The organism is Geoalkalibacter subterraneus (genome assembly GCF_000827125.1).
Lineage (GTDB): Bacteria > Desulfobacterota > Desulfuromonadia > Desulfuromonadales > Geoalkalibacteraceae > Geoalkalibacter_A > Geoalkalibacter_A subterraneus.
The window spans coordinates 1-56,124 of the sequence record NZ_CP010311.1; the positions used below are offsets into that span (position 1 = coordinate 1).

Below are 56,124 nucleotides of genomic sequence, written 5' to 3' on the forward strand. Positions count from 1 at the left end.
CCTGTTCACAATATTGTTAAAAACCTGGTAGGCAGATGTGGACTGCTCTTCTACCTCAAAAAAACGAATCGATTTTATGGATACTCTCTGGCGTGAGACTCTCGAACAGCTGGAACAGAAGCTGAGCCCACAACTTTTTTCGACCTGGATAAAACCCATCGAATTTATCCGGGTAGAAAAGTCAAATGTCTTCCTTCGGGTTCCCAACCGTTTTTTTCTTGACTGGATCCGGGACAACTACGTTCGCAAAATAGAAGAAACCCTGGCCGACGTAGGCGCCGTCGAGTACAAAGTTGAATTTGAAGTTTCATCGCGCCCCCGGCAGCAGGAAAATTCGCCGGCTAAAAATTCGGAACAGACAAAAAAGGAATCTTTCACGCCCGCACCTCAGGCGGCGTCCGCCAAACCCGCGGCAGAAAACTGGAATACCAATCTCAACCCAAAGTACATTTTTACCGATTTCGTATCAGGATCTTCCAATCAGTTTGCCCATGCAGCCGCCATGGCAGTGGCCAACAATCCCGCCACGACCTACAACCCCCTGTTTATTTACGGCGGAGTGGGGCTGGGCAAAACTCACCTGGTCAATGCCATCGGCAACGCGATCCTCAAGAAAAACAGCTCCATGCGGGTGTGCTATTATACGTCCGAAAAATTTATGAATGAATTGATCAATTCCCTGCGTTATGCACGAATGGATGAATTCCGCAATAAATTCCGCTCAATGGACGTTCTTCTCATCGACGATGTTCAATTCATTGCAGGTAAGGAGCGCACCCAGGAAGAATTTTTTCATACCTTTAACGCTCTGTATGAATCACACAAACAGATTGTCGTCACCTCGGATAAATTTCCTAAAGAAATTCCGGGTCTGGAAGAGCGATTGAGATCGCGCTTTGAATGGGGCTTGATCGCCGATATCCAGCCGCCGGATGTTGAGACAAAGCAGGCTATCCTCAAAATGAAGGCTGAGAAGAACAGGATCAACCTTCCCGAAGAAGTCATCCAGTTTCTGTCCAATTCAATCACCAGCAACGTCCGTGAACTGGAAGGTTTCCTGATCCGCCTCGGTGCATACGCCAGCCTGACCTCTACGCCGATCACCCTGGATCTGGCTCGGGAGGTGCTCAAGGACATCCTGGTAGAAAAAAACAAGGAGATCACCGTCGAAGAAATACAGAAGGTGGTCGCCCAGCATTTCAGTCTCAAGGTTGCCGATCTCAAGTCGCCCAAAAGGCTCAAGGCGCTGGTGCTCCCTCGTCAGATCGCCATGTACCTGTCGCGCCAGCTGACCTCCCAGTCTTTTCCGGAAATCGGCGATAAATTCGGTGGTAAAGACCATTCCACAATAATCCATGCCATCAAAAAGGTGGAAAAGCTCATGGAGGATGATTTTCAACTGCGTACCACCGTCGGCAATCTCAAAAATGCCCTGAGTCGCTGACACGGAATAAGCTGTGGATGGAGGAGTGCACCCACCGGGGATAAACCAGCCGCCGTGAGTCATCCACAAATTGCCGGTTTTTATGCCGCCTCCAACCACGATTCAATCAACATAGCAAACGCGGGCGGTAACCGGACTCAACCATGCTGTTCACAGTTTCCACAGACAACGACTATTTGCTACTATAAGTATCTTTAAAACCCATAGTCTATAATCATTTCCTGTTGATCGGAGGATTCATGAAATTCGCGGTGGAAAAACAGGTCTTCCTCAAAGGCCTGGCAAAAATTCAGGGAATCGTTGAGAAAAAAAACACTATCCCCGTCCTGGCCAATGTTCTGATCACAGCGGAAGAGGACCGTCTCTGTCTCACCGCCACCGATCTCGAAGTCGGTATGCGAGCGTTTTATCCGGCTCGCATCGAGAGTGCCGGATCAATCACCGTATCTGCTAAAAAACTGTACGAAATTATCCGGGAACTTCCTGAAGGCGAAATTTCTTTTCGCGCCAAGGAAAACTGCTGGATCGAAATCCGGGGAGGAAAAGCGCTCTTCAACCTGGTCGGCCTTTCCCCGGAAGAATTTCCCTTTTTTCCCACCGCCGACGATAATGAAACCATCAGCCTGCAGAGCGATATTCTCTCAACAATGGTCGAGAAGACCGCATTTGCCATGTCCGCGGACGAAACAAAATACAACCTGAACGGTATCTTTTTTAAAACCCGCGAAGAAGATGGAAAACACGCCCTGGTCATGGCCGCCACAGACGGCCATCGCCTGGCAAAAATTCAGCGGCCTATCGACCAGACTTCCATTCCCCAGTTGGAGAAAGGAGTCATCTTTCCTCGCAAAGGTATCTTCGAACTGAAAAAAATCGCCGAAGAAGGGGATAATGAAATTAAACTCGGATTTCTGGAAAACAGCGCTATTATCAACAAAGGTGACACGACCGTCGTAATGAGACTGGTCGATGGAGAGTTTCCCGAATATGAGCGGGTGATACCGACCAGCAACAATCTGACCGCTCACATCCCTTCTGAAACTTTTCTTCACGCCTTACGGCGTATGGCAACTCTCTCAAGCGAGAAATCCAAAGGCGTTCGCATCGCTCTCAAGGAAGGACTGATGGAAATCTCGTCCTCAAATCCTGAACTGGGCGACGCCCGCGAGGATATTGAAGTTGACTATTCGGGTCAGGAGGTTGCCATCGGTTTTAACGCTCGCTATCTTCTCGATATCCTGCAGAGCATCGACGAGGAGCAGGTTGCTTTTCATCTCAAAGACAATCTGTCGCCCGGTTTGATGACCCCGGTCGAAGATAAAAATTATCTGGCAGTGATTATGCCGATGCGTTTATAATGAGCAATTGGGCTTCGAAAACTTGAAAAAGCCTTTGATTAAAAGGCTTTTTTTTTGGGAGTCCGCCTGATATGCTGATAAACGCTCTCAAATACTTGAATTTTCGTAATATCGCGGCGGAGGAACTGGCACCTTCTGAGGGGTTCAATGTTTTCTGGGGCCAGAATGCTCAAGGGAAAACCAATCTCCTTGAAGGCATTTACCTGCTGGGAACCCTGAAAAGTTTCCGTTCTTCCCGCATCGAAGACCTGCTTCAGTTCAAAACAGACCGGGCGCGTTTGAGTGCAAAAATAACCACAGCCCGGGTTGATCGTCATCTTTCCCTTATTTTGGAAGCCCAGGGGAAAAAGATCGAACTGGACGGCAAGGCGGTCCGCAAGGCGACCGATGTTTTAGGTACCCTGCGCCCGGTGCTTTTTTCGCCGGAGGAAGTTTCCCTGGTGAAAGGCCCGCCGGGGGGGCGACGGGATCTGATCGACCGTGCCCTACTGCAGGCGGACAGCGGTTATCTGCAGCGTTTCAATGAATTTCTGCGTATTCTGCGTCATCGCAACCAGTTGTTGAAGGACGATGCTCCTGAGCGTATTCTGGCGCCCTGGAACGAAAGCTATCTGCAGGCGGCTGCGCGTATCTCTGCCGACCGTTATGCTTACATCGAAGCCATTCGTCCCGGATTGCAGAAGGCTTATGCCCATATTGCCCAGAACGGGGAATGCGCCGATCTTCACTGTCGGGCACCGTCAAACGGTGGTTTTTACGACGATCTTAAACAAGCTCTGCAACGCAGCCGTTCAACTGAGCAGCGCCTTGGCCAGACCCAGGTCGGTCCTCATCGCGACGACCCGGGTTTTATGGTCGACGGTCGGCCCCTGCGGATATTTGGTTCGCAGGGACAGCAGCGCTGCTTCATCCTGGCTTTTAAAGCCTCGCAGATTGCCCATCTGGAACGGGAATCCGGCGAACCGCCTGTGCTGCTGCTCGACGATATCACCAGTGAACTGGACGCTTACCGCAAAAACTATCTGTTTGAGTTTCTGCGTGATCGTCGCGGACAGGTTTTTCTGACCACTACGGATCCCGAAGCGTTGTGTCGCGAGGGACTGGAACCGGCACGTTTTTATCACGTGAAAAAAGGACAATTGCACCATGAGTGACAACCAGCAAAATATCCTGCCCCCCGAAATTAAAAAAGACTACGGCGCTGACAGCATCAAGGTGCTTGAAGGGTTGGCGGCGGTGCGCAAACGCCCGGCCATGTACATCGGCTCTACATCCGTTCAGGGACTGCACCACCTGGTTTACGAAGTGGTGGACAATTCCATTGACGAGGCCATGGCCGGTCACTGTGACGAGGTCTTGGTCACCCTGCATATCGACGGATCCTTGACGGTTGAGGACAACGGACGTGGAATTCCGGTGGATATGCACCCCGGGATGAAAAAAACGGCGGCTGAAGTAGTCATGACGGTGCTGCATGCCGGCGGAAAATTCGATAACGACTCCTACAAGGTCTCCGGCGGTCTGCACGGCGTCGGCATATCGGTGGTTAATGCCCTCTCCTCACGCCTTGACCTGGAAATTCGCCGCAACAATGTTATTTACCGCCAGAGTTACGAACGTGGAGTTCCTCTTGCTCCGCTGGCCGAAGATGGTGCAACCAAAAAACGCGGAACCAAAATTACCTTCTGGCCGGACGCCGAAATTTTCGAAACGGTGGAATTCTCGTTTGAGACCCTCTCCCAGCGCCTGCGCGAGCTGGCATTTCTCAATGCCGGCGTCAAAGTCAATATTTTCGATGAGCGCAGCGAAAAGAAACACGAATTTCATTACGAAGGCGGCATCGTCTCCTTCGTGGAATATCTCAACCGTGCCAAAACCCCGCTGCATCCTCAGCCGATCTATTTCAAAGGAGAGCGTGAAGGGGTCGAAGTCGAGGTGGCGATCCAGTACAACGATGGTTACGACGAGAAGATCTTCTCCTTTGCCAACAATATCAATACCCATGAGGGCGGCAGTCACATGGCGGGTTTCAAGGGGGCGCTGACCCGCACCATGAATAACTACGCCACTGCCAATAACCTGCTGAAGAACGTCAAGACTTCCATCAGCGGTGATGATCTGCGTGAAGGGATGGCGGCTGTGCTTTCAGTCAAAATACCCGATCCGCAGTTCGAGGGGCAGACCAAGACCAAACTCGGCAACTCCGAAGTCAAGGGCTATGTCGAATCCCTGATGAACGAAAAACTGGCGGAATACCTGGAGGAAAATCCCCAGGTGGCGCGCAAGATCCTGGAAAAGGGGATCGAGGCGGCCCGTGCCCGCGAAGCGGCGCGCAAGGCCCGCGATCTGACCCGCCGCAAGGGGGCTCTGGAAGGATTGTCGCTGCCAGGCAAACTGGCCGATTGCCAGGAGAAGGATCCTGCTCTGTCGGAAATTTACCTGGTCGAGGGTGATTCGGCAGGCGGCAGTGCCAAGCAGGGGCGCGACCGACGCACCCAGGCTATTCTGCCCCTCAAGGGCAAGATCCTCAACGTCGAGAAGTCACGTTTTGACAAGATGCTGACCTCGGCGGAAATTCGCACCCTGATCACCGCCATGGGCACCGGCATCGGCAAGGATGACTTCGACGTCGCCAAGCTGCGCTATCACCGCATCATTATCATGACCGACGCCGACGTCGATGGTTCCCATATCCGCACCCTGCTGCTGACCTTTTTCTTTCGCCAGATGCCGGAGCTGGTCGAACGCGGCCACCTCTACATCGCCCAGCCGCCGCTGTACAAGATCAAGCGCGGCAAGAAAGAGATCTACCTCAAAGACGACGCCTCGCTGCTCGACTACCTGCTCGACGAAGGTACTGAGGGCGCAACGGTACAGATGGAAAAAAGCGGCAAGGTGCTGCGCGGCAAGCAGATTATTCCGACCCTGCGTAATATCATCGATTACAACAACCTTTTCGAGAAGATGACTCACAAGGGAATCAACCGCGAAATTCTGCGGGTGTTCGTTACCGGCAAGATTCAGAATGGCTTTGCCGACATGCTCGATCTCACCCCTCTTGCGCAGCGGCTTGAAGAGGTTGAGCCACGGGCCAGCTATCAGGTCCTCGAAGATCCGCCGCGCATCCTGTTTACCCTTGGAAACCTGCGTGCCCGCCTCGACCAGAACGGCCTCGAGATCCTGTCCAGCCCCGAGTACAAGATGCTGCTGCAAGCCTACCGCAAGGTGGAGGAAATCTGCCTGGAGGAGAAAGCCTTTATCTCCTACGAGAACAAGGACGTGCTGGAGGTGACGGATCGCCAGGAGCTGCTCGATCATTTCCTCGAGCGTGCCAAGAAGGGGCAGTACATCCAGCGCTACAAGGGGTTGGGAGAGATGAACCCGGAGCAGCTGTGGGAGACCACCATGGACCCGGACAAGCGGGTGCTGCTGCAGGTCAAGATCGAGGATGCGGTAGAAGCCGATGAGATCTTTACCGTGCTGATGGGCGATCAAGTGGAGCCGCGCCGCGAGTTTATCGAAAACAACGCCCTCAACGTCTCAAACCTCGATATCTAAAAATCGCCGGGCGTGCGGCGGCGAATAATGCCGTCGGCGCCTGCTCTTACAGAGGATCAGCGAACCATGCAGGAACAACCACCTTCAAATCGCTTCACTGTCAATATCGAAGACGAAATGCGCAAGTCCTATATGGACTACGCCATGAGCGTCATCATCGGACGTGCATTGCCCGATGTACGCGACGGCCTCAAACCGGTGCACCGGCGAGTGCTGTTCGCCATGCACGACCTGGGCAACGAATGGAACAAACCGTACAAGAAATCGGCGCGTGTGGTCGGTGACGTTATCGGTAAGTATCACCCCCACGGCGATTCGGCGGTCTACGATACCATCGTGCGCATGGCGCAGGATTTTTCCATGCGCCATCCGCTGGTGGACGGTCAGGGCAATTTCGGTTCAATCGACGGCGATTCCGCCGCCGCCATGCGTTACACCGAGGTGCGCATGGCACGGCTGGCTTCGGAGCTGCTGGCCGATATCGAGAAAGAAACCGTCGATCACGGGCTTAACTACGATGAATCGTTGAGTGAACCCCTGGTTCTGCCGGCTAAATTTCCCAACCTGCTGGTCAACGGCTCCGAGGGGATTGCGGTCGGCATGGCGACCAAAATTCCCCCCCATAACCTGGGAGAAGTAATCGACGGCCTGGTGGCCATCATCGATGATCCGCGTCTGCAGATCGAAGAGTTGATCGAAAAGATCCCGGGACCGGATTTTCCCACCGCCGGCTTTATTTTCGGTGTCGAGGGGATTCGCGAAGCCTACCGCAATGGCCGCGGCATCATCCACATGCGGGCGCGCGCCCTGGTGGAAGTGGACAAGCGCACCGGTAGGGAAGCGATCATCATCACCGAAATCCCTTATCAGGTGAACAAGGCAAGGCTCATCGAAAAGATCGCCGACCTGGTCAAGGAGAAGAAGATCGAGGGGATCAGCGACCTGCGCGACGAGTCGGACCGCGACGGGATGCGCATCGTCATCGAACTCAAGCGAGACACCATCCCGGCGGTTATTCTCAACCAGCTCTACAAGATGACGGCGATGCAGTCCTCCTTCGGCATCATCATGCTCGCTATCGTCAACGGGCAGCCGCAGATTCTCGACTTGCGCCGCCTGCTCGATCTGTTCATCGATCACCGCAAGGAAGTGGTGACGCGGCGCTGCATTTTCGATCTGAAGAAGGCCGAAGCCCGCGCCCATGTTCTGGAAGGCCTCAAGATCGCCCTCGAGAATCTTGACGAGGTGATCGCGATTATCAAGGGCAGCTCCAACTCCGGGGAAGCCAAGGAGCGCCTCATCGCGCGTTTCCAGTTTTCCGACATCCAGGCTCAGGCCATTCTCGATATGCGCCTACACCGCCTGACCGGTCTGGAGCGCGACAAGATCATGGCCGAGTACCAGGAGGTGCTGGCCCTGATCGCGCGACTCAAGGAGATTCTGGCCAGCGAAGTGGAAATTCTCAAGATCATTCGCGCCGAACTGATCGAGGTGAAGGAAAAGTTCGCTAATCCGCGCCGTACCGAGATCGTGGCCCGCACCGGTGAACTGTCGTTGGAAGACCTGATCGTCGAAGAGGATATGGTGGTCACCGTCTCTCACAGCGGCTATATCAAGCGCAATGCCGTCTCCCTCTACCGCGCCCAGCGCCGCGGCGGCAAGGGCAAAACCGGCATGCGCCCCAAGGACGAGGATTTCGTCGAGCGGCTCTTCATCGCCTCGACGCACAGCAACGTGCTGTTCTTTACCGACCAGGGCAAAGTCTACTGGCTCAAGGTCCATGAGATTCCCCAAGGGGGCCGCGCTTCGCGGGGCAAGGCGATTGTCAACCTGCTCAATCTCGCCCCCGGCGAGAAGGTGATGACGGTGCTGCCGGTGAAGGATTTCGTTCCCGGCAAATATATTTTGACAGCCACCCAGAACGGCATCGTCAAAAAGACCGACCTGATGGCTTATTCCAACCCCCGTGCCGGCGGTATCATCGCCTTGACCATCGATGAAGGAGATCGCCTGATCGCAGCGCGTCTTACCGATGGCGACATGGATATCCTGCTCGCCAGTCGCAACGGCAAGTCAATCCGCTTCCATGAAACGGATGTGCGTTCCATGGGTCGCACTGCGCGCGGTGTACGCGGCATGGCGTTGGAAGGTGATGATCTGGTGATCGGTATGGAGACGGTCACCGAATCCACTGCCGCCACGCTGGTGACCGTAACTGAGAACGGCTACGGCAAGCGCACCAGTCTGGACGAGTACCGGGTGCAGAGCCGCGGCGGCAAAGGGATCATCACCATCAAGGCTTCGGAGCGCAACGGCAAGGTTGTTGATATCAAGCTGTGCGAAGAGGATTCGGATCTGATGTTCATCACCGACCGTGGCAAGGTGCTGCGCACATCGGTCGGCCATCTTTCCATTATCGGGCGCAATACCCAGGGGGTACGCCTGATGGTCCTGGAACCGGATGAGCGGATTGTGGCGGTGGCCAAACTCGCCGAGAAGGAAGAGGATCAGGAACTCGACGAGGTGCTGGAGCAGGCCGATGGGGACGCAATCGACGACAATCCCGACGAAACGCCGTAAACAACCGCGAGGCATCATTTTTGCCGCGCTGTTGTTCATCATTGCCGCGGCCCTGGCCGGTGCTTGGGGATACTTCAACCAACCGCATCAGCGCATCTTACGCGGCAAGGCTCAGGTCGAGCGGCTTTTGATGGAACAGCGCTTCACGGAAGCGGCTCAATTGCTTCGCTCGATGCAGCAGGAAAATCCTCTCTTTTCCCAAGGGGCGGATTTTCTTTTGCAGGCGGGTGATGTGAGCCGGATTCATCTCGACCAACCGCAGTGGGCGCTGCTCGACTACCTTCTGCTCATTCAGAAATATCCCGATGACCCGGCGGCGCTGAAAGCACAGCGGCGAATTGCCGATCTGTATTTCGATCGATTGCAGGATTACCCGCGGGCGATCACTTTTTACCATGAGCTGCTGGAAGCCGGGGCTCCCGACCAGGGCCTGCTGCATTATCGTCTCGGTGAAGCCTATTTTCGCCAGGACAATTTTGAGCAGGCCTGTATCGAATGGGGACAGGCTCTGGAGTTCTATCCCGATTCGCCGCTGGTACCCGAAATTCTCTACCGTCTCGCCCGGACGCGCGCCCTGCAGGGACATGCTGATGAAGCCATTCAGTTTTATCAGACCCTGACGGAAGATCATGCCGGCGATCCTTTTGCGAAAGAGGGGCGCATCGGCCTGGCAGCAACCCTCGAGGAGCAGGGCAGACTGCGGGAAGCCCTTGATGTCCTGGAAAATTTGCAGGAAGATTCGCTCGACAGTCCTGCGCTCATGAGACGCATCGAACAGGTACGCGGGCGCATGGAACGAAAAAAAGAGGCGATCTGAAAAAAGCTGGGGGAAACCATGAATATTGCAGTGATTGGAGCAGGCAGCTGGGGGACCACTCTGGCAGATCTACTGGCGCGTAAGGGCTACCAGGTGACCCTGTGGGCGTATGAAGCCGACCTGGTTGAACGAATGAGCGCCAACCGGGTGAACGACCTGTATCTACCGGGCACCGTTCTGCATGAAAACCTGGCTTTCAGCAACGATCTGCCGCAGACCGTAACAGGTAGGGAGGTTGTGCTGCTGGTCCCCCCGTCCCAGGTCATGGCGGGCCTGATTCGCATCGCTGCTCCGCATTTTTGCGAAGATGCGCTGATCATTTCCGCTTCCAAAGGGATTGAGACCGAAACCCTGCGCATGATGTCAGAGGTGCTCGAGGATGAGCTGCCTGCCGCGCGTCATGAGGGGTTGACTTTCCTGTCCGGCCCCTCCTTTGCCAAGGAGGTGGCTTCAGGCATGCCGACGGCGGTGGTGGTCGCCAGCCGTGATCCGCAGCAGGCGCTACGGGCTCAGCAGATCATGAGTACCGAAAGTTTTCGGACGTATACCAACAACGACATTATCGGGGTCGAACTCGGCGGTGCCCTTAAAAACGTCATTGCGCTCGCCGCCGGGGTGGCCGACGGCCTCGGTTTCGGATACAACAGCCGGGCGGCCCTCATAACACGGGGGTTGGCCGAGATAACACGGCTTGGCATAGCCAAGGGAGCCAGTCCCGACACTTTCGCCGGACTGGCCGGCATGGGTGACCTTGTGCTGACCTGTACCGGTGATCTGTCCCGCAACCGCTCGGTGGGGATCGAACTCGGCCGCGGCCGCAGCCTCGAGGAGATTATGTCCGGTATGAACATGGTTGTAGAGGGGGTTAAAACGACCCTCGCAACCTACCGCCTGGCCTCCAAGCTGGGTGTTGATGTCCCGATCACCGAGCAGATGTACAAAATTCTGTATGAGGGAAAACCTCCACGGCAGGCCGTTTCTGACCTGATGGCGCGTGATCTCAAAGGGGAAGGGTTTTAAGGAGTGGTTATGAAATTGATCAAGGGACTCGTTCTGTTTCTGCTTCTGTCCGCATCTACGGTTATGGCTTCAGAACCTCAGGCGGTGATTCTTACCGATCACGGGGAGATCCATCTGGAACTCTACGAAGAGCAGGCGCCGCAAACGGTGGCCAATTTCAGGAAACTTGCCAAACAGGGTTTTTACGACGGCCTCAGTTTTCATCGGGTGGTTCCCGGTTTTGTCGTCCAGGGTGGAGATCCGGCCGGTAATGGCTCCGGAGGGCCGGGATATGATCTGCCGGCCGAAATAGACCCGCAGCTCAAACACCGCACCGGTACCCTGGCCATGGCCCGCAAAGGCGATCAGGTGAACCCTCAAAGGCGCTCCTCGGGCTCGCAATTCTACATCTGTCTTGCCCCGCAGCCCCACCTGGATGGTGCCTATACCATTTTCGGCCAGGTTAAGGAAGGGATGGATGCAGTTCGCAAGGTACGCGCCGGGGACCGTATTCTTGAAATCAAATTTGTCGAGGAGCGTTGAAAAATCGCTCTTCAATTTGATTGATGTCTGGTGTTTTGCGTTGAATATTTTATAATTTCCACTGCTTGTCGTTAAACAGCCCCACACTGGAAGGACCCTGCGCTAAAGGGCTGAAATCGGATTTTTCAGGGGAGCAGCGGAAATGTCTTCGACCATCATCCGCATTATGACCTATCAGGTCGACCATTGCCGGGGGCGTGACGGAAAGGTCGATCCCGACCGCATCTCCCAAGTCATCGCCTGTGCCCGACCGGATATCGTCGCCCTTCAGGGAATCGATGCCGAAGCCCCCTTTGACCATCTGATCCGTCTTGAGCAGCGCCTGGGGCTGAAAGCCTACAGTCCAGGGCGTCGCGATTGCAATGCCTACCTCTCCTCCTTGCGCCTCGCCGGACTGCGCGAATACGATCTCGGTCAACAGGGTGTGTGTCTGCGCGCGGACGCCGATGTCCATGGCAAACGCCTGCATCTGTTCAATATTCGCCTGCAACCGACTCTGGCCGGCAGAATCCGCCAGATTCATGCCCTGCTCGGCAGCGAGCTTCTCGGTGACGACGCGTTGGTCTGTCCGGTCATAGTCCTTGGTGACTTCGGCGATTTTTTCTGGAATTTAGGCAATCTGGAACTCAACATGCGGTTGCGTCCGGTGGCACGACCCCTCTGGCGTGCGACCTACCCGGCCTGCTTTCCGGTGATCGGCCGGGATCGCGCCTATCTGCGCGGCCAGGTCAAGGTGACGGATTCCTTTATCGAACGCTCCCCTCTGGCGCGGGAAGCATCCAGCCACCTGCCGTTGATTCTGACCACGGAAATCCATGAACCCGCACGCACTCTGCGCGTCAAGGAGATCAAGCGCACCGGCATGGAGGTGGCTGCGGGATAGCGATCGTAAAAGGGTTGTGGATAAATCTGTGAAAAATGTGAATAAACACTTTGATCCGTCAAATGAAGTTGATTGTAACAAGGCTCTTCGGGTTCTCGGTGCACTGGAACTTGCCCACCAGGACGCCCATTGCGCGCTGCATCATGAATCCGCCTGGCAGCTTCTGGTGGCGACCATTCTCTCCGCCCAGTGTACCGATGAGCGGGTCAATCAGGTGACACCCGCGCTGTTTGATCGTTTTCCCGGTCCGCTAGCCATGTGCCAGGCCCCGGTGCAGGACGTCGAAGAGTTGATTCGATCGACCGGATTTTTCCGCAATAAGGCGCGTCATCTGCTGGGGTGCGGATGTGCGCTGGCTGAAAAGTATCAAGGGCAGGTTCCCATAAGAATGAACGATCTTGTTCAACTGCCGGGGGTGGGGCGCAAAACGGCCAATGTGATTCGCGGGGTTGCCTTCGGACGTCCGGCGGTGGTGGTTGACACGCATGTCAAACGCATTGCACAAAGGCTGGGATGGACTCGTAAAAACGATCCTGTCGGCATCGAACGGGATCTGATGCGGTTGCTGCCCCGCAATCGCTGGACTCACACCGGGCATGTGATGATTTTTCATGGGCGCCGCATCTGCCGTGCCCCCACACCGCAATGTTCAATTTGTCCCGTAGCGTCTTATTGTCCCCGCTACGGTGTGGACAGATCACGGTGATATTTATGAAAATACGGATTTTGCCAGTTGTCTTGGCTGCACTGTCATGCATTTCTGCCGGCGCGGGGTGCGAGAAGCGCGGGCAGGGACTGCGCCTGGGGGGAGGACCCAGCGGCGGTACGTTTGTTGTTGCGGCACAGGCGGTCGCTGAAATCCTGCAGGAGGATATCACGGGGTTGCGGATCATCGTGGAACGCAGCGGCGGATCTCTGGCCAACTTGCAGGGCATTGAAGAAAAAGAACTGGATATGGCGCTGGTGTATGGTGCCGATCTGTATCTGGCGGCAACACCGTCGGATGGGGGCAGCAGGCTGCCTTCTCTGCAGCATACCCGGATTCTGGCCCGTCTTTACCCGGCCGCCGCACAACTGGTCGTTCTTGATGACAGCCGGATCAGGCTGCCGAGCCAACTGCGCGGGGCCCGTGTTGGAATCGGCAGCCCGGGCTCCGGTGCGTCCCTGGCTGCGGAGCGTTATTTTCGGGCCCTCGGCATCTGGGACCAACTTACACCGGTCTATATCGGCTATGAAGCGGCGATGGCCGAATTGATGCGGGGAAATCTCTCGGCGGTCTGGGAGATAGTCGGCGTGCCGAGCCCGTCGGTCACCCAGGCATCATCCAAGATCCCTCTGCGACTGCTCAACCTGCGCAGTTTGGCGGAACACGGCAATTTTTTTATTTCCAACCCTTTTTACCAGCCGATGGATATTGCACCCCATACCTATCCGGGGCAGGACAAAGCGGTGGAGACCTTCAGCGACAGCGCTTTTCTAGTGGTCAGCGATACTTTCCCCGCGGCTGATGCGGCACGTGTCCTCCAGGTCATCCTGTCCGAAAAGGGAATAGAGCGCCTGCGTGCTGCCCATCCGGCCTTAAGCACATTCTCGGCTGGAGAGGCGCATAAACAGGTGCCGGCACCTCTCCATGAGGGTGTGAATGAATTGCAGAATTTCGTGGCGCCACCCCAGGTTTCGCCCCAATCCCAATCCCAGTCCCGATAACGACCCATCATAGATCGAGGCGGAAAAAATCCTCGGCTCGCGGTTTTTCCTTATCCATGCTGTAGCTTGTCGGTGCCGTACCGGGAGCAAAAGCTTCTATGTAGAGGTCCGGAGCGTCTTCGACGGCCAGCAGACCGTTTTTTGGATCGATGGGCGCAAATTCGATGCTGTCGGGGACGGTGAAATGACGGGGCGCAACCTCGCGCAGGGCGCTTTGCATAAATTCAACCCAGGCTGGCGCTGCGGCCCGCGAACCGGTTTCCTGGCGACCCAGGGGGCGCTCCTGATCGTAGCCGACCCAGGAGACAGCCAGCAGCTGCGGCACGTACCCGACAAACCAGGCGTCTTTAAGATCGTTGGTGGTTCCGGTTTTCCCGGCCACCGGACGTCCCAGCGACCGGGCGCGCCAGCCGGTCCCTTCCTGCACAACGCTTTCCATGAGATTGGTCGTCAGGTAGGCGGTTTCCGGTGAAATGACCCGCACCGGCTCCTGGCGCAGCAGGCGCTGGTCGGCTTGCAGTCCCTGGCTGAAATCAGCCGGGTCGATCGATTCAAGTACCCGTCCGTCGCGATCTTCGATCCGTTTGATATAAGCCGGACTGACGCGAACGCCGCCGTTGGCGAAGACGCTGAATGCGGTCGCCATCTCCATGGGGGTCACCGCGCTGGAGCCCAGCGCCAGGGTCAGATCGCGCGCCAGCGGGCTTTCGATACCGAGTTTGCGGGCATAATTAATCGCATAGCCGACCCCGATATCCTCAAGAATCTTGACCGTGACCACATTGCGCGAGTGGGCCAGGGCCTCGCGCAATGTGGTCATGCCGTGAAATTTGTTCTCATAATTTTTCGGCTTCCACACATTGAGCTCGCCAGATTCAGCTTGCTCACGGTAGATCAACGGATTATCGAGAATCATGGTTGCCGGAGTGTAGCCTTTATCGAGAGCCGCGGCAAAAATGATCGGCTTGATCGCGGATCCGGGAAGTCTCTGCGCCTGAACGGCACGATTGAACTGGCTCTGTGAAAAATCTGCCCCCCCCACCATGGCTGTGACAAGTCCCGTTTTCGGATCCATGGCAACCAGCGCGCCCTGGGCCAGCGGAGGTTGTTCGAGTTCCACCCGCAATGCACCTTCCTCTGGTTCTTCAGAGGATATGAGGCGCACTTCAACGATGGAACCCAGGGGCAGACGGGTTTTGCCTCCGTCCACGTTGCCTGAGGGTGCGGCATCCGCCGGGACCACTTCGATGGACCCGGCCCATTTGGCCTGCTGCTTGTCGAAAACGGCCTGCCAGCGACCCAGGCGCAGTTTGACCGTAGATTTTGTGGAACCGGTGACCACCGCGCGAACCGGTTCCGTCACTGCGGCCAGACCGTCGGCAAACGTGCCGTTCATCTGCTCGTCAAGAAAATCCCCCACCTGTTCTTCCGTCAGGATGTCGAGGGGCCCGCGGAAGCCGCGTCTTTTGTCATGGGCGCGCAGGTTCTCCCGCACCGCTGTCTGCGCTGCCAACTGCTGATCGAGATCCATGGAGGTGTGGACTTCAAGTCCCTGGGTGTAGAGCACCTCTTCACCAAAACGGTTCTCGAGGTAGCGGCGCACCTGTTCTGTGAAATAGGCGGCGTCGCGGATATAACGATTTTCCCGTGGGTGGATTTCGATCGCCTGCTCGAAGGCCTGCACAGCCTGCGCGGCATCGATGAAGCCTTCCTTGACCATGCGCTCCAGGACATACTGCTGGCGGACTTTGGCGCGTTCGAAGTTCCGGTAGGGGGAGTAGCGGCTGGGTGCCTGCGGCAGACCGGCCAGCATGGCGCATTCGGCCAGGGTCAGATCCTTCACGTCCTTGTTGTAGTAGTTTTCCGCGGCGGCCTGCACACCGTAGGCGCCGTGACCGAGGTAGATCTGATTGAGGTAGAGGTAGAGGATTCCTTCCTTGGAAAGCCTCTGTTCCATGCGCCAGGCCAGAATCGCTTCCTTGAATTTACGCGAGAATTTGCGCTCCGGAGTGAGCAGCAGACTTTTGGCCACCTGCTGGGTGATGGTGCTGCCCCCCTGAACGATTCCGCCGGCACGCAGGTTTTTAAGTGCCGCGCGGGCAATTGAGGGCAGGTCGATCCCCTCATGCTGGAAAAAATTGGCATCCTCCGCTGCAACGAAGGCCTGAATCAGCTGCCGCGGCATGCGCTCCACCGGAACCACGATACGTCGCTCCTTGAAATATTCGGCGATAATCTCACCGTTGGAGCTGTAAACGCGGGTAATGACCGGCGGGCGGTAGTCGGAAAGCGTGTCGACCTTCGGCAGGGAGGCGGAAACGTAGTAGTAGGCGCCGACAAGGGCGACGGCAGGGATCAGGATGGCCGCTGCCAGGGCCAGGGCAATGTATTTGACGACAGGACGTAGAGACATGGAAAAAAGCCTTTTTTCAGGTGTTTCGACGAACACCTATGATACCATGAGGACAAAAGGCCAGCAACTGTTTTGCCGTTTCCCTTCATAGGGTGCTGTGATATGCTTTATAAGTATGTATATGCAAGGCAACTGTTCAGCATGGGGTCGCAACTCCCATGTCAAGGGACACTTTTCGCCGTCCCTGGCCGTTTGACTGGCGCCCTCCATGGCGCCAGACACCCTTGTCATGGGAGCTGCGACCCCACACAAGGTGAATAAATACTATGCAAGATTGTTTCTGCGGCCTAATTCAACGACAGGTGTTGCTCGTGATGAAAAAAATTCTCTTGTTTTCAGTCCTTTGTGCTTATCTTGTGCTGATCGGCTGTGCCATGTTCGGCAGTTGGAAGGCGATTCCTGCTCCGGGCGGGTGTGATCAGTGCCATGAAGCAGAGATCAACAACGATTGGAGCATCAAGGTTTCGCCGGTTGCTCTTAACGATGAGAGCGGTACGCCAAGCTTTCAAAAACCGACTTCAATGCTGCCGCGGGCCATTTCTCCCCTTGAACAGCAGAAGGTCACTGATCAGCGCTGTTTCCGCTGCCACAAAGGTCCGGACAAGGCTCATACCGAGTACAAGGGACGTTATCACCACTGATTTGCGGAGAAGAGGCATGTTCAGGCGAACCAAGATCGTTGCAACGGTAGGGCCGGCCTCTGCCGATAAAGAACAGCTGCGTGCTCTGATGGAGGCCGGGGCCGATGTGTTCCGGCTCAATTTTTCTCACGGTAGCCATGCTGATAAGGCACAGTGGATCAAGGATATCCGTGAGCTGTCCGTTCAGCGGCGCCAGGCGGTCGGAATCCTCGGCGATCTGCAGGGGCCCAAGATCCGCGCCGGCCTGATGGCGGGCGGTGCCATGCTGCTTGAAACCGGACAGCAGGTGGTTTTGACCACCCGCGATGTCCTGGGTACAGACGGTGTCATCCCCACGACTTACGAGGCACTGCCCCGTGATGTGATCGTCGGCAACCGGATCCTGCTGGATGACGGCCTGCTGGAACTGGAAGTTCTCAGGGTAGAAGATGAGGACGTCTTCTGCCGGGTTAAAGTCGGGGGCGTGCTTAAAGACCGCAAGGGGATCAACCTGCCGGGGGTCAAGGTCTCGGCTCCGGCCCTGACCGAAAAAGACGTGGCGGATCTCGATTTCTGCATTGAACACGAGCTCGATTATGTGGCTCTCTCCTTCGTGCGCCACCCCCGTGATATCTGGGAATTGAAAAACCGGCTGTTTCAGGTCAAGGCGGATCCGCTGGTGATTGCCAAAATCGAGAAACCGGAAGCGGTTGAGAATTTTGCCGACATTCTTGAAGCCTGTGACGGGATCATGGTGGCGCGCGGCGATCTCGGCGTGGAGATGCAGCCGGAGAAGGTGCCGCTGATTCAGAAAAATATCATCCGCGCCTGCAACGCCGCCGGAAAACCGGTGATTACCGCCACCCAGATGCTCGAGAGCATGGTCAGCAACCCGCGCCCGACCCGCGCCGAAACCTCCGATGTCGCCAATGCCATTCTCGATGGCACCGATGCGGTGATGCTTTCGGCGGAAACCGCCTCCGGCAGCTACCCGGTGGAAGCGGTTTCGCTGATGGCCCGGGTGGCCGAGGATGTGGAGACCGATCCCGCCCTGCGCAAGGTGGTCTTTCATCCCATCTCGGAAAACCGGGGCTATCGCCACCTGCCCGAGGCGATCGGCCAGGCCGCCTGCCAGGTGGCCTCAACCCTGGACGCTGCGGGCATACTCGCCTTCACTCAGACCGGCAGCACTGCGGCCCTGGTGGCCAAATTCCGGCCCAATGTCTCCATCTATGCGGTCACTCCCGCCCAGAAGGTTCGGCGGCGGCTGGCTCTCTATGCAGGAATCCGTTCTTTGCGGGTTGATATTGAGGGGGATACTGAAGCGCAGATCCGTTCCGTCGAAAAGGCGGTGCTTGATGCCGGCGTTCTCAAACGGGGCGAGGTCGTGGTCATTACCATGGGCAGCCCGGTTTCCGCTCCCGGGACCACCAATCTGATGAAGGTCCATCGTCTCGGCACCGGTGATTTTTATGAAGTGCATTGAAAAATGACGGATGCGGAGAAAACGACAGAGATGAAAAAAGCCGTTGTTCTTTACAGTGGCGGGCTTGATTCGACCACCTGTATGGCCATCGCCCGCAGTGAGGGATTTACCCCTTACGCCCTGTCTTTTGCCTACGGGCAGCGCCATTCGATCGAGCTGCAGAAGGCCCGCGAATATGCGCCGCGCATCGGCGCCGCCGACCACCTGGTGGTCGAGGTGGACCTGCGCCGCATCGGCGGCAGCGCCTTGACCACCGACCTTGAAGTGCCCAAGGCCGGGGTAGAGCCCGATGAGATCCCGGTCACCTATGTGCCGGCGCGCAATACCGTTTTTCTCTCCTTTGCGCTGGGCTGGGCCGAGGTGCTGGGGGCCTTCGATATCTTCATCGGCGTCAACGCCCTGGACTATTCCGGCTATCCCGACTGCCGCCCGGAGTATATCGCCTCCTTCGAACAGACCGCCAATCTGGCTACCCGCGCCGCCGTGCAGGGAGAAGGACGCTATCGTATCCATGCGCCCCTGATCGACCTGACCAAGGGCGAGATCATCCGCCGGGGCATGGAGCTGGGGGTGGATTATTCGTTGACACACTCCTGCTACGATCCCACCCCGGAGGGGCTGGCCTGCGGCACCTGCGATTCCTGCCGCCTGCGCCTCAAAGGCTTCGCCGAAGCCGGAGTCAGCGACCCGGTCACTTATCGTTGACAAGTTTTTTTAGCCACTAAGACTCTAAGATCACTAAGAAAACCATAAAATCTTTTTCAACGCAGAGGCGCAGAGATTTTGACGCGGAGACGGAGAGAATTTAATATTAAAAACAAGGTTTTTTAGGTTTTAAACCCAAAAGATAGTTTTTGATTTTCTCTCTGCGCCTCTGCGCTAAGTCCTCTGCGTCTCTCCGTTAAATCTTTTGATTTTCTTAGTGATCTTAGAGTCTTCGTGGCTAATCATATCCCCCACGAAGAGGTCCAATCATGGCAGAGATGCCCGATCTGCAGCAGTCCCCCGATACCCGCAACGTTGCCATCGACAAGGTCGGCGTGAAAAATATCCGCTATCCCATCGTGGTAAGCGACAAGAGCAAGGTGCGCCAGCACACCGTGGCGCGGGTCAACATGTATGTGGATCTGCCCCATCACTTCAAGGGCACCCACATGAGCCGTTTCATCGAGGTGCTCAATCTCTATCACGGTGAGATCAGCATCGAGAGCCTCGACACCATTCTGCACGAGATGAAAAAACGCCTCGAAGCGAGCCGTGCCTACCTGGAGCTGGATTTCCCCTATTTCATCGAGAAAACAGCGCCGGTTTCCGGGGCGGTCGGTTTGATGGAGTATCAATGCCGCATGCTGGGGATCCTGGGGGAAAAGCAGGATTTCGTGCTGGGGGTGACGGTACCGGTGACATCCCTGTGCCCCTGTTCGCGCGAGATCAGTGCCCGTGGTGCCCATAACCAGCGCAGCCTGATCAGCGTGCAGATACGCTATCGCGACCACGTCTGGATTGAAGACCTGGTCGGCTGGCTCGAGGAGTGCGCCAGCGCTCCTGTTTACTCTCTGCTCAAGCGCGAAGATGAGAAGGCGGTGACGGAGCAGGCCTATGACAACCCCATGTTTGTGGAGGATATCGTGCGTGCGGTGACCGTGCGCCTGTCCTCCATCGCCCGCATCACCTGGTTTCAGGTGGAATGTGAGAATTTTGAATCGATCCACAACCACTCCGCCTATGCCCTGGTTGAGCACAGGGAACAGCGATGATTTCCTCCCGCCACGAAGGGCCTGCTGTGGATAAAGCTGTGAAAAAAGTTGATAACTCCTGAGTTGCAAAAAGTTTAAAAGTGGTTTAATATTCATGGAAGCTAATATGGATATTCAAAGGAGCTTCCATGCGCTCAGTTAAACTTCTGATTTTAAACACCTTCATTGCAGCTCTGGTGCTCGGCCTTGTTTTTTCCTGGCATTATCACAATGCAATGGCAAAGGGAGAAAAAGAGTTTTTTTCCCAACAGATGCGTCTTGCACGTCAAAGTGCACTTTTGATCGAACAACAAAGTGAGGGTGTCGCGCCTGAAACGGTCATGGTGCAGTTGTTCGGCGATCGCAGCCAGGGGCTGCTGGGGAATAATCAGATCGCCTTTTACAGCCGTGAAAAACAGAGCTTCTCGCAACCTGCGAATTTACCGGCACCATTGATGCCGCCTCTGGAAAGCAGTCGCGATCTGGCCCAACGCCTGCAGCGCGGCGCTCATGGAAGCCTTTCTGTTGATTCGGAAAAGGGCAGGCTCCTGTTGACGTTTCTGCCCCTGGATCATAAAACAACGCTGGTTGTGGCTGCTGCACGAGATGAGGCTCTAGCGCCGATAAAATTTATGGGACGGTCCCTCTGGCTTCTGGTATTGCTGCTGCCAGCAGTGTTTTTGATGGCACTGCCCTTCAGGCGCGAACATTCTGAGACCGGCGGGGTGGAAAATAGCGAGATTGATTCTGAGTCGATGTCCGACCTGAAGGATCAAAACCGGTTGCTGGAGCAGGAAAATTCCATGCTGTCTGTTGCCCGCCGTGAATATCAACTGCTGGTTGAAGGGAGCAACATCGGGCTGGCGCGTCTCAATTCCAACGGTCAGATCCAGTTCTGCAGTCATGCCCTGCTTGACCTGGCGGGGTGCCGGCGTCAGGACATTACTGGTCGCAACCTGCTCGATCTTGATATTTTCTCCGCAGCGGATCAGGAAATTCTGCGCAATGCCGTGGCAGAGGTGCGTGAAGGCATTCCGGCCAGGCCGGTGATCACAACTCTTCATCCGGGGGAAACGGATAACTCGGTGGAAGTTTATTTCTCTCCTCTTCACATCGAAGGAACCCTGACCGGCATGATTGCATGGTTGCGCCCCGTTGATGGAAGGCTGAATCTCTCCGCTCAAGCCGGCTGAATCCCTCCTCCCTGACATGATGCCCGACCGCCGCCTCCGGCGAGAATTGCCCAACTTACTGTCGGATCTCGAAAAAACGTCGGGTCTGCCCGGGTGTTGACGCATCTGCCGTTGTTGACTTGTCCTGTGTGATCCTCGATAATCTGCACGTTGTCCTCAAGCCAATCTTTTTTCCTCAGTGGGAGGCGATCCTTGTTCGAGCTGATTCTCGACGCCGGGCCGGTAGTCAAGCTGGTCCTGGTGATACTGGTTTATTTCTCCGTCGTATCCTGGGCCATCATATTTTACAAGTGGCGGGTGGTTTACCGCGCTCTGGCTGATTCAGAGCGTTTCCTCGATTTTTTCTGGGCGAAAAAACGCTTTGACGCCATCGGCCAGGGATTGCGTGATTTTCCTCATACTCCCCTGACCACCCTGTTTCGGGAAGGGTATCAGGAAATGGTCAAGGGGCGGCAGCGCCGTGAAGGGGAGGACCCCGGGGCCGATTTCGGGTTCGGCGGCAATGTGGAACGCGCCCTGCGACGGGCAACCACTTCCGAGATTCAACGGCTGGAAAAATTTCTGCCCTTTCTCGCCACCACTGGCTCCACCGCACCCTTTATCGGGCTGTTCGGCACCGTGTGGGGGATTATGGATGCATTTCACGGCATCGGTGAAAGTGGCAGCGCCTCGCTGGCAGTGGTGGCGCCCGGTATCTCCGAGGCCCTTGTTGCAACAGCCATCGGTCTGGCGGCGGCGATTCCGGCGGTGGTCGGCTACAATCACTTCATTGCCAAGGTGAATAACCTGACCAACGAGATGGATAATTTCAGCCAGGAATTCCTCAACATCGTTGACCGCATGGGAAGGCGCTAGCCGTGGAAGTGGGTCGACGCGACAGTGGCCGGCGGGTGCTGTCCCAGATCAATGTGACGCCTTTTGTCGACGTCATGCTGGTGCTGTTGATCATTTTCATGGTCACCGCGCCCATGATGGAGACCGGCGTCGATGTCAATCTGCCTGAAGTCAGCGATGCGCCGACTCTGGAGCAGGCCGATGAACCGGTGATTGTCTCCATCACCCGCGATGGCCAGATAGCGGTGGGACGTTCACGGGTGGAAGGGGTTGACAAGCTGGTTCCGGTGCTGCGCCAGATTCTTTCCGCCCGGGAAAAAGAGGAAGTCTTCCTCGAGGCCGACCGTGATGTGGCCTACGGCGTGGTGGTGCAGGTCATGGCGGCCATCAAGGGGGCCGGCGTGGCCAAACTCGGCATGGTGGCCCAGCCGCAGGAAAAGGAAAGCGGTCGGCGTGATCGCTGATTTTCTTCGACTATGAACTTGAATCTGTCCGGACCGCGGGAGGCAAAGAAAAACGGGTCTGATCCGTCGCTGACACCGATGGTGGCCACCTCGCTGTTGCTCCATCTGCTGCTGATCCTGCTGTTTGCCGGGTTTCTCATCCCTCGTTCCACCCCCGACCAGCGCCCTGTTTACTACGTTGATCTTTCCCAGCTGCCGGTCGCTAACCCCCAGGCGGGACGTCCGGAAGCCGCGGTAAAGAAATCTCCTCCTGTAAGTGAACCTCCCCGGGCGGCACCGGCTCCCAAGCCGGAGCCCAAGCCGGAACCCAAGCCGGAACCCAAGCCGGAACCCAAGCCGGAGCCCAAACCGGAGCCCAAACCGGAGCCCAAACCGGAACCTAAGCCGGAGCCTAAGCCGGAGCCTAAGCCGGAGCCTAAGCCGGAGCCTAAGCCGGAGCCTAAGCCGGAGCCTAAGCCGGAGCCTAAGCCGGAGCCTAAGCCGGAGCCTAAGCCGGAAAAGGGCTACGATGACACCCTGAGTGCCATCGAGAAACTGCGGCAGAAGCGCGAGATTGATGCACTCAAGGAAAAAATTGCCGCTCTTGCCGCAGGAAACGAAGGACCTGCCTCGCCAGTCTCAGATGCCCCGGTGGGAATGCCCGACGGGCAAGGCGACGAGGCCGGAGCCTCCTATCAGGCCTGGCTGCAGACGTTTTTCAAGGCGCAATGGAACCTGTCGCGCTACCAGGTCAGCCGTCGCGACCTCGAAGCGCGTGTCAGGGTGACCTACAGCGCCGACGGACGCCTGATCACCTACCAGTTTCTGGATGAATCCGGTGACCGGGTATTTGACGATTCGGTGCGCTCGGCTATTCTACGGGAGAGGAATCTACCTTTCGAACTGGAGCGCCGCAGTGATTTTACGATCGTTTTCAACCTCAAGGATCTTCTGGAGTAGAACCTTATGTTTCGTTTTATCCTGACCTTTTTTCTGCTGCTGGCCTTTGCCGCTGGAGCCGGAGCGGAGATTGAAATCCGCGCACCGGGACAGCAGACCATTCCGTTGGCGTTGACGAGCTTTATTCCCCAGGGTGCCGATGCTCCTGCAGGGGTGGCCGAAGAGATCAACGCGGTGCTGCAGGCCGACCTGGAACTCTCAGGTCTGTTCAACTTCATCGATCCCGCCTCATTCCTCTCCGATGCACGGAATGAAGGGCTAAGCAGCACCCAGGTCGACTTTTCACAGTGGCGCATGCTCGGCGCCGAATCCCTGGTCAAGGGGGTTTATCGCCTCGAAGGGGAGCAGTTGATTGTCGAAGCACGCCTGTTCGACGTCACCCGCCGGCGCATGCTCGACGGCCGGCGTTATGTCGGCAAGCCTGCCGATGCGCGGCGCATGGCGCATGCCTTCGCCGATCAGATCCTGCGCCGTCTGACCGGCGAACCGGGACCGTTCAACAGCAAGATCGCCTATATTTCCAATGCCACCGGTCACAAGGAACTCTATTTGATGGATGTGGATGGGCATGGGCCGGTTCGCATTACCAATCACCGCTCCATCGTACTCAACCCGGACTTTTCACCGGTGGGCAAAGAGTTGATTTTCACGTCCTACAAACAAAACAGTCCCGATCTCTACCGCAAGGAGATCTACTCCGGGCGCGAAGCGCGCCTGTCCGCCCGTGAGGGGCTCAATATCAGCGGACGCTATGCGCCTGACGGGCGAGAGATCGCTCTGACCCTGAGCTACCAGGGCAACCCGGAAATTTATCTAATAGGAACTGACGGCTCACTGCGCAAGCGGCTGACCGACGACTGGAACATCGATGTCGATGTCAGTTGGAGTCCAGGCGGCGATCGGCTGGCCTTCGTCTCCGACCGGCAGGGGGGCCCGCATGTCTTTGTCATGGATATCAACGGCAAAAACCTGCGGCGACTCACTCCCGCCCGCACCTACAACGCCACGCCGGACTGGAGTCCGCAGGGTGATCGCATTGTCTTCAGCCGTTTGAAGGATGGGCGCTTCGATCTTTACACGGTGCGTCCCGACGGCAGCGGCGAACGCCGCCTGACCTTCGGCAAGGGCAGCAAGGAGCACCCGCGGTGGAGCCCCGATGGACGCTTCATTGTCTATTCGTCAGACGAAACGGGGGAAAAGGCGATTTTCGTCATGCGAGCCGACGGGACCGGCGCCCGCCGCATCTCCCCTCCCGGGGGGGCGGCCAGCCATCCGGCCTGGTCCGAGAACTGGTAGCGGTCCAACCGCGCTGGTTGTTGTTGTTTTTTACGCTGTGTTCGCTATAATGGGCGGGTTTTTACCGGTTCGACTTGATGACCGATATATATGAGAGCTGGAATCTTTTAAGGAGTAGATCCAATGAAAATCAAACAGCGGATGAGACTGACAGTATTGCTGGTTATGGCAGCATTTCTTGGTTTTGCCGGATGCGCCAAAAAACCGGCGACTGAGGATTACGACGACTACAGTCAGCCTGTGGAGGAAACACGCCTCAGCGAGGAGGATCTTGCGGGATATCAGGATGGCGACATCAGCGAAAGTGCTGTGGCGGAAGATATGCGCGAGGATGAGCGCTTTCGGGACGGATATGGCGAGGATGCCTTTGAAGCGCTGCAGCGCATTTTCTTTGAATTCGACCAGTACACCCTGTCCACCGAGGCACGCCGGACCCTGGCCCGCAATGCCGATTACCTGAAAGAGAATCCTCAGATCAAGGTCCTTATTGAAGGCCACTGCGATGAGCGCGGTTCCGATGAATACAACCTGGCCCTGGGTGAAAAGCGGGCCCAGGCGGTTAAAAACTACCTGGTGTCGCTGGGGGTGGAACCGGGGCGGCTGTCCGTGATCTCCTACGGCGAAGAATTGCCGCTGGATCCAGGAACGGGTGAAGAGGCCTGGTCGCGCAATCGGCGAGCCGAATTCAAGCCGGTCGAATAGTTTCTTCCAAAGATGATCAACCAGGGGCCGCGCATCGCGCGGCCCTTTTGCCTGAAGGGGAGGTCAATCGTGATGCGAAAGACCGTAATTTTTTCGATACTGCTCACATTCGTGGTGGGATCCCTGCTGCTAGGCGGATGCATCCCATCGCAGACCCAGTTGCGCATGGAGCAGGATCAGCAGGAGATGAAACGCCGCCTGGCGGAGATCGAACGCCGCGTTCTCGGGCGTTCCGAGGAGCGGGCCCAGGAAACCGGTGCACGACTTGAGACTCTCTCCCGGCGTTTGGCTGAACAGCAGGCCGCACTCGATACTCTGCGTGTCGACCTGCAGACCATCAATGGTCGCCTGGAAGATATGTCACGGGAAAATAATGCCTTGCGGGACAATATGGATTTGATTCGGGATGACCTCGATCTGCGCCTCAGTGCTCTGGAAGATCGGTTAAGTGCTTCCGAGCAGGCAGGTTCTTCCGCATTGCGGGCGGCACAGCAGCCCATAGCCGAGGGTGGCGGCGTCAAACCGGCCGCTGAGTTATCCGGTGAGCCGAAAAGTGCCGCGCAGGATTCTTCTCCCAAGGCTCTATATGAGCAGGGGCGCGACGCAATCCTGCGCAATGGCGAATTTGCCCGTGGGCGTGAAACGCTTGGTAAATTCCTGCAGCAGTACCCTGATCACGAGCTGGCGGTCAATGCCCTCTATTGGATCGGTGAGGCCTATTACGGCGAGAAGAAGTATGAGAACGCCATTCTCCAGTTTCAGGATGTCATCGAAAAATACAGTGACCATCCCAAATCCGCCGCTGCCATGCTGAAACAGGCCCTGGCGTTTGATGCCCTGGGTGATCGCGACAACGCCCTGGTCATTCTGCGTCGTGTCGGTGAGCGTTACCCGTTGTCCGAAGAGGCGCGCAAAGCAGAGGAATTTCTCGATAAATGGTCTTGATTCAGGGTTGAGCCACTTTTTTTTCTTGAGGAATGTGTTTTTATACAGTTCCGAAAGGCGGGAAAGCGGCTTTTCTTTTCTAGAAAAATCTATATATTTCTATTTATGAACCCAAGTTCGACCTGACGGGTAAAACATTAAAATTGCTTATGACGGAGTGTGCGGGATGAAAAAAGTATTTTTGGGGTTGATGCTGTTGCTGTTGATGGGGTGTTCCGAGGATTCGACAACGCAGGGAGGCGAGCAGGCCGCAACTGCTGCACCCGCGACGCTGGCCGTTCCGGGTGACGAGGACTACGCGCTGGTGTTTTTTCTCGATCCCAATGGCGGACCCTGCCGCATGCAGAATGATATTATCCAGCGCATGTCTGACGAATTGGAGGGCAAGGTCCATCTGCGCTATGTTTCCACCCGAGAACCGCAGGATATTAACTTCTTTTATGCCCACGGCGTGCGCGGTCTGCCCCAACTGATGCTGGCTGATGCCGAGGGACGCGAGATCAAGCGTTTGACGCCCGGGGTCAAGACCGCCGATGATATACGGCGCATGCTCTCCAGTGCCGGGGCGATCTGATTGTCATGACACCGCTCGATTTTTCACTGACGTCAATGGTCATGGTGCTGCTGGCCGGTCTCGCCAGCATCGCTTCTCCCTGCGTGCTGCCGGTGGTGCCCATCATTGTAACCGGCACCGAGCGGGACCACCGCCACCGCCCCCTGCTGATCGTGTTCGGTTTGAGCCTGAGCTTCATCGCCATGGGCGTTGTGACCTCCCTGTTCGGTGGGGCGGTGGCCGGAGTGATGCCGCTGCTGGAAAAGATCGCCGGGGTGGTGGTGATCCTTTTCGGTGTGCTGATGCTGTGCGACATCAATGTTTTCAAGCGATTCACTCTTTTTTCGCACATCCGCATCTCCAATGACGGGCGCTGGTCGGGGCTGGTTCTCGGCCTGACTCTTGGACTGGTGTGGATCCCCTGCGTCGGTCCCATGCTTTCGGGGGTACTGGCCATGGTGGCTTCCGATGGGCGTCTCGCTACCGGGGTGGTCCTGTTGGCGATCTACTCCCTGGGGTTTGCTATCCCCATGCTGCTGGCGGGTTATGCCACTCAAAGCATGCGCAGCCGCTTTCAGGCGGTGGCCCGTCATCAACTGGCTGTGCGGGTTTTCAGCGGCCTGCTGCTGGTGGGATTCGGCACCTACATTCTCACCGCCGGTATGCTCTCCATCGGTTTCAGCAGCTGAGGCGCGGCATCCGCAGAGGATTTTTCTCTTGACAGCCAAACAACCCCCGCTGTATTGAAACGAACAGATGAAGCCGCCCCTTCGGGGCATATGACGAAAACTGAACAGTCCACCGGTGCCCGCAAGGGCTTGATAGGGAAGAGGGGTGCAAATCCCCCGCGGACCCGCCGCTGTGAGCGAGGACGAAGGGCCGGATACCACTGATCGAACGGATCGGGAAGGCGGCCTGGAGGATGAATCGCGAGCCAGAAGACCTGCCGGTCGGACACCCCCACGACAAGCCTCCCCGGGAATGGGAGGGTGGACAAAGCGGCCCTTCGAAAACGCGAAGCCCGCGCACCTTGAACCGAGGTGCGCGGGCTTTTTTCGTTGCGTCTGACCTGTGTGCCCCCTTCCGTCTCCTGTCGCGGAGCACGGAGGAAAAACATGGCAAAATTGAAGACATGGGTGCTGGCTGCCGGAGTTGCAGCCCTTTGGGGATCGACAACCTACGGTTTGGCGGCGGATGCGCTTGAGCCGGTGGTGGTGACTGCGACGCGCACGGCAAAGCCTGCATCGCAGGCCTCTGCCTCGGTGGTGACCATTACTGCTGACGAGATCGCTAAACGGGGCGCGACCCGCCTCGAAGAGGTGCTGCGCGACGCCGTGGGTGTGCAGGTGGTGTCCAACGGGCCGGTCGGCGCCGTGGCGACCCCCTCGATTCGCGGAGCGACCGGCTCGCAGGTGCTGGTGCTGCTTGACGGGGTGCGGCTCAACTCCGCTCAGCTCGGTCAGTTCAATCTCAGCGATCTGCCGGTGCCCCTGTCCGAGATCGAGCGCATCGAGGTGTTGCGGGGCCCCGCCTCCGCCCTGTATGGAACCAATGCGCTGGGGGGCGTGATCCAGATTTTTACCCGCACCCCGCAGCAGCAGCCCCTGACCCAGCTCAGTTGGAGCGAGGGGCGCTTCAACACCCGCGACGTCGGGTTCTCCACCTCGGCCCGCCGCGGCCCGGGGCGCTATCGCCTCAGTGCCTCCCGTGAGCGCTCCGACGGTTACCGGGACAACTCGGATCTTGAGCAGACCATCATCGAAGGAATGCTGGGCTTTGATCTGCCCGGTGGTTTCGACCTGCAGGCCACGGCCAGCCATCTGGATAAGGAAAATGGTGTTCCCGGTTCGATCGAGTGGCCCAGCCCCGAAGCGCGCCAGACCGATCGCAACACGTTGGCATCGGTCACCCTGAGCGGACCGGTCGGGGCGGTGGATATGACTGTGCGGGGTCACTATGACCGGCGGCGCAATACCTACCGGGATCCCGGCGCTTTTACACCGGCGGATGACCGCCATCTGTTGAAAACCCTGGGGGTGGAAGCGCAGGGGGAATACGGATTCGAGCGTCACAGTTTTCTGTTCGGCGGTGATTTCTACAAGGATAAACTTGACTCCACCAGCAGCGGCGATCCCGAGGATGAGCGCTGGTCGCTGTTTGCCCAGTATGAATTGGAAGCCACCTCCTGGGCAACCCTGTTGACGGGGCTGCGCTACGATGTTCATTCTGATTTCAGCAATGAATGGAGCCCCCGTGCGGCGCTGCTGCTCACCCCCACGGACTCCACCATAGTGCGCTTTTCTGCCAGCCGTGCCTTTCGCGCCCCGACCCTCAACGACCGCTTCTGGCCGGATACGGGATGGACAAGGGGCAACCCCGACCTCGACCCGGAAACAGCCTGGGAATACGAAGCCGCCGTGGAGCAGCAGCTGGGTGAGCGAACCGAGGTAAGCCTGGCGGCATTTCGGCGTGAGGTGCGCGACCTGATCGAATGGACCGAGGACGGAATGGGTGTATGGCAGCCGGACAATGTCAGTCGCGCCCGCATCTGGGGGATCGAAACCGGCGGCCGCGTACAGCTTCATGAGCTGCTGGCCGCCGGCGCCAACTACACCTATCTGCACCCCAAGAATCGCGACACCGGCGACTATCTGGAAAACAAGATCCGCCACCAGACCCATCTTTTCATGGAGATCGGGCCGATCCTGCAGACGCACCTGCGGCTCGACGGACGTCACCTGCACTACTACTCTCAGCCAACCCGGCGGCATAACAGCCATATCGTGCTGGATGCGGCACTCAGCCGACCCTTTATGCTGGGAGATGGCTGGGAATTGGAAGGGAAAATCACCGCCAAGAACCTGCTCGACAAGGATTATGAGTCGACGCCGGGATACCCGATGCCTCCGCGGGAGATCTTCGTGGAGTTGACGGCCTATTTCTAAAAATCTCGGCGTAAAGTCAGGGGAAAAGTCCCAATCACGGCAATGCCCGAGGTAAGAAAGCACCTCGGGCATTGCCTCTTCGGGTGTCGGCGTGAGAAGATTCAGGGGTTTCTACGGACCTTTTTTTAGTCAGACGGGAAAGGCTGCTGGTTATGATTCAACCCCTGTGCGGGCGACATTGTGTTGTAAAAGCTCTTTGGGGGGCTTTATTGCTGCTTTGGCTGAGCTGCACCCAGTTGCCGGCCGCGCAATGGACCGACGCCATCGGGCGCACCATCTCCCTCGAAGAACCCCCGCAGCGCATTGTGTCACTGGTGCCCGCGGTGACTGAAACTCTGTTTGCGCTGGGTCTCGGCGACAGAGTCGTGGGGGTGACCGATTTCTGCACCTTTCCGCCCGAGGCGAGGCAGAAGCCGAGCGTGGGCGGCTATGCCGATCCCGGCCTGGAAGCGGTGGCGACCCGCAGGCCCGACCTGGTTTTTCTGGCCGCCGATATGGGCAGTCCGGCCCTGCTCAGTCGCCTGGAGCAGCTGGGAGTCAAGATCTATGTGCTCTATCCGCGCGGGCTGGAAGAGGCGATTGCAGGCATGCGTGCGGTGGCCGCGGTGTGCGGCGTGGCGGAGGCGGGAGAGCGGCTGGCGAAAGAGCTGGAGGATGAAATTGCCCGTGTCGAGAGAGCGGTTGCTGGAAAGCCCCGTCCCCGGGTGCTGTTCGCGGTGATGCCCCAGCCCCTGACGGTGGCGGGACCGGACACCCTGGTCGGGGATCTGCTCGCGGCGGCGGGAGCCCGCAACGTAGTGCCGCCTGGCGCCAACCGCTATCCGACCTGGGGGATCGAGTCGCTTCTGCCGGTAGACCCCGATTTTATCGTTCTTTCTCCCCATACCGGGCTGCCCGACCCCGAAAATGTGCTGTCCGGCTGGCCGGAGCTGACCGCGGTGCGCGAGGGGCGCATCATCTCGGTTGATCCCGATTGGGTGCACCGCCCGGGGCCGCGCCTGAAACTGGGTCTGCGTGCGCTGGCCAATGCTTTTCACGGGCTGGACCTGTCTCTTGCGGAAAATCAACCATGATCCTCACCCTCGGGCGTCGTTTCTGGTTTCCGCTGCTGCTGGCCGTGCTGCTGCTGGCCATGCTTGGCTCGCTGTTGGCGGGGCCTTTCGCTTTGTCGCTGGGGGATCTGTATGCCGCGTTGATCGGGCAGCCGCACTCGCCGATTCATGAGGCGGTGGTGTTCAAGATCCGCCTGCCGCGGGTTCTGCTGGCGGCGCTGGTGGGTGCGGCGCTGGCCGTATCGGGCGGCGCTTTTCAGGCGGTGCTGCGCAACCCGCTGGCCGACCCTTATATTCTCGGGGTGTCCGGCGGGGCCGCCCTCGGCGCGGTGGCCGCGCTGGCGCTGGGCATTATTCCGATGCAGGCGATGGCGTTTGCCTCCTTCGCCGGTGCGCTGGGCGCTCTGACCCTGGTCTACTGGGTGGCGCGGGGGGCGCACGGGACGCCCCATGCGCTGATTTTAGCCGGTGTGATGGTGGGGAGTCTCGCTTCTGCGCTGCTGTTGTTCCTGCTGTGGACGGCACCGGCCGATCCCACCCGCACGGCCGTGTTCTGGCTGGCGGGCAATCTCGCCATGGCCGATCCTGCCTGGCTGCCCTGGTCGGCTGTTGCTTCCGCCCTGGCCTTTGGCTGGCTGTGGTCCCGTGCGCGCTCTCTCGATCTGTTTACTCAAGGGGAGGAGGTGGCCGCTGATCTGGGGCTGGATGTGGGGCGGGCGCGCATGAGCGTGTTTATGGCCGCCGGGGCATTGACCGCCGCTGCGGTGGCGATGGCCGGGCTGGTCGGCTTTGTCGGCCTGACCGTGCCTCATGTGGTGCGCCTGCTGTGGGGCCCGTCCCACCGGCGCCTGCTGCCGGCCTCGGCCCTGCTGGGCGCCGCTTTTCTCATGATCGCCGATGCCCTGTCGCGAACCCTGCTGGCACCGGCAGAGATTCCAGTGGGGGTGGTGACGGCCCTGCTGGGTGCGCCGTTTTTCCTCTATCTACTGCGTCGGCGGGAGGAGAGGGGATGATCCGCATCGAACAGCTTGAATTCGCCTATGGCGACACGCCGGTGTTGCGCGGCATCGACCTGGAGGTGAGGGCAGGGGAGATCTTCGGTGTTCTCGGTTCCAACGGCTGCGGCAAGTCGACCCTGCTGCGGCTGATGCGCGGTCTGCTGGCCCCGTGCCGCGGACGGGTGCTGTGGGAGGGGCGCGATGTGCGACGCCTGAGTCGCAAGGCGCTGGCGCGCCGGGCGGCAGTGGTGCCGCAGGGTGCCGCCGCCGGATTTCCCTTTGCCGTGCGGGAGATGGTTTCTCTTGGGCGTTTTGCTCATCAGGGCGGGTTTGTCGGCGCTCATCCCGGCGACCGGGCGGCGGTGGAAAAAGCGCTGGCTTTGACCGACACCCTGCACCTGGCTGAACGGGAGGTCACCGGACTGAGCGGCGGCGAGCTGCAGCGGGTTCTGCTGGCGCGCGCCCTGGCGCAGCAGGCGCCGGTGCTGCTGCTCGATGAGGCCACCAGCCACCTTGACATCGATCACCGCCTCGAGATCGGCGAGCTACTGGTGCGCCTCAATCGTGAACAGGGGCTGACCGTGGTGCATATCTCCCACGATCTCGACCAGGCCGCAGAAATTTCCCACCGCTTGCTGCTGCTCAATGCGGACGGGTCGCCCTGGGCGCTGGGGACGCCGGACGAGGTTTTTACCCCGGCCAATCTGCAGCAGGTTTTCCGGGTGGATGTCCATGTCGAGAAAAACCCCTATACCGGGGCTCCGCGCGTGTACCCGGTGGCTCGCCAGCGCGCGGACTGGGGGCAGGGGCTCAGTGTTCATCTGCTGTGCGGCGGTGGCAGCGGGGGGGATCTTCTGCGTCGTCTTTATCGCAGCGGCGCACGCATCAGCGTCGGGCCGCTCAATCGGGGCGATTCCGATCTGCTGCTGGCGGATGCCCTGGGGCTGGAGGCGGTGCGGGAGGCCCCTTTCTGCCCGATCTCAGCACAAACACTGAATGATGCTTTCAACCTGTCTCGCAAGGCCGAGCTGATGGTGGTGGCGCCCACCGTGTGGGGTTCCGGCAACCTGGCCTGTCTGGAGTTGGCCGATGCGGCATTGAAGGAGGGACGGCCGGTGCTGGTGGTTGATCCCCGGGCGGAACGCGATTACACCGGGGGCCGGGCATGGCAGACTTTGAGCGAACTGCTCGCGAAGGGTGCACAGCGCTGTGCGGATACAGCGGAGGTGGTGGACAGGCTGGAGAAAATGGCCGCCATGGAGAAACCTCCCCAGGGCGGCCTTTAAGACGGGTTACTCGCCCAGCTGGCGCGCCAGGTATTCATCCATGCGCACGCGCGAGGTGGCGATATCGAGAGGAACGAACTGTTCGTTGACCAGCACGGTGGTGGAGCCGCGCAGCACGTAGTCGCGCGCCGCCTCCGAGGTGTTGAGGTAGACTTCCACATCCAGTTTGCCATCGTATTTCTGCTTCATCTTTTCGGCCACGACCGTGGCCGCACGGCAGGGGCTTCAACCACTGCTGCCGCTGTGAAAAACTTTCATTTTCAGCATCTTTTTTCTCCTTTCAAAGTGACTGCTCAGGACAGAGTTGCGACCCTGTAGATACCGTTCAGATCGCTGCTGCGGTCAGGGTGAATCGATACTGCGGGGATCCCGGGAAGCCTTCTCCACCGGCAGACCCTGCTGCTGCCACTCCTGCACCCCGTCTTCCATGCGCACCGCCTGGAATCCTTCCGCTCGCAGCATCTCCACTGCCTCGGCGGAGAGAACGCAGTAGGGGCCGCGGCAGTAGGCGACGATCTCCCGGTCGCGGGGCAGCTCCGCCAGTCGCCTGCGCAGTTCGGGCAGTGGGATGGAGAGGGCGCCCGGCAGATGCCCCGCCTGGTATTCCTCCGGCGGGCGCACGTCGATGACTGCCGCGATGCCGGTGCGCACTCGATCCAGCAGGGTATGGCGGTCCACGGCTTCCAGCTCGTTGCGGTCATTGAAGAAACGCCGGCTTAGCTGTTCGACCTCCGCCAGCTGGGTCTGCGCCAGGGTGCGCAGCGCATGGAAGAATTCCGCCACCTGCGGATCGGCGATGCGGTAGACCACATGCAGGCCCTGTTTGCGGGCTTCGGCCAGGTGCGCGCCTCGCAGCACCTGCAGATGTTGCGAGGTGTTGGCGACGGACAGGCCCGCTTCCCGGGCAAGAGTTTCCACCGTGCGCTCACCCTGGCACAGCAGGTCGAGCAGCTCCAGCCGCTTCGGGCTGGCAACCGCCTTGCCGATGCGGGCGAATTGGGCGTAAATGGCTTCCTTGTAATGCTGCTTTGTTCTTGACATAGGCGTCTTTTTCAACTATTCAATGAATTACTTGAATAAAAACCACGAAGCGGGTTGTTTGTCAAGCCCGATTGTCGTTGTCTCCCTTGTCGTGAAGGGGGGCGCAACTCCCATGACAAGGGGCACTTTTCGCCATCCCTGGCCGTTTGATTGGCGCCCTCCCTGGCGCCAAACACCCTTGTCATGGGAGTTGCGCCCCCTGCCGGACAGTGACGCTCGATTTTTCAGTCTCTGAGGTACACCTTGGCTGCATTCCAGGAGGTTTAACGTGGACAAGACGGTTTTTGATGTGGTGATCATCGGCGGCGGCCCGGCGGGGCTGACTGCCGGACTCTATACTTCGCGCGCGCGGCTCGAAACGCTGCTGGTGGAGCGCATGATCCCCGGCGGGCAGGTGATGACCACCACCAAGGTGGAAAACTACCCCGGTTTCCCCGGCGGCATCGACGGTCCCGACCTGATGATGCGCTTCCAGGAGCACTGCCAGGAATTCGGCCTGCGCATCGAAACCGGCGAAGTGGAAGGGCTCGAAGACCAGGGCGAATACAAGGTTCTCACGATTGACGGCGAGCCGGTCAAGGCACGGGCGGTGATCATTGCCACCGGAGCCGAGCCGCGCAAGCTCGGCGTGACCGGGGAGTCGGAATTCACCGGACGCGGCGTGTCCTACTGCGCCACCTGCGACGGCGCCTTTTTCCGTGACGCGACCGTCGCCATCGTCGGCGGGGGGGACACGGCTGCTGAAGAGGCCCTGTTTCTGACCCGCTTTGCCAAAAAAGTCTACCTCATTCACCGCCGCGACGAACTGCGCGCCACGGCCATCCTGCAGGATCGCGTGCTCAAAAATGAAAAGGTCGAACCGGTGTGGAATGCCGAGGTGACCGAGATCAAGGGCGACAGCAGCGGCATGAAATCGGTGCAGCTCAAGGACCGGGTGAGCGGCGAAGAGCGGACTCTGGACCTGGAAGGGATGTTTATCGCCATCGGGGTGACGCCCAAAGCGCAATTTCTTGCCGAACTGCTGGAACTGGACAGCGAAGGCTACATCCAGACCGACACCGAGTGCCGCACCTCGATCCCTGGTGTGTTTGCCGCCGGTGACGTGCGCAAGAAGATCCTCAAGCAGATCGCCACCGCGGTAGGCGATGGCGCCATTGCCGCCATCATGGTGGAAAAATACCTGGACGGATGAACCGCGAGCCTTTGCAGAAGGCCAGGATGCACTTTCTCAGGATCAAAAACCGGCAACAGCGTCACTTTACGTTCTACTTGGCGAGAAAAAAGAGAGTAAATGGACTAAAGCGCTTTGATCAGACTCGCTGTGCTCATTTTGGGTGTGCATTATGGCGCTCATCCGTTAACATTTACGGATGAGAATTAAATCCGGCTTGTTGGGCGGAGAACCTGTGGGAGCAGGCCGCTTATGACAGGTATTGAAATGCATCAACAAGATGAGTTGGCTGAGGTCGAGGATTATTTCAGTCGTCTTGAGGACGGCACCATTGCGCTGCGCCTGTACGGCGACTGGAGTGCCGGCCGCATTCCGGTCTCCCTCTGGGAGGTGGAGGAGCAGCTGACGGTTGCGCAGGTTTCGCGGCTTGTTTTTGAAACCACGGAACTGCAGTCCTGGGATAGCGGACTGCTGACTTTCCTGCTCAAACTTAAAAGCCTGTGCGCCAGGTTGGATATTGAGTTCCACGAGGACAACCTGCCGCCCGGAGCGCGACGGCTGCTGGCAATGGCTGCCGACAGGCCGGCCCGGTCGCAACAGGCAGGAAGAAAGCCGCCGCCGCTTCTGGAACGCGTTGCCGACCGCGCCATCAGCGCCTGGCGGACAGCCATGGAGATGCTGGCCTTCCTGGGTGAGGCGACCGTTGCCTTCGCCCGCCTGCTCAGCGGACGCGCGCGCTTCCGCATGGTGGACCTGTGGGAGATTATGCGCGAGTGCGGCGCCGGCGCCCTGCCCATTGTTTCCCTGATCAGCCTGCTGGTGGGGATGATCTTCGCCTTCGTGGGGGCGGTGCAGCTCTCCATGTTCGGCGCGGAAATCTATGTCGCCAGCCTGGTGGGAATCTCCATCGTACGGGTGATGGGCGCCATCATGACCGGCATCATCATGGCGGGCCGCACCGGCGCCGCCTTCGCCGCGCGCATCGGCACCATGCAGGTCAATGAAGAGATCGACGCCCTCTCCACCCTCGGCATCTCGCCCATTGAATTTCTCGTTCTTCCCCGCATCATCGCCCTGACTCTCATGATGCCCCTGCTTTGCCTCTATGCCGACCTGATGGGTATCCTGGGGGGGCTGCTGGTCGGCGTGACCATGCTCGACCTCAATGTCATGGAATATCTCGAAATGACCAAAAATACGGTGCGGCTCAAGGATTTCTGGGTCGGCCTGTTCCACAGCGCGGTGTTCGGCGTGCTGGTGGCGTTGTCGGGCTGCCTGCGCGGCATTCAGTGCGGGCGCAGCGCCTCGGCCGTGGGGGATGCCGCCACTTCGGCGGTGGTGACCAGCATCGTCAACATCATCGTGGCCACTGCGGTCATCACGGTGATCTGCAATATTCTCGGGATTTAGGGCATGGTAGACTCAGGACACAGCGCATCAGCGGCCATTGAAGTAAATAACCTGACCATGGCCTACGGCGATCAGGTCATTCAGCGTGATCTGACTTTTACCGTACAGCGGGAGGATATCTTTATCATCATGGGCGGCAGCGGCTGCGGCAAGAGCACCCTGCTGCGGCACCTGATCGGCCTGCACCGCCCGGCTGCGGGCACGGTGCGTTTTGACGGCACCGATTTCTGGGTCCTGCCGGCTGACGAACGGCAGCAGTTCATGCGCCACTTCGGCGTGTTGTACCAGAGCGGCGCCCTGTGGAGTTCCATGACGCTGGCGGAAAATATCGCTCTGCCGCTGGAGGAATACACCCGCCTGCCGCAGTCCGAAATCGCGGAGCTGGTAAGTTTCAAACTGGCCCTGGTCGGTCTGGCGGGATTCGAGGATTACTATCCCCGCGAGATCAGCGGCGGCATGAAGAAACGCGCCGGGCTGGCCCGCGCCATGGCCCTTGATCCCGACATTCTCTTTTTCGACGAGCCCTCGGCGGGCCTTGATCCGATCAGCTCGCGTCAGCTCGACGAGTTGATTCTCGAACTGCGCGACAGCCTCGGCACTACCCTGGTGGTGGTGACCCACGAACTGGCAAGCATTTTCGCCATCGGCAGCAATTCGGTGTTTCTCGATGCCGAAACCCGCACCATGATTGCAGCCGGCGATCCAAAAAAGCTGCGGGATGAATCTGACGATCCACGGGTGCGCCGCTTCCTGACCCGCGGCGAGAACGGCGATACAGAGACGGAAGGAGGCGTGAAGCGATGAGCGCTAAGACCGGCAAGGCGATAATCGGTGCCTTTGTGCTGGGGGCCCTGTGCCTGGCGGTGGCCGGGGTGGTGCTGTTCGGTTCGGGGAAATTCTTTTCACCACAGAAAAAATACGTCATGTATTTTGACGGTTCGGTGAAAGGGCTTTCGGTGGGGGCGCCGGTGCTGTTCCGCGGCGTGAAGATCGGTTCCGTCACCGATATCCAGATCCAGGGGGATATGCAGGAGATGGTCTTTCGCGTGCCTGTGATCGCCGAGATCGATCTGAGCCGCTTTCAGTTTGCGGACGAGAGGGGCCATTCGCCTGAATTCCACCAGTCCCTCGTCAACCGCGGACTGAGGGCCCAGATGCAGACTCAGAGCCTGGTGACCGGGCAACTCATGATCAACCTCGATTTCCACCAGGACCGACCGGCCCGGTTTGTCTCAGGGACCCCCGAGTTCTCTCAGATCCCGACCATTCCGTCCACCACTGCCTTGCTGGCGCAGAAGCTGGAAGAACTCCCCCTGCAGCAACTGGTGGAGCGGACCAATCGGCTGGTCGGAGGGATGGAGCGCCTGGTCAATGATGATGATATGCAGCAGATGCCGCGCAACCTGAACCTGGCAGCCGCCGCCGCGCGCGACCTGATGGCGAAATTGGACCGTGAAGCGGGTCTGCTGTCGGCGGAGGCCCGAAAAACCATCAGGGCGGCGACTGCAACCCTGGAGCAGGCCGATCGTGTGCTGGCCTTCGTGGAGGGCCCCACCGGCGAGCTGGCGGACAACCTGAACCAGACCCTGGCCCAGGCGCGCCAATCCCTGAATACGCTGGATCAGACTCTTGAGGCGGTGCAGGAGACCGCCGCCGATGAGCAATCCAAGTATCAGCTTCGCTATGCCCTCAGTGAATTAGGGGATGCCGCTCGTGCTCTCGGTTCCCTGGTGGAATACCTGGGACGCCACCCGGAAGCGCTGCTGCGCGGCAAAATCGATCTGGAGGAGAGATGAGCATGAAAATTCATTCGTCGCTCGCTACCCTGCTTCTGCTGTTCGTTGTGCTGCAGTTGGCTGCCTGCGCCCGAACGCCGCCGGCCCGCTTCTATACCCTGTCCTCCCTGTCCCTGGACCAATCGACACACAGAAATGCTGCGGCGGACCGCTCCCGCCAGGTAATCGCGATCGGTCCCGTGGCCATGGCGAAGTATCTCGAGCACCCCGCGATTACGACCCGCAGCGGTGCCACGACCCTGAAGCGTTCGGAACTCGACCGCTGGGGCGGCCCCCTGGGCGACGAAATCACCCGGGTGCTGGTGGAGAACGTGGCGGCACTGGTTTCGGCAGAGGGAGCTCTAGTTCTGCCGTGGCTGGAAACCTCGGACGCCGATTATCGTCTTCAGCTTCACATCACCCGCTTTGACGGACCCCTGGAAGGCCCGGTGACCTTCAACGCCGCCTGGATGATTTTTGCCGGGAAACGCAACAAACTCGCATCCTCAGGCGATATCTCCATTGACGAACCTGTCGAGGCGCCGGACTATGCCGCCTTTTCCGAAGCCATGAGCCGGGCCCTGGTGGAGTTGAGCCACCGTGTGGCAGCGGAGATTGATGCCGTCCACGGTGCGGCTGACACGCCCGTTGCCGCGCAAGACCGGCCATGATGATGGCAACGTAAACAGACCCTGTTCGGAATGTTTGGTGTACAAAAGAAGGGGCGGCCTCAAACCGCCCTTCTTGTATTTTGGTTTTGATTTCAGAGAAGCTATTTTGTGTGATCGTCGTGGCAGGTCAGGCAGTCATTGAGCCCCTTTTCGTTGTACATGGCATCCGATCCGTGGCAGCTCAGGCAGCTTTCCGTTTCTTCGCTGCGTTTGGCGCCGATAAAAGCATACTTGCCTACCAGGTGCTCATTGAGCATCTCAACAGTTCGGTAGGCCGTATCACCCGCCACTTTGGCGCAGCGATCTTTTCTCTGCTTCTCGGTATAGGACGCTCCGGCCGCCATCATCCAGGTCGAGACCGACGCATGGCACAGCGGGGAATTGGGGATTTTTTGTATCTGATCCTTGTTTGCTGCAAGGTCGTCATAACGCTTGGAGGGGAAATTTTCCTGGCTGTACCAGTGAATCAGGTCCGCCACCAGTTTTGAATGGGTTTTCTTGTCGTCGTAGGCCACCAGGTTGATAATGGCGGCACAGGAGCCGATGGAGCCGCACAGGGTGCCTTCTCCGCCGTAGCCGCCGGCGGCATGGTGAAACATGTCATCAGGAAGCAGGATATAAGGGAAGCCGATCTCTTCTTTCATGAGGCTGAGGACCCCCAGCCAGGCGCCGGTGCCTCAGCCGCCTTTTTCATGGTAATAGTTGAACGCTCTTCTGCCGGCTTCCATCGGGTCGAGTTTCTTCCACGGCCAGGGCAGCGTCGGCGCCGTAACGGGCGACTGCTTGCTTTTGCCGATGTCGGCCATGGCAACGCTTCCCGCCAGGGCGCTTCCCGCCACGGCCATGCCGGTGGCGGCGATAAAGCGGCGACGGTTTACAGGACTGCCGTCTTTTTCTGCAAGATGTTTGAGCATGGTGTCTCCTTTTTTCTGCAAGGGGCAAATCCCGGAGAATCTGCCTCAGTTGAAAACAGGCCGCTGCATCCTGTAATGAAATGTCTCTTTGCTGTCGGACATCGCACAGGCCATGCCATGCGCTCTCCAGGGCGAAGTTCCTTCCGCTTTTTAGTTTTTATTGATTTTTAGTTTTTGTTTTAAAAACAATAGCTTATGGAGGATATCAAAAATAAAATAACGGAGACGCATGAAATTTCTGAAAGGTGATGACATGCTCGAAATGTATTTGGCATTTCTTTCATTGTGAACGAATATTTCAAATTGAAAGAAATGGCGCGGATAGGAAACTGAAAAATTAGAGCACAGGGAAGAATTTTTTAATATTTATGTGATAAAATCTTCTTAAGTTCATGGTGGCTGAACGCGATTCGACGTCTCAGCCTATTTTCTGATCGGCAGAGAGGCGCTCAATGCTGCTATCGGGCTTGTGGTCCTGGTTTTTCTTTTATTTGGGCCTGGGGATGATTATTGGGACGGCGCTGTACCGAAGCGACTTCTGCATGGCCGGTATCCTCCGGGATGTTTTTTTGTTCAAGGATTATGAGCGTCTCCGGCATCTTTTCCTGGCTGTCATCCTGACTCTGTTGTTTTTTACCCTGCTGCGCACCTTTGATCTGGCACCTGCGAACAATTTTTCTGCCGGGCATAAAAGCTTTCTGCTTGGGAGCGTGGGCGGGGTGGTGTTCGGATTCGGCATGGTGTTGGCCGGCGGCTGTGTTTTCGGCACTCTCTACAAGATGGCAGCCGGCAATCTGACTTATTTGCTGGCCTTTGTCGGCCTTGTCGCAGGCAGTCTCCTGTATGCGGAGCTACACCCCTGGTTGCGTTCCATTCCTGCGAACGAACCCTGGCACGGAGAGCTGAATCTGCTTGAACAGTGGCCGGGTTTTGTCGGTGCCTCCAGCTGGATTTTGGTCGGAATCTTGCTGGTCCTGTTTATCTGGTGGCGCCGGCAGGGAAAATGGACGGTTGCTGCCGCGCCGGAAGGTTACATGCAGCCCTGGCTGACCGCCGTGCTTCTTGCCGCGGCCAACCTGGCGGCATACGCGGTGAGCGGCCTGCCGGTGAGCATTTCCACCATGTATGCGAAACTGGGGGCATGGCTGGAGAGCCTGGTTGCGCCCGTCCATGTGGCAACCCTGGATTATTTCAGCCGACCGTCTTTTGTGGTCGACATCGGTTCCGCAACATTTCCGGTTGGCGGCGGGCCGCAACTCGATTTTTACGCCTTCACCGAAGGCGGCCTGATGCTGGGTGTGCTGGCGGGCGCTTTTCTCAACGCCCTGTGGCTCAAAGAGTTTCGCCTTTCCGGCTGGCCGCCTCCCCGGCAGGCGGCCTCTGCCCTGGTCGGCGGCGTGTTCATGGCACTGGGGGCCCGCATGGGTAACGGCTGCAATATCAAGCACCTGCTGGGCGGCGTGCCGCTGCTGTCGCTGCATTCCATGCTCTTCGTCTGCGGCATGCTGTTGGGGGCCTGGCTTGGCGCCCAGGTGCTGCCGCGCATCATTTTGAGGTGAGACCTATGGAATCCCGTGAAATTGTCGAAATCGTTGATCTGAATATTCTCGGCCAGGTCTGCCCGGCCTGCCTGCTGGTGGCCCTCGATGCGCTCAACAACCATGAGGAAAGCCTGCGCTGCGGCACAAAGCGGCTGGTGGTGCGCACCGATCACCGCGACAGCACCCGCACCATCCCCAAGGCGGCACGCAAGATGGGCTATGACGTGGAGGTCAAAAAAGTTGATAGCTGCTACGAAATCTCGATCGGGAGAAAGTATGAACCAACCCGATGAGGAAAAAGATGCGCTGCGCAGGCGCTGCGCCGAACTGGAAGCTGAAAACCGGGCCTACGCCCGCTACATCCGCGACAAGACCAATCATCTGCTCGGGGTGATCGGCACCAAGGAGCTTGAGGAGGATGAGCTTGACGACCAGGCCCTGATCAAGCTGGACCCTATCGGTATTGTGGCCCGGTCTTTCCTGCAGATTCTGACCAATCTCAACCAGACCATTGACGAACTGCGTGAGGCGAAAAACGAGCTGCAGGCCATCTTCGATGCGACCGGAGTCGGCATCTCCATTGTCGACCGCAATTTCGTCGTTGAGCGCTGCAATGAAAAACAGCGTGAAATGCTGGTGGATTCCAGTGTTGAAGAGGTCGTCGGGCGTCACTGTTTTGAGGTTTACTGCGACCGCAACGCACCGACTTCGGAATGTCCCGCCCTTGATTCTTTTGAGACGGGTAAAGCCGCCCTGGTGCGCGAGGTTCAGAAAAAGGGGCGCTGGTTCCAGTTGGTGACGACCCCCTTTTCCCGCGCGGAGGATGGGAGCATCAACCGGGTGATCGAAGTGTCCATGGATATCACCGAAAAGAAAAAGGTCGAGGATGCTGAAAAAGAACTGCGGGAATTCTGCCAGACTGAAAGACGAAAGCTTGCGACCGTCATCGAAAGCCTTTCGGAGGGGCTGCTGGTGGTCGATGAGCAAGGGCGGATTGTGTCCTGCAACCTCGCTGCGGATGAAATAACCGAGCAGCGTATCGGGGAAAATTGCAACCGTCCGCTGGACGATGCGATCGCTGAATTCGCGCCTCTGCTGCGCAGTGATGCCGGCAACGTCCAGGGCGTGGAGGTCATGACCCGCACCCGCCAGGGTTACGATCTGCTGCTTTCCGTCAATGTGGGGTGCCTGTCGGACAACGAGGGGCGTCCTCTCGGCCATGTTCTGACCTTCCGCGACATTACCGAGGAGAAAAAACGTGCCGAACTCTATCACCGCGCCGAAAAACTGGCGGCCATCGGGCAGCTTTCCGCAGGGGTGGCGCACGAACTCAACACCCCTCTGGGCAGCGTGCTGGGGTATGCGCGTCTGCTGCTCAAAGACAAAGCACTGCCTGACAATCTTAAAAACTGGGCTGAGATCATCGCGGAGCAGGCAAAAAAGAGCAGTACCATTATTCAGGGGTTGCTGCGCTTCGCCCGCCAGTCCAACCCGGCCCACCGCTGCCTCGAGCACTGCTTCCTCAATGATGTGATTCAGCGAACGCTGCCGGTGTTGTCCACCGAGTTGGACAAGCGGAAAATTGAACTGATCAGCGAGCTTAACCCCGTGGCTCCGGTTGTGGCGGACCCGCAGGAGCTGGAGCAGCTTGTTCTCAACCTGACCATGAATGCCATGCAGGCCATAGGCGAGAAGGGATGCGTGCGCATTGAGACGGCCCAGGCTGGTTCGAAGGTGGTCATGAAAATTTCGGATGACGGGCCAGGTGTTCCAGAGGAGATCCGGTTCCGCATCTTCGATCCTTTCTTTACCACAAAAGCTCCGGGCGAGGGGACCGGCCTCGGCCTGTCCCTGTGTTCCGGCATTGTCAGCGACATGGGAGGCGCCATCGATATCGCCGGGGGTGAAGACCGGGGCGCGACCTTTATCGTCTCCCTGCCGGCGAGCGACGCTGTAGAGGGCTCAGGTGACCTGCATGAATGATTCAAGCTCCATCCTGATTGTTGAAGATGATTCCACCATGCGCCACCTTATCCGCGACACTCTCGCGGCGGAGGGGATCGCGGCGCAGATGAGCGAAGACAGCCGTGCCGCCGCCAGCCTCATTGAGCAGAGCCGGGTCGATATCGTCCTCACCGACCTGAAGATGCCCCACCTGGACGGTATGGAAATCCTGGCCAGGGCACGGCATCACAATCCTGATTGTGTGGTGATCGTGATCACCGGCTACGGCACCATTGAGTCGGCGGTGGAGGCGATTCGCAAGGGGGCCTACGACTATGTGCAGAAACCCTTTGAGCCGGATGCCCTGGTGCTGACCGTTCAACGGGCGATGGAACATGCCCGACTGGTGCGGGAGAACAAAAGGCTGCGGGAGCAGGCCGGCGAGCGCCGGGGGGGAGATCTCATCGGCAGCAGCCGCAAGATGGTGGAACTGAAGAATTTCATCGCCAGGATCGCACCCTTCGACACCACTGTTCTGATTCAGGGTGAGACGGGCACCGGCAAAGAGCTGGTAGCCAAGTTCATCCATCAGTGGAGTTCCAGGGTCGGGCGGCGTTTCCTGCCGGTCAACTGCGGCGCGCTGACCGAAACGCTGCTGGAGTCGGAGCTTTTCGGCCATGTGCGCGGCGCCTTCACCGGGGCCGACAGCGACAAGAAGGGGCTGTTCGAAACGGTGGATAAGGGGACGATCTTTCTCGATGAAATCAACTCCATCTCCCCTGCCTTTCAGGTCAAACTGCTGCGGGTTCTGCAGGAAGGGACCTATCTCAGGGTGGGAGGGCGCGATCCGCGCACGGTGGATGTGCGGGTGATCGCCGCCGCCAACGCCGATCTGGAAAAGGAAGTGGAAGCAGGCCTATTCCGCAGCGATCTCTATTATCGGCTCAATGTGGTGCCGGTGATGATCCCGCCGCTGCGCGAGCGGCGTGAAGATATTGCCCTGCTGGCGCATCATTTTCTGTCGGTCTACGGCGCCAAATACGGCAAGACGATATCGAGCATCAGCGGCGGTGCGCTCGATCTGCTGCGGGCCTATTCCTGGCCGGGCAACGTGCGGGAGTTGGAGAACGTGATGGAGCGCGCCATCATCGTCGCCGACGAGAATGAGCTGCAGCCGGGGCATCTGCCCCGCCTGTCAGCTTCGGGGCAGGAACCGATGGAGTCGGACGACGTGCTGATGTCGCTGGAGGAGATGGAAAAACGGTTGATCGTCAAAGGGCTGCGCCACACCGGCGGGCATAAAGGTAGAACGGCGGAGATTCTCGGCATCAGCCCGGTTTCGCTGTGGCGCAAAATAAAAAAATACGATCTTTAATTTCTTGGCTCCCAGGCCGTCTTGTTTCGAGAGGATTTTAGCGAAGTGGCGCGTCCGGCAGTAATCGAAAAAGGCGCGCAGAACGCCGGTGCGATACTTCTCCCGGTGGATGACAAGGAAGAAATTACGCTCCAGATCCAGAAACGGCGTGGGCAGTTCCACCAGCGTTCCTTGCGGGCCAGGGCCATAAAGGAAAGACAGCTGATCCACCCCCCCAGGCTGTTATGCGCCGACGGGGTAGGATGAGCGTTGTTTTTTCCTATTGTTGGACGAGTTCGACCAGGTATCCGTCAGGGTCGGCGATAAAATAGAACTGAACCCCTTTTCCCGGCAGCCCCTTGAGAGGTTTGGGGGCGAACCCCATCTCCTCGTGGCGCCGGTGCGCGGCTTCGAGGTCATCTACCCCTAAAGCCAGGTGAGAGTACCCGTTGCCGAGTTCGTACGGTTCGGTCTGGTCGTGATTCCAGGTAAGTTCCAGCTCGAAGTCTCCCTCCGGGGCGCGCAGGTAACTCAAGGTAAAATCAGAAAATTCGAGCCGGCGCGCGATTTCGAAACCGAAGGCCTCCGTGTAGAATTTTTCCGACTTTTCCAGGTTCATCACGCGGATGCAGGTGTGGATCATCTTGAAGTTCATCTTTGTCCTCTCCATATAAAGTGGTATCAACGAAGTTATCTCTCCCAAAGCACCTCCGGCTTTTGCGCAGAGGCCGGGAAAGTAAAAAAAAGCATGGGGTCGTAACACCCATGACAAGGGCCACTTTTCGCCATCCCTGGCCGTTTGATTGGCGCCCTCCCTGGCGCCAAACACCCTTGTCATGGGTGTTACGACCCCGCGAGGTTGATAGATAAAAGTAAATTTACCGTCGCGAGAAAAAGGCCATCTGGGTGGAGCTGCCGAACTGCGGGTCTGCGGTGCCGACGGCTTCGATGGCGACAGCATAACCGTTGCGCTGGGCGGTGCCTTGCGCCCATTTGCCAAACTTGGCGCGGGTCCACTCAAATTTGTGATCCTGATGCCGGAACATTCCTTCCGGGATGCCGTGCAGCAGGTTGTATTCGAAATTCGGGGTGGTGACGATGACTGTTTGCGGACGGTAGCCCGCAAAAACCGCCTTTTCCACCAGGGAGAGCCGGTTGGGGGGAATATGCTCGATGGTCTCCAGCAGCACCGCCGCATCAAACCCCGCCAGCTCCTCCATAAAAGAGGTGAACGATCCATAGTACAGCCCAATGCGCTGCTGCCTGGTCTCTTTGTCGAGCCCCAGAAGCTGTCGCGCCGCCGCCAGTGCCTCCTGCGAAGTCTCCAGGCCGGCAATCCTCTTGAACTGCGGTTCGCCCGCCAGCCGCAGCAGCAGCTCACCCGTGCCGCACCCCAGGTCAAGCACACTCTCGGCCCCGCTCGACCGCAGCACGCCGATCACCGCCGCCAGCCTCTCTTCATGAAGAGAGGAGGGCAGTTCGTTCATTCTGTCATGGTATTTTTTCATGGTGGGGGCAGAATAAGCCGCCTGGTTGCGTGACTTGTCATGAGTCGCTACCGAGAATATCCTACCAAGGGTCTTTAGGCAGGCTATTTGTTATTGAGAACAGCAGAATAGTTGCTTCTGCGGCCTAAAGCAATATATGTGTTTCTAAAAAGAAGGTTTTTTCGGGGTCCCTTTTGTCATGCGTCAGCGAATAAACAGGCGCGCCACCAAACCGGCACAGAATGCGGCGGGTACGCACAAAACGGCGGCGAGGATGAAGGCGGCAGCGGCGCAGGCCCACAGCGGCGATTCCGGAGAAAGGCGGGCGGCAAGCAGGGTTATGGCGACCCAGAGGACAAGCAGGGTCAGCAGGCCGGGGAGATGGTTCTTCATGACAGCAGTCCTTTCTGGTCGATGACTGTTCGGCATGGGCGCAACTTGGCATAAATTCTGGACATTTTGCATTTCAGGCGATACCCTGACCTCTGTTTTTCATGCCTGTGGGAGGGGTGCCATGTCCGAAAAAAGCGGAAGTTACGTGCGGTCCCCTGCCGATATGGAGGCCTTTGACGGGAACTGGAAGGCGTCCGGCGGCGCTGAACGGGCCAACTACCAACTCTTCCTTGCAGAACTCTGCCGGCAGCTCGGCATCCCCCAGCCGGAGCCGACCCGGCCCGACGACAACGAAAACGGCTACGTCTTTGAACGTACTGTAACCCTCCAGCACGGCGACGGCAACACCTCCCCCAACTATATCGACCTCTACAAACGCGGCTGCTTCGTTCTCGAGGCCAAGCAGGGCAGCGACAAACCCGGACCGGAGCAGTTCCGGGAGCTGGAGAAGAAGTATAAAACCGGCACCGCCAGGCGCGGCACCCGGGGGTGGGATCGCGCCATGCAGGCCGCCAAGAATCAGGCCGAGCGCTACGCCAAAGCCCTGCCCCTCGGCGAGGCGATTCTGGAGCGGCTGGTGGCGCTCAACAATGAGCGCGCCGCAGAAGAGGCGCAGGGCCGGGTGCGCTGGCTGAGTCCCGACTACCAGAATCCCGGCGGGGCAACCGAAGCCGCGCAGGAGACGCTGCCCGGCGCTGCTAAAGCCGCCGCCCCGGTCGTCACCGAAAAACTCCCCTGGCCCACGACCCTCCCCGAACAGATTGCGGCCGTGCGCACCGCTCTCGCCCGCCAAACCGTGCCCATCGGCGCCAAGGAACTCAAAAAACTTTTCAAAAACGCCCGCGAAGCCAAAGCCCTCGAAATCCTTCAGGCCCTTGCCTCCATCGGCCAGGCCCGCGAAATCGAGGACGGACGTTACCTGATTTAAGAAAAAAGGGGGAGTGTAGACGCCTTGCGTTCATACTATTTAAAGGTATATTGTTATGACATGGAATGTGCACTTTAGTCGACAGGCTCAGAAACAGACCGCCCGCTTGCCTGTAAAAATTCAGGGGATATTACAGGTGTTGGTGATCGATCTGGAAAAAAACGGGCCCGTGCGAGGCAACTGGGCGAACTACGGCAAGCTGACAGGCCGTCGGCACCATTGCCACCTGAAAAAAGGCAAGCCCTGTTACGTCGCGGTTTGGGAAGTCGCGGACAAGGAAATCAAACTGATCGAGGTGGTTTATGCGGGTACCCATGAAAAAGCACCCTACTGAAGAGGCCCGGTTTCGCGGCAATCCTGCGGCAATTGCCCGATTGCGCGAACTGGCGCGCGACCTTGGCGCTAAAGAACTTGACAGCATTCCCGCCAACGAGGTCTTTCCCGAACTGGCGACCAACCGCGCCGGAGTGGCGTTGCGCGGCATGCGCTACCGCGAGGATCTGACCCAGGCGCAACTGGCCGAGCGCACCGGCATCCCCCAGCGGCATATCAGCGAAATGGAAAACGGCAAACGCGGCATCGGCAAGGAAAACGCCCGCAAACTGGCACCGGCGCTGAATGCCGACTATCGGTTGTTTCTGTAGTAGTGATTTGCGAAAAGAGACAGGCCGGGTGCTGCGAAAGGGCCTGTAACCACGATGACATCGCCGGAGCATTGCGGTGGCTGGAGGAAAAATGACTGTTTTTGATCGCTTGTCGGACGCACTGGAGAAAGCCCAGGCCGAACAGGATCTGCCGGATTTTATCGCCAAGGAGATCTCAACTGTTCTGCAACGTCGGAAAGATTTTGCTGGACGGGAGAATGAGCTGGAAGAGCTGGCGGAACAGATCTCCCTGTATGACACCTACGGCCAGACAGGGTACCTCGGCATGGGGGTTAACCATGTCATCCTGCAGAAGACCCTGGATCGATTGTTAAAGCAGCCCTGAAACAGGCACATGGAGAAGTTACTGAAATACCCGTAATCTCCGGCGACCATCTGGAAATGGAGGCATGGCTGATGCTTTCGCAAAAAAGCATCAATGTCGATGGCTAAGCAAAAAGCGCCAAATGCAAGGCGCGCGATTGTCGAGCAATGAGGCGTACTTACGTACGTCGAAGCGGTGAGAGCAATTGCAGCAACGCAGCAGTTGGTGAGTTTTTGCGACGCCATGATGGCTGGACAATTGCCTCAAAGCAGGGGGCAAAAACTCCGCTAAGGAGTTGATGGACCGGAGAGTTCTTCGGTTACCCTTTTCAATGTCGAAAAAATTTCCTCCCTGCTGGCCTGGTTTTCTATGGCGGCTCTGAAACCTGGATCTCTCAAGGCGAAACTGAGCACCGAAAGCAGATGCAGGTGGGCCCGCAGGGTCGGAGAAATCAGGCAGAACAAGGTGTGAACCGGCTTGCCGTCCAGAGCATGAAAGTCCACGGGCTTTTCCAGGAAGGCAAGGGTGACGCTTGGTTTGGTGATATGCAAAAGGACCGGGTTGCGGGGGTGGGGTATGGCAATGCCGCCGCCGACACCGGTCGAGGCGAGCTGTTCGCGGGCGTTGAGCACCTTGAGCAGGTATTCCCGGTCGACTTCTTCAGGCAACCGCAATTCGTCAACAAGTCGGGCCAGAACCGTCTTGCGGGTATTGCCGTCCAGTCGGTAAACAATCCCCCCGGTCTCAAGAGACTCAAACAAGGTTGGCAGGGCGGCGCCGCTGGCCTCCGGTTCGTGAAATGCCTCCGGTGAGATGCCCATGCGCCGGGACGTCGCCCATTCCAGCAGTTCCGCGCGATTGAACCGGTACTGTTCGTTGACCTTGTAGACGGGGAGAATCTCTTGTTTAATCCAGCGATAAATCGTCTTTTCCGAAACACGCAACAGTTCTGCAGCTTCTTTTACAGAAGTATTCATACTCTCCCTTGAAAATCAATGTAAGCGGTGGACAAGTTTGGACATTATCAAGTTGTTGAAATGATATGTCAATTGTCATGGCGCCCCCTGCCCGGAGCAGGGAGCGGGCGCAGCACAGCGGCTGAGTCATTCGGCAGTGAATTCCATCCCACCGCGCATATCCCCCCCCGGACCGGCGAGCCGCCAAAGCTTTTGAATTTACCAAATCCCCCCTTGAACCGACTATTTACACGCAATCCCCTGGCCCGACTTTGTTGTTGACAATTGTCTCTGCCCGGGAGTAGTGTCCAAAGATGTCCCATCGGTAAGAAATTTGATCTTCCTGAGGCATCAATGAACCTTTCGGTTAAAGACGCCGCGGTGCTGCTGTCGGTTTCGGAAAAAACCATCTACCGTTGGCTTAAGCAGAATATTCTCCCGACCATCAAAATCCAGGGGAGTTATCGTTTCAACCGGGCTGAACTGCTGGAATGGGCGACCTCCAGGCGATTGGGAGTGTCGGCCGATGCCTTCAGTGAACCGGAATCCGAAGCCCAGCCGCTGCCGACTCTTTACGAGGCACTGGAAGCCGGGGGAATCTTCTACCGCATTGAAGGCCAAACCAGGGACGAGGCCCTTGCCGACGCAGTGAGCCACCTACGCCTGCCCGAAGATGTCGACCGCCAATACCTGAGTCAGGTTCTGCTCGCCCGTGAACAGCTTGCCTCCACGGCGATCGGCGAGGGGATCGCCATTCCTCACCCCCGCAGCCCCGGATTATTGAGCATCGTTCGGCCAACAGTGACCCTGTGCTTTCTGGAACAGGCGATCGACTATCACGCGCTGGACGGCCAGGCGGTCAATATCCTGCTGATCATCCTTTCTCCGAACCTCCGCTCACATCTTCATCTTCTGTCAAGACTGGGGTTTGTTCTCCAGTCCCCGGCGTTTCGGGCCGTTTTGCAGGACCAGGATAGCCGCGAGAGGATTTTTGGAGCTTTGGCGTCCGCTGAAGAAAAAATCAGTCAAACTCACCCTGCGGGAGACAAAATGAGCCTATGAGCCTCTTTTTTAGTAACTATTCACCTCGCGGGGTCGCAGCTTCCATGTCAAGGGATGGCGAAGAGTGGCCCTTGTCATGGGAGCTGCGATCCCATGCTGCCCCCTCTTTTATTGGTCTGGCCTTCGGTGCATATCTTCAGGGGCAGCTATGGATCTACCTGTTCTATATTTTCATCGCCAGCACGATACTGATGGCCTGGAGTGTCGGGGCCGGAGGACACGGGGGAGGATGATATGACCTGGCTCGTGGGAGCAATTTTGCTGACTTCGCTTGCCGGTGTGCCGGGGCTTTTCTGCCGCCGGGAAGGTGCCGGCGCAGAGCGGCTCGCCTGTCTGATGACTCTGACTGGATGCGCCTGTGGGCTGGTGGCCGGAGCTCTCTCCCTGAGTCACAGCGTTGAACTCTCTCTCAATTTTCGCTGGTCTGTGCCTGGGGGTTCCCTGGCCTTGGGTCTCGATCCTCTCAGCGCGATTTTTCTGCTCTCTCTGTTCCTGGTGGCGGCAACCGGGTCCGTCTATGGGCTGCGGTATTGGCCCCAGCAGGAACATCCCGCCAACGGTCGTAAGTTGCGTCTTTTCTACGGGCTGATCTGCGGGGCGATGATCCTTCTTTTTTCGGCGCGCAATGGAATCCTGTTCCTGATGGCCTGGGAGGTGATGGCGCTGGCCGGCTTTTTTCTCATCACCACGGAAGACCACAAGGACGAGGTGCGACGGGCCGGGTTTGTCTACCTGATCGCCACCCATACCGGCACGCTGGCTCTCTTCGGCCTATTCGCCCTGCTTGGCCAATACGCAGGTTCCCTGAACTTCCCTGCTGCAGCAACGCTGCCGGCGGCCGGGAGCAGCCTTGTGTTTTTGTTCGGTCTGTTCGGATTCGGCATGAAGGCCGGCCTGATGCCGCTGCACATCTGGTTGCCCGGCGCCCACGCTGCGGCTCCAAGCCATGCCTCGGCGCTGCTCTCCGGAGTGATGATCAAGACAGGGATCTACGGGCTGGTGCGGCTCACCTCCTTTTTTGCCGAGATCCCCTTCTGGTGGGGCTGGACGGTCCTGGCGCTGGGGGCGGTCTCGGGAGTCATGGGGGTGGCCCTGGCGCTGGCTCAGCACGATATCAAGCGCCTTTTGGCCTACCACAGTGTTGAGAACATCGGCATCATCGCCCTCGGGCTCGGCCTTGCCCTGCTCGGTCGCAGCTACCAGGTGCCGGAGCTGACGGCCCTCGCTCTCGCGGGGAGCCTGCTGCACGTCGCCAACCACGGACTTTTCAAGTCGCTCCTGTTTCTGAGTGCCGGTTCAGTGATTCACGCCGTGGGCACGCGGGAAATCGATCGTTACGGCGGTCTGCTCAAACGCCAGCCCTGGACGGGGGCCCTGTTCCTGGGCGGCGCGGTGGCGATCAGTGGCTTGCCGCCGTTCAATGGTTTCGTCAGTGAATGGCTGATTTATCTCGGGGCTTTCCAGGCCTTGGACACGGCTGCCCCGGTGGTTGCGGTCGCGGCTTTGACAGCGCCGGCGCTTGCCCTGATCGGTGGCCTGGCTCTTGCCTGTTTCGTCAAGGTGTTCGGCATCACTTTTCTCGGCGAACCCCGCTGCGAGACTGCGGCAGAAGCCCACGAAGCACCTTTGTCAATGGTGATCCCCATGGCGGCGCTTCTTGTTGCCTGCGCCTGGATCGGATTACTGCCGACGACCCTGACCCCTCTGCTGGGCGCCGCCGTCACCGATTGGGGCGGTGATGCCGCGGCAGCATTGAGCCCCGAGGTTTTCGATCCCCTGGTGTGGGTGAGCCTTGGCGGGTGGCTGCTGCTGGGCCTTGTTGCCGGGGTCGGTTTCTGGCTGTATCGGCGCAGTCGCCAGGCCCCGCGTGACGCCTCCACCTGGGGCTGCGGGTACCGGTTCCCTGAGCCGCGCATGCAGTATACCGCCGGTTCGTTCGCCGACAGCCTGGTGCGGCTGTTCCAATTCGGCCTCTGGAACGAACGTCGGGGCGGCAGGGTTTCGGGGTTGTTCCCGACCGCTGCTAAATTCTCGAGTCACACCCCCGATGCGGTCCTCGATCGGCTGCTGTCTCCTTTGTTTCGCCTCGCCGCCGGGCTGTTTCGTCGGATTCGCGCGATCGTCCAGAACGGCGTGATTGCCATCTACCTGATTTATGTTGCTCTCGCCGTGATGGCGCTGCTGGCGTTAGGCGCCTTATGAAAGGGGATCTTCACATGATCGGCAGTCTCGTTCTGCATTTGGCTCTATTGCTTCTGTTTGCCCCGCTGATGCAGGGAGTGATTACCAAAACCAAGGCCTGGTTTGGGGGGCGGGTCGGAGCCCCGTTGCTGCAGCCCTATTTCGATCTGGCCCGACTGTGGCACAAGGGGTTTGTTTTGAGCCGCACAACGACATGGGTCTTTCTGGCCGGTCCGGTGGTCGCTCTGGTGGTGCCGGTGTTGGCCTCGCTGCTGCTTCCCTTCGGGGCGCTACCGGCGCCGATCTCCTTCGAGGGAGACCTGATCCTGTTTGTCTACCTGTTCGGGCTCTCCCGGTTCTTCACGGCGACCGCTGCGCTGGACACCGGCTCAAGCTTTGAGGGGATGGGCGCGGCGCGGGAAGTGACGTTCTCCTGCCTGGCCGAACCGACGGTGCTGTTTGCCCTGCTGGTGCTGGCCCGTCTTTCCGGCGGACTGTCCCTTAATACGCTGTTCGGCGGTCATTTGCTGGAGGCCTGGCACAGTGGAGCCGGCGCCTCGCTCAGCCTGGTTCTGGTCTGCCTGTTCGTGGTGCTCTTGGTGGAAAATTCGCGAATCCCTTTTGACGATCCCAACACCCATCTGGAATTGACGATGATCCACGAGGTGATGGTGCTTGATCATAGCGGTCCCGCTCTAGGCATGGTCCTCTACGGGGCCGCACTCAAGATGATGGTGCTTGGCGCCTTGCTGGTGCGCCTGGCATTGCCCTGGCAGACAGGATGGTGGGTGAGTGATGCCGCAATTTTTCTGGCCGGGCTGTTCTGTGTCGCGATTCTGATCGGGGTGGTCGAGTCGACCATGGCGCGCCTGCGGCTGTCGCGCGTACCGCAGGTCCTGATCGGCACTTCGCTGCTCTCCATCTTCGCACTGGTGCTTGTTCTGCGCTGAGCAGCCGCCTCGAGGCGGAAGGATTTTCACGTTTCAGGAGAAAAGACCATGACGGATTTGACCAACCCGCTGCTGCTCGCGGTGATCCTTATCAATTTTTTCACTCTGGGCAGCGCCAGGCTCGGTGCCTGCATCCGGGTGGTGTCGGTCCAGGGAGCGCTTCTGGCGTTGTTGCCCCTGACCACCCACGGGTTTTCCTTCCACTCCATATTGCTGACGACAGGCGCTTTCTGCCTCAAGGGAGTTTTCATCCCCTGGCTGCTGTTCCGTGCCATCCGCGAGGTGCGTATCCGGCGCGAGCTGGAGCCGACGATCGGCTTCGTTCCGACGATGATCCTCGGAGCGTTGACCACCGCCGGCGCTTTCCTGTTTGCCGACTTTCTTCCCCTGATTTCCGAACACCATGAGGGGCTGTTTGTGCCGACCGCTTTGGCGACGATGTTCGCCGGCTTTCTGCTGCTGGTCTCGCGGCGCAAGGCCATTACCCAGGTGCTCGGCTACCTGATGCTGGAAAATGGCATCTTTGTCATCGGCGTTTTGTTGAGCGATGCCTTGCCTCTGATGGTCGAGGCCGGGGTGTTGCTGGACCTGCTGGTCGCGGTTTTTGTCATGGGGATTGTGATGAATCACATCAGCCGGGAGTTTTCTACCATCAACACAGAGCGGTTGTCTGCTCTTAAGGAATAAGCCCATGATTGCACTTCTCGTTGCTCTCCCTTTGGTCGCAGCCGGCTGCAGTTTCATCATTCCCTGGCATCAGGCACGTTCATGGCTTCTGCCGGCCGTCAGTGCGGTACATCTGCTGCTGTCGACGCTGTTTGCCCTGGGCTATCTTCCGTCCGAAGGGACCTGGATCGGTCTGGACGCCCTTTCGAGTCTGGTGCTGGTGGTGACCAGTCTGCTCTTTTTCGGTTGTGCGCTGTATGCGGTCGGCTACCTGGACCTGCATCCTGAGCGGGGCAACAAGGTCATGGTCCCCTGCCTTCTGATCTTCCTCGGTGCGATGAGCCTTGCCGTGACTGCGCGGCATCTCGGTCTGCTCTGGATTGCCGTTGAGGCGACAACCATCGCCAGCGCGCCGCTGATCTATTTCAACCGCAACCGTCTTACCATTGAGGCCACCTGGAAATATCTGCTGATCTGTTCAGTGGGGATCGCCCTGGCGATGCTCGGCCTGCTTTTCGTGGCTTATTCGGCCCTCGGCAGTGGCGTACCGGTCAGCCTGCAGTTTGACAAGCTGCTGAGCCAGGCGACCACCTTGAGCAAGCCCTGGCTACACACCGGTTTTGTCTTCATGCTGGTCGGTTTCGGCACCAAAATGGGGCTCGCGCCGCTGCATACATGGAAGCCCGATGCCTACGGCGAGGCGCCGGGCCTGGTCGGCGCTTTGCTGGCCGGAGGGCTGACCAGTGTCGCCTTTCTCGCCATTTTGCGCGGAGTGCAATTGATGACCGCGGCCGGGGACGGCGCCCTGGCGCGCCAGGAACTGCTCGGGATGGGAATACTTTCGCTGCTGGTCGCGGCCGTCTTCATGGTGGGTCAGCCCGATATCAAACGCTTGCTGGCATATTCATCGGTCGAGCATATGGGACTTCTGGCGATCGGCGTCAGTATCGGCGGCCTGGCCACCTTCGGCGCCATGCTGCACCTGGTCAACAACGCCCTGACCAAAGGCGGGCTGTTTCTTGCGGCGGGCAACATCCAGCGTGCCTTTGCCAGCAAGCACCTCTCGGAGGTGCGCGGCGCATTAAGCGTCCTGCCGGTTTCAGGCACCCTGTTCCTGGCCGGATTCCTTGCCATCACCGGGTCTCCCCCGTTCGGCCCCTTCATGAGCGAGTTTACGATCCTGCGTGGAATCTTCGGCAGTGACCGCCTGGTCGTCGGTCTGCTGGTGCTGCTCCTTCTCGCCACTGTTTTCATCGGCATGGGAGCGACCGTTCTGGCGGCCACCCAGGGTGAAGCCTCCGAGGCGACCCCCGGTTTTCGAGACAGCCCACTGCTGTGTATTTCTCCTCTGTGTTTCATG

55 protein-coding genes and 1 riboswitch (1 of these 56 only partly in view) are annotated in these 56,124 nt (G+C 58.4%); of the genes, 46 read left to right on the top strand and 9 right to left on the bottom strand.

Going from position 1 to position 56,124, the window contains the following annotated elements:
- Positions 1–76 precede the first annotated feature (76 nt).
- From dnaA to GSUB_RS00055, 11 genes are all read left to right on the top strand, one after another.
- Complete coding sequence (gene dnaA, locus GSUB_RS00005) at positions 77–1,444, top strand: chromosomal replication initiator protein DnaA (RefSeq protein ID WP_040198527.1); 1,368 nt, start codon at positions 77–79, stop codon at positions 1,442–1,444.
- Between the two features lie 239 nt (positions 1,445–1,683).
- The gene (gene dnaN / locus GSUB_RS00010) at positions 1,684–2,802 is read left to right on the top strand and encodes a DNA polymerase III subunit beta (RefSeq protein ID WP_040198529.1); all 1,119 of its coding nucleotides are present in this window, start codon (positions 1,684–1,686) and stop codon (positions 2,800–2,802) included.
- 71 nt (positions 2,803–2,873) lie between these two features.
- On the top strand, positions 2,874–3,956 hold the full coding sequence (gene recF, locus GSUB_RS00015; protein ID WP_040198531.1) for a DNA replication/repair protein RecF: 1,083 nt from the start codon (positions 2,874–2,876) through the stop codon (positions 3,954–3,956).
- On the top strand, positions 3,949–6,360 hold the full coding sequence (gene gyrB / locus GSUB_RS00020) for a DNA topoisomerase (ATP-hydrolyzing) subunit B (RefSeq protein ID WP_052464238.1): 2,412 nt from the start codon (positions 3,949–3,951) through the stop codon (positions 6,358–6,360). Before recF ends, gyrB begins: the two co-directional genes overlap by 8 nt.
- 66 nt (positions 6,361–6,426) lie before the next feature.
- A complete protein-coding gene (gene gyrA / locus GSUB_RS00025) occupies positions 6,427–8,940 on the top strand; it encodes a DNA gyrase subunit A (RefSeq protein WP_040198533.1) in 2,514 nt (837 codons plus the stop codon).
- On the top strand, positions 8,900–9,757 hold the full coding sequence (locus GSUB_RS00030; protein ID WP_040198535.1) for a tetratricopeptide repeat protein: 858 nt from the start codon (positions 8,900–8,902) through the stop codon (positions 9,755–9,757). Before gyrA ends, GSUB_RS00030 begins: the two co-directional genes overlap by 41 nt.
- 18 nt (positions 9,758–9,775) lie before the next feature.
- Complete coding sequence (locus tag GSUB_RS00035) at positions 9,776–10,777, top strand: NAD(P)H-dependent glycerol-3-phosphate dehydrogenase (protein ID WP_040198537.1); 1,002 nt, start codon at positions 9,776–9,778, stop codon at positions 10,775–10,777.
- A 9-nt stretch (positions 10,778–10,786) separates the two neighbouring features.
- Entirely contained in the window at positions 10,787–11,299 is a 513-nt protein-coding gene (locus GSUB_RS00040) for a peptidylprolyl isomerase (RefSeq protein ID WP_144401896.1), read from the top strand.
- Positions 11,300–11,441: 142 nt separating this feature from the next.
- The gene (locus GSUB_RS00045; RefSeq protein WP_040198539.1) at positions 11,442–12,182 is read left to right on the top strand and encodes an endonuclease/exonuclease/phosphatase family protein; all 741 of its coding nucleotides are present in this window, start codon (positions 11,442–11,444) and stop codon (positions 12,180–12,182) included.
- Positions 12,183–12,210: 28 nt separating this feature from the next.
- The gene (gene nth / locus GSUB_RS00050; protein WP_235269856.1) at positions 12,211–12,888 is read left to right on the top strand and encodes an endonuclease III; all 678 of its coding nucleotides are present in this window, start codon (positions 12,211–12,213) and stop codon (positions 12,886–12,888) included.
- A gap of 5 nt (positions 12,889–12,893) precedes the next feature.
- Positions 12,894–13,889 carry a TAXI family TRAP transporter solute-binding subunit gene (locus tag GSUB_RS00055; RefSeq protein WP_052464240.1) on the top strand — a complete coding sequence of 332 codons (996 nt, stop codon included), beginning with the start codon at positions 12,894–12,896 and terminating at the stop codon, positions 13,887–13,889.
- A 7-nt stretch (positions 13,890–13,896) separates the two neighbouring features.
- On the opposite strand, the gene GSUB_RS00060 is transcribed toward GSUB_RS00055, so the two are convergent.
- The gene (locus GSUB_RS00060) at positions 13,897–16,302 is read right to left on the bottom strand and encodes a penicillin-binding protein 1A (protein WP_040198540.1); all 2,406 of its coding nucleotides are present in this window, start codon (positions 16,300–16,302) and stop codon (positions 13,897–13,899) included.
- Between the two features lie 314 nt (positions 16,303–16,616).
- Between GSUB_RS00060 and GSUB_RS00065 the strand changes: the two genes are divergently transcribed.
- The 17 genes from GSUB_RS00065 to GSUB_RS00145 all read left to right on the top strand — a co-directional run bounded on the left by GSUB_RS00065 (position 16,617) and on the right by GSUB_RS00145 (position 33,351).
- Positions 16,617–16,943, top strand: a complete 327-nt coding sequence (locus GSUB_RS00065) for a hypothetical protein (protein WP_052464242.1) — start codon at positions 16,617–16,619, stop codon at positions 16,941–16,943.
- Between the two features lie 16 nt (positions 16,944–16,959).
- A complete protein-coding gene (gene pyk, locus GSUB_RS00070; protein WP_040198541.1) occupies positions 16,960–18,408 on the top strand; it encodes a pyruvate kinase in 1,449 nt (482 codons plus the stop codon).
- 30 nt (positions 18,409–18,438) lie between these two features.
- Complete coding sequence (gene queC, locus GSUB_RS00075) at positions 18,439–19,113, top strand: 7-cyano-7-deazaguanine synthase QueC (RefSeq protein ID WP_040198543.1); 675 nt, start codon at positions 18,439–18,441, stop codon at positions 19,111–19,113.
- Between the two features lie 269 nt (positions 19,114–19,382).
- On the top strand, positions 19,383–20,165 hold the full coding sequence (gene folE2 / locus GSUB_RS00080) for a GTP cyclohydrolase FolE2 (RefSeq protein ID WP_040198544.1): 783 nt from the start codon (positions 19,383–19,385) through the stop codon (positions 20,163–20,165).
- A 128-nt stretch (positions 20,166–20,293) separates the two neighbouring features.
- Entirely contained in the window at positions 20,294–21,337 is a 1,044-nt protein-coding gene (locus tag GSUB_RS00085; protein WP_040198545.1) for a PAS domain-containing protein, read from the top strand.
- 192 nt (positions 21,338–21,529) lie between these two features.
- Positions 21,530–22,192, top strand: a complete 663-nt coding sequence (gene tolQ, locus GSUB_RS00090; RefSeq protein WP_084211593.1) for a protein TolQ — start codon at positions 21,530–21,532, stop codon at positions 22,190–22,192.
- Between the two features lie 2 nt (positions 22,193–22,194).
- A complete protein-coding gene (tolR, locus tag GSUB_RS00095; protein WP_040198547.1) occupies positions 22,195–22,635 on the top strand; it encodes a protein TolR in 441 nt (146 codons plus the stop codon).
- A gap of 12 nt (positions 22,636–22,647) precedes the next feature.
- Positions 22,648–23,574 carry a TonB C-terminal domain-containing protein gene (locus GSUB_RS18905; RefSeq protein ID WP_052464245.1) on the top strand — a complete coding sequence of 309 codons (927 nt, stop codon included), beginning with the start codon at positions 22,648–22,650 and terminating at the stop codon, positions 23,572–23,574.
- Positions 23,575–23,580: 6 nt separating this feature from the next.
- Positions 23,581–24,870, top strand: coding sequence for a Tol-Pal system beta propeller repeat protein TolB (gene tolB, locus GSUB_RS00105; protein ID WP_040198549.1), 1,290 nt, complete (start codon positions 23,581–23,583; stop codon positions 24,868–24,870).
- 123 nt (positions 24,871–24,993) lie between these two features.
- Complete coding sequence (gene pal / locus GSUB_RS00110; RefSeq protein WP_040198551.1) at positions 24,994–25,572, top strand: peptidoglycan-associated lipoprotein Pal; 579 nt, start codon at positions 24,994–24,996, stop codon at positions 25,570–25,572.
- Between the two features lie 72 nt (positions 25,573–25,644).
- Positions 25,645–26,517: a tol-pal system protein YbgF gene (gene ybgF, locus GSUB_RS00115; RefSeq protein WP_052464247.1), complete on the top strand. Its 873-nt coding sequence runs from the start codon at positions 25,645–25,647 to the stop codon at positions 26,515–26,517.
- A 166-nt stretch (positions 26,518–26,683) separates the two neighbouring features.
- Entirely contained in the window at positions 26,684–27,091 is a 408-nt protein-coding gene (locus tag GSUB_RS00120) for a thioredoxin family protein (RefSeq protein WP_040198552.1), read from the top strand.
- Positions 27,092–27,096: 5 nt separating this feature from the next.
- Positions 27,097–27,759, top strand: a complete 663-nt coding sequence (locus GSUB_RS00125) for a cytochrome c biogenesis CcdA family protein (RefSeq protein WP_052464248.1) — start codon at positions 27,097–27,099, stop codon at positions 27,757–27,759.
- A gap of 96 nt (positions 27,760–27,855) precedes the next feature.
- Positions 27,856–28,035: riboswitch (cobalamin riboswitch) on the top strand.
- Between the two features lie 150 nt (positions 28,036–28,185).
- A complete protein-coding gene (locus GSUB_RS00130; RefSeq protein WP_040198553.1) occupies positions 28,186–30,015 on the top strand; it encodes a TonB-dependent receptor plug domain-containing protein in 1,830 nt (609 codons plus the stop codon).
- 209 nt (positions 30,016–30,224) lie between these two features.
- Positions 30,225–31,088: an ABC transporter substrate-binding protein gene (locus tag GSUB_RS00135; protein WP_040198555.1), complete on the top strand. Its 864-nt coding sequence runs from the start codon at positions 30,225–30,227 to the stop codon at positions 31,086–31,088.
- Positions 31,085–32,080 carry a FecCD family ABC transporter permease gene (locus tag GSUB_RS00140; RefSeq protein ID WP_040198556.1) on the top strand — a complete coding sequence of 332 codons (996 nt, stop codon included), beginning with the start codon at positions 31,085–31,087 and terminating at the stop codon, positions 32,078–32,080. The genes GSUB_RS00135 and GSUB_RS00140 overlap by 4 nt, the downstream gene beginning before the upstream one ends.
- Positions 32,077–33,351: an ABC transporter ATP-binding protein gene (locus GSUB_RS00145; protein WP_052464250.1), complete on the top strand. Its 1,275-nt coding sequence runs from the start codon at positions 32,077–32,079 to the stop codon at positions 33,349–33,351. Before GSUB_RS00140 ends, GSUB_RS00145 begins: the two co-directional genes overlap by 4 nt.
- Positions 33,352–33,357: 6 nt before the next feature.
- Here the strand turns inward: GSUB_RS00145 and tsoX are convergent, their stop codons facing one another.
- Together tsoX and GSUB_RS00155 are read right to left on the bottom strand one after the other, a co-directional pair.
- Positions 33,358–33,618, bottom strand: a complete 261-nt coding sequence (gene tsoX / locus GSUB_RS00150; RefSeq protein WP_337661138.1) for an HSGNPxU motif (seleno)protein TsoX — start codon at positions 33,616–33,618, stop codon at positions 33,358–33,360.
- A gap of 75 nt (positions 33,619–33,693) precedes the next feature.
- Positions 33,694–34,392 carry an ArsR/SmtB family transcription factor gene (locus GSUB_RS00155; protein ID WP_040198558.1) on the bottom strand — a complete coding sequence of 233 codons (699 nt, stop codon included), beginning with the start codon at positions 34,390–34,392 and terminating at the stop codon, positions 33,694–33,696.
- Positions 34,393–34,660: 268 nt separating this feature from the next.
- Here GSUB_RS00155 and trxB point away from each other — a divergent pair, with 268 nt between their 5' ends.
- From trxB to GSUB_RS17730, 5 genes are all read left to right on the top strand, one after another.
- The gene (gene trxB, locus GSUB_RS00160; RefSeq protein WP_040198559.1) at positions 34,661–35,584 is read left to right on the top strand and encodes a thioredoxin-disulfide reductase; all 924 of its coding nucleotides are present in this window, start codon (positions 34,661–34,663) and stop codon (positions 35,582–35,584) included.
- A gap of 231 nt (positions 35,585–35,815) precedes the next feature.
- Positions 35,816–36,973 carry an MlaE family ABC transporter permease gene (locus GSUB_RS00165; RefSeq protein ID WP_235269857.1) on the top strand — a complete coding sequence of 386 codons (1,158 nt, stop codon included), beginning with the start codon at positions 35,816–35,818 and terminating at the stop codon, positions 36,971–36,973.
- Positions 36,974–36,976: 3 nt separating this feature from the next.
- The gene (locus GSUB_RS00170) at positions 36,977–37,777 is read left to right on the top strand and encodes an ABC transporter ATP-binding protein (RefSeq protein WP_040198560.1); all 801 of its coding nucleotides are present in this window, start codon (positions 36,977–36,979) and stop codon (positions 37,775–37,777) included.
- Positions 37,774–38,769 carry an MlaD family protein gene (locus GSUB_RS00175; RefSeq protein WP_040198561.1) on the top strand — a complete coding sequence of 332 codons (996 nt, stop codon included), beginning with the start codon at positions 37,774–37,776 and terminating at the stop codon, positions 38,767–38,769. The genes GSUB_RS00170 and GSUB_RS00175 overlap by 4 nt, the downstream gene beginning before the upstream one ends.
- 2 nt (positions 38,770–38,771) lie before the next feature.
- Entirely contained in the window at positions 38,772–39,419 is a 648-nt protein-coding gene (locus GSUB_RS17730) for a PqiC family protein (RefSeq protein ID WP_052464255.1), read from the top strand.
- 101 nt (positions 39,420–39,520) lie between these two features.
- Here the strand turns inward: GSUB_RS17730 and GSUB_RS00185 are convergent, their stop codons facing one another.
- Together GSUB_RS00185 and GSUB_RS17735 are read right to left on the bottom strand one after the other, a co-directional pair.
- Positions 39,521–40,063 carry a C-GCAxxG-C-C family protein gene (locus GSUB_RS00185; protein WP_052464257.1) on the bottom strand — a complete coding sequence of 181 codons (543 nt, stop codon included), beginning with the start codon at positions 40,061–40,063 and terminating at the stop codon, positions 39,521–39,523.
- 33 nt (positions 40,064–40,096) lie between these two features.
- Complete coding sequence (locus GSUB_RS17735; protein WP_052464258.1) at positions 40,097–40,333, bottom strand: hypothetical protein; 237 nt, start codon at positions 40,331–40,333, stop codon at positions 40,097–40,099.
- Between the two features lie 503 nt (positions 40,334–40,836).
- On the opposite strand from GSUB_RS17735, the gene GSUB_RS00190 reads away from it, so the two are divergent.
- Genes GSUB_RS00190 through GSUB_RS00205 form a run of 4 tightly spaced genes read left to right on the top strand, consistent with a single transcriptional unit; the run spans position 40,837 to position 45,193 of the window.
- On the top strand, positions 40,837–41,892 hold the full coding sequence (locus GSUB_RS00190; protein ID WP_268747567.1) for a YeeE/YedE family protein: 1,056 nt from the start codon (positions 40,837–40,839) through the stop codon (positions 41,890–41,892).
- A 5-nt stretch (positions 41,893–41,897) separates the two neighbouring features.
- Positions 41,898–42,167, top strand: coding sequence for a sulfurtransferase TusA family protein (locus GSUB_RS00195; RefSeq protein WP_040198563.1), 270 nt, complete (start codon positions 41,898–41,900; stop codon positions 42,165–42,167).
- Positions 42,151–43,857 carry a PAS domain-containing sensor histidine kinase gene (locus GSUB_RS00200; RefSeq protein ID WP_052464264.1) on the top strand — a complete coding sequence of 569 codons (1,707 nt, stop codon included), beginning with the start codon at positions 42,151–42,153 and terminating at the stop codon, positions 43,855–43,857. The genes GSUB_RS00195 and GSUB_RS00200 overlap by 17 nt, the downstream gene beginning before the upstream one ends.
- Entirely contained in the window at positions 43,850–45,193 is a 1,344-nt protein-coding gene (locus GSUB_RS00205; RefSeq protein ID WP_040198565.1) for a sigma-54-dependent transcriptional regulator, read from the top strand. Before GSUB_RS00200 ends, GSUB_RS00205 begins: the two co-directional genes overlap by 8 nt.
- Before the next feature lie 259 nt (positions 45,194–45,452).
- Here the strand turns inward: GSUB_RS00205 and GSUB_RS00215 are convergent, their stop codons facing one another.
- The 3 genes from GSUB_RS00215 to GSUB_RS00225 form a co-directional block, all read right to left on the bottom strand.
- Positions 45,453–45,827, bottom strand: coding sequence for a VOC family protein (locus tag GSUB_RS00215; protein ID WP_040198567.1), 375 nt, complete (start codon positions 45,825–45,827; stop codon positions 45,453–45,455).
- A gap of 223 nt (positions 45,828–46,050) precedes the next feature.
- Positions 46,051–46,659, bottom strand: coding sequence for a methyltransferase domain-containing protein (locus GSUB_RS00220; RefSeq protein WP_040201836.1), 609 nt, complete (start codon positions 46,657–46,659; stop codon positions 46,051–46,053).
- 204 nt (positions 46,660–46,863) lie between these two features.
- On the bottom strand, positions 46,864–47,052 hold the full coding sequence (locus GSUB_RS00225) for a hypothetical protein (protein ID WP_040198568.1): 189 nt from the start codon (positions 47,050–47,052) through the stop codon (positions 46,864–46,866).
- Positions 47,053–47,173: 121 nt separating this feature from the next.
- Between GSUB_RS00225 and GSUB_RS19690 the strand changes: the two genes are divergently transcribed.
- The 4 genes from GSUB_RS19690 to GSUB_RS00245 all read left to right on the top strand — a co-directional run bounded on the left by GSUB_RS19690 (position 47,174) and on the right by GSUB_RS00245 (position 48,970).
- Positions 47,174–47,980 (top strand): type IIL restriction-modification enzyme MmeI, encoded by an 807-nt coding sequence (locus GSUB_RS19690; protein ID WP_040198569.1) that lies wholly within the window; start codon positions 47,174–47,176, stop codon positions 47,978–47,980.
- A gap of 55 nt (positions 47,981–48,035) precedes the next feature.
- A complete protein-coding gene (locus GSUB_RS00235; protein ID WP_040201837.1) occupies positions 48,036–48,314 on the top strand; it encodes a type II toxin-antitoxin system RelE family toxin in 279 nt (92 codons plus the stop codon).
- The gene (locus GSUB_RS00240) at positions 48,295–48,624 is read left to right on the top strand and encodes a helix-turn-helix transcriptional regulator (RefSeq protein WP_235269859.1); all 330 of its coding nucleotides are present in this window, start codon (positions 48,295–48,297) and stop codon (positions 48,622–48,624) included. The genes GSUB_RS00235 and GSUB_RS00240 overlap by 20 nt, the downstream gene beginning before the upstream one ends.
- Positions 48,625–48,715: 91 nt before the next feature.
- The gene (locus GSUB_RS00245; RefSeq protein ID WP_040198573.1) at positions 48,716–48,970 is read left to right on the top strand and encodes a GSU3529 family protein; all 255 of its coding nucleotides are present in this window, start codon (positions 48,716–48,718) and stop codon (positions 48,968–48,970) included.
- A 266-nt stretch (positions 48,971–49,236) separates the two neighbouring features.
- On the opposite strand, the gene GSUB_RS00250 is transcribed toward GSUB_RS00245, so the two are convergent.
- On the bottom strand, positions 49,237–49,926 hold the full coding sequence (locus tag GSUB_RS00250) for a PTS sugar transporter subunit IIA (RefSeq protein WP_040198575.1): 690 nt from the start codon (positions 49,924–49,926) through the stop codon (positions 49,237–49,239).
- Positions 49,927–50,259: 333 nt separating this feature from the next.
- Between GSUB_RS00250 and GSUB_RS00255 the strand changes: the two genes are divergently transcribed.
- The 5 genes from GSUB_RS00255 to GSUB_RS00280 form a co-directional block, all read left to right on the top strand.
- Positions 50,260–50,967 (top strand): PTS sugar transporter subunit IIA, encoded by a 708-nt coding sequence (locus GSUB_RS00255; RefSeq protein WP_040198577.1) that lies wholly within the window; start codon positions 50,260–50,262, stop codon positions 50,965–50,967.
- 234 nt (positions 50,968–51,201) lie between these two features.
- Positions 51,202–53,169 carry a proton-conducting transporter transmembrane domain-containing protein gene (locus tag GSUB_RS00265; RefSeq protein WP_040198581.1) on the top strand — a complete coding sequence of 656 codons (1,968 nt, stop codon included), beginning with the start codon at positions 51,202–51,204 and terminating at the stop codon, positions 53,167–53,169.
- A gap of 14 nt (positions 53,170–53,183) precedes the next feature.
- A complete protein-coding gene (locus GSUB_RS00270; protein WP_040198583.1) occupies positions 53,184–54,098 on the top strand; it encodes a respiratory chain complex I subunit 1 family protein in 915 nt (304 codons plus the stop codon).
- A 48-nt stretch (positions 54,099–54,146) separates the two neighbouring features.
- The gene (locus GSUB_RS00275) at positions 54,147–54,785 is read left to right on the top strand and encodes a hydrogenase (protein WP_040198585.1); all 639 of its coding nucleotides are present in this window, start codon (positions 54,147–54,149) and stop codon (positions 54,783–54,785) included.
- A 4-nt stretch (positions 54,786–54,789) separates the two neighbouring features.
- Positions 54,790–56,124, top strand: partial view of a proton-conducting transporter transmembrane domain-containing protein gene (locus GSUB_RS00280; protein ID WP_040198586.1) — the 5' portion only. It continues 90 nt past the right edge of the window; only the first 1,335 of its 1,425 coding nucleotides appear in the window; it begins with the start codon at positions 54,790–54,792; the stop codon falls past the right edge of the window.

Excerpts from the sequence above, each read along its gene's own strand:
- dnaA (WP_040198527.1), top strand. The coding sequence starts at position 77 with ATGGATACTCTCTGGCGTGAGACTCTCGAACAGCTGGAACAGAAGCTG.
- dnaN (WP_040198529.1), top strand. The coding sequence starts at position 1,684 with ATGAAATTCGCGGTGGAAAAACAGGTCTTCCTCAAAGGCCTGGCAAAA.
- recF (WP_040198531.1), top strand. The coding sequence starts at position 2,874 with ATGCTGATAAACGCTCTCAAATACTTGAATTTTCGTAATATCGCGGCG.
- gyrB (WP_052464238.1), top strand. The coding sequence starts at position 3,949 with ATGAGTGACAACCAGCAAAATATCCTGCCCCCCGAAATTAAAAAAGAC.
- gyrA (WP_040198533.1), top strand. The coding sequence starts at position 6,427 with ATGCAGGAACAACCACCTTCAAATCGCTTCACTGTCAATATCGAAGAC.
- GSUB_RS00030 (WP_040198535.1), top strand. The coding sequence starts at position 8,900 with ATGGGGACGCAATCGACGACAATCCCGACGAAACGCCGTAAACAACCG.
- GSUB_RS00035 (WP_040198537.1), top strand. The coding sequence starts at position 9,776 with ATGAATATTGCAGTGATTGGAGCAGGCAGCTGGGGGACCACTCTGGCA.
- GSUB_RS00040 (WP_144401896.1), top strand. The coding sequence starts at position 10,787 with ATGAAATTGATCAAGGGACTCGTTCTGTTTCTGCTTCTGTCCGCATCT.
- GSUB_RS00045 (WP_040198539.1), top strand. The coding sequence starts at position 11,442 with ATGTCTTCGACCATCATCCGCATTATGACCTATCAGGTCGACCATTGC.
- GSUB_RS00055 (WP_052464240.1), top strand. The coding sequence starts at position 12,894 with ATGAAAATACGGATTTTGCCAGTTGTCTTGGCTGCACTGTCATGCATT.
- GSUB_RS00060 (WP_040198540.1), bottom strand. The coding sequence starts at position 16,302 with ATGTCTCTACGTCCTGTCGTCAAATACATTGCCCTGGCCCTGGCAGCG.
- GSUB_RS00065 (WP_052464242.1), top strand. The coding sequence starts at position 16,617 with ATGAAAAAAATTCTCTTGTTTTCAGTCCTTTGTGCTTATCTTGTGCTG.
- pyk (WP_040198541.1), top strand. The coding sequence starts at position 16,960 with ATGTTCAGGCGAACCAAGATCGTTGCAACGGTAGGGCCGGCCTCTGCC.
- queC (WP_040198543.1), top strand. The coding sequence starts at position 18,439 with ATGAAAAAAGCCGTTGTTCTTTACAGTGGCGGGCTTGATTCGACCACC.
- folE2 (WP_040198544.1), top strand. The coding sequence starts at position 19,383 with ATGGCAGAGATGCCCGATCTGCAGCAGTCCCCCGATACCCGCAACGTT.
- GSUB_RS00085 (WP_040198545.1), top strand. The coding sequence starts at position 20,294 with ATGCGCTCAGTTAAACTTCTGATTTTAAACACCTTCATTGCAGCTCTG.
- GSUB_RS18905 (WP_052464245.1), top strand. The coding sequence starts at position 22,648 with ATGAACTTGAATCTGTCCGGACCGCGGGAGGCAAAGAAAAACGGGTCT.
- tolB (WP_040198549.1), top strand. The coding sequence starts at position 23,581 with ATGTTTCGTTTTATCCTGACCTTTTTTCTGCTGCTGGCCTTTGCCGCT.
- pal (WP_040198551.1), top strand. The coding sequence starts at position 24,994 with ATGAAAATCAAACAGCGGATGAGACTGACAGTATTGCTGGTTATGGCA.
- ybgF (WP_052464247.1), top strand. The coding sequence starts at position 25,645 with ATGCGAAAGACCGTAATTTTTTCGATACTGCTCACATTCGTGGTGGGA.
- GSUB_RS00120 (WP_040198552.1), top strand. The coding sequence starts at position 26,684 with ATGAAAAAAGTATTTTTGGGGTTGATGCTGTTGCTGTTGATGGGGTGT.
- GSUB_RS00125 (WP_052464248.1), top strand. The coding sequence starts at position 27,097 with ATGACACCGCTCGATTTTTCACTGACGTCAATGGTCATGGTGCTGCTG.
- GSUB_RS00130 (WP_040198553.1), top strand. The coding sequence starts at position 28,186 with ATGGCAAAATTGAAGACATGGGTGCTGGCTGCCGGAGTTGCAGCCCTT.
- GSUB_RS00140 (WP_040198556.1), top strand. The coding sequence starts at position 31,085 with ATGATCCTCACCCTCGGGCGTCGTTTCTGGTTTCCGCTGCTGCTGGCC.
- GSUB_RS00145 (WP_052464250.1), top strand. The coding sequence starts at position 32,077 with ATGATCCGCATCGAACAGCTTGAATTCGCCTATGGCGACACGCCGGTG.
- GSUB_RS00155 (WP_040198558.1), bottom strand. The coding sequence starts at position 34,392 with ATGTCAAGAACAAAGCAGCATTACAAGGAAGCCATTTACGCCCAATTC.
- GSUB_RS00165 (WP_235269857.1), top strand. The coding sequence starts at position 35,816 with ATGACAGGTATTGAAATGCATCAACAAGATGAGTTGGCTGAGGTCGAG.
- GSUB_RS00170 (WP_040198560.1), top strand. The coding sequence starts at position 36,977 with ATGGTAGACTCAGGACACAGCGCATCAGCGGCCATTGAAGTAAATAAC.
- GSUB_RS00175 (WP_040198561.1), top strand. The coding sequence starts at position 37,774 with ATGAGCGCTAAGACCGGCAAGGCGATAATCGGTGCCTTTGTGCTGGGG.
- GSUB_RS17730 (WP_052464255.1), top strand. The coding sequence starts at position 38,772 with ATGAAAATTCATTCGTCGCTCGCTACCCTGCTTCTGCTGTTCGTTGTG.
- GSUB_RS00185 (WP_052464257.1), bottom strand. The coding sequence starts at position 40,063 with ATGAAAGAAGAGATCGGCTTCCCTTATATCCTGCTTCCTGATGACATG.
- GSUB_RS17735 (WP_052464258.1), bottom strand. The coding sequence starts at position 40,333 with ATGCTCAAACATCTTGCAGAAAAAGACGGCAGTCCTGTAAACCGTCGC.
- GSUB_RS00190 (WP_268747567.1), top strand. The coding sequence starts at position 40,837 with ATGATTATTGGGACGGCGCTGTACCGAAGCGACTTCTGCATGGCCGGT.
- GSUB_RS00195 (WP_040198563.1), top strand. The coding sequence starts at position 41,898 with ATGGAATCCCGTGAAATTGTCGAAATCGTTGATCTGAATATTCTCGGC.
- GSUB_RS00200 (WP_052464264.1), top strand. The coding sequence starts at position 42,151 with ATGAACCAACCCGATGAGGAAAAAGATGCGCTGCGCAGGCGCTGCGCC.
- GSUB_RS00205 (WP_040198565.1), top strand. The coding sequence starts at position 43,850 with ATGAATGATTCAAGCTCCATCCTGATTGTTGAAGATGATTCCACCATG.
- GSUB_RS00215 (WP_040198567.1), bottom strand. The coding sequence starts at position 45,827 with ATGAACTTCAAGATGATCCACACCTGCATCCGCGTGATGAACCTGGAA.
- GSUB_RS00220 (WP_040201836.1), bottom strand. The coding sequence starts at position 46,659 with ATGAACGAACTGCCCTCCTCTCTTCATGAAGAGAGGCTGGCGGCGGTG.
- GSUB_RS00225 (WP_040198568.1), bottom strand. The coding sequence starts at position 47,052 with ATGAAGAACCATCTCCCCGGCCTGCTGACCCTGCTTGTCCTCTGGGTC.
- GSUB_RS19690 (WP_040198569.1), top strand. The coding sequence starts at position 47,174 with ATGTCCGAAAAAAGCGGAAGTTACGTGCGGTCCCCTGCCGATATGGAG.
- GSUB_RS00235 (WP_040201837.1), top strand. The coding sequence starts at position 48,036 with ATGACATGGAATGTGCACTTTAGTCGACAGGCTCAGAAACAGACCGCC.
- GSUB_RS00240 (WP_235269859.1), top strand. The coding sequence starts at position 48,295 with ATGAAAAAGCACCCTACTGAAGAGGCCCGGTTTCGCGGCAATCCTGCG.
- GSUB_RS00245 (WP_040198573.1), top strand. The coding sequence starts at position 48,716 with ATGACTGTTTTTGATCGCTTGTCGGACGCACTGGAGAAAGCCCAGGCC.
- GSUB_RS00250 (WP_040198575.1), bottom strand. The coding sequence starts at position 49,926 with ATGAATACTTCTGTAAAAGAAGCTGCAGAACTGTTGCGTGTTTCGGAA.
- GSUB_RS00255 (WP_040198577.1), top strand. The coding sequence starts at position 50,260 with ATGAACCTTTCGGTTAAAGACGCCGCGGTGCTGCTGTCGGTTTCGGAA.
- GSUB_RS00265 (WP_040198581.1), top strand. The coding sequence starts at position 51,202 with ATGACCTGGCTCGTGGGAGCAATTTTGCTGACTTCGCTTGCCGGTGTG.
- GSUB_RS00270 (WP_040198583.1), top strand. The coding sequence starts at position 53,184 with ATGATCGGCAGTCTCGTTCTGCATTTGGCTCTATTGCTTCTGTTTGCC.
- GSUB_RS00275 (WP_040198585.1), top strand. The coding sequence starts at position 54,147 with ATGACGGATTTGACCAACCCGCTGCTGCTCGCGGTGATCCTTATCAAT.